This is a genomic window from Bifidobacterium tibiigranuli, assembly GCF_009371885.1.
GTDB lineage: Bacteria > Actinomycetota > Actinomycetes > Actinomycetales > Bifidobacteriaceae > Bifidobacterium > Bifidobacterium tibiigranuli.
Map to the genome: position 1 here is coordinate 57,672 of NZ_QLZA01000009.1, position 53,009 is coordinate 110,680.

At 60.3% G+C, this 53,009-nt stretch carries 66 protein-coding genes, 1 tRNA gene and 1 pseudogene (2 of these 68 cut by a window edge); 16 read left to right on the top strand and 52 right to left on the bottom strand.

Annotation, left to right across the window (positions count from 1 at the left end):
- Window positions 1–5: the final stretch of an acyltransferase gene (locus DDF78_RS08630; protein WP_152580157.1), read on the top strand. 1,048 nt of this gene lie to the left of the window's left edge; 5 of the gene's 1,053 nt are visible here — the last part of the coding sequence; its start codon lies off the left edge, out of view; the stop codon is at window positions 3–5.
- Between the two features lie 14 nt (window positions 6–19).
- Here the strand turns inward: DDF78_RS08630 and DDF78_RS08635 are convergent, their stop codons facing one another.
- The gene (locus DDF78_RS08635) at window positions 20–1,615 is read right to left on the bottom strand and encodes a hypothetical protein (protein WP_152580158.1); all 1,596 of its coding nucleotides are present in this window, start codon (window positions 1,613–1,615) and stop codon (window positions 20–22) included.
- Between the two features lie 38 nt (window positions 1,616–1,653).
- On the opposite strand from DDF78_RS08635, the gene DDF78_RS08640 reads away from it, so the two are divergent.
- On the top strand, window positions 1,654–2,253 hold the full coding sequence (locus DDF78_RS08640) for a hypothetical protein (protein ID WP_152580159.1): 600 nt from the start codon (window positions 1,654–1,656) through the stop codon (window positions 2,251–2,253).
- On the opposite strand, the gene DDF78_RS08645 is transcribed toward DDF78_RS08640, so the two are convergent.
- From DDF78_RS08645 to DDF78_RS08740, 20 genes are all read right to left on the bottom strand, one after another.
- Entirely contained in the window at window positions 2,239–2,442 is a 204-nt protein-coding gene (locus tag DDF78_RS08645; protein ID WP_152580160.1) for a hypothetical protein, read from the bottom strand. The two genes, DDF78_RS08640 and DDF78_RS08645, sit on opposite strands and share 15 nt — an antisense overlap.
- Before the next feature lie 9 nt (window positions 2,443–2,451).
- On the bottom strand, window positions 2,452–2,808 hold the full coding sequence (locus DDF78_RS08650) for a hypothetical protein (RefSeq protein WP_152580161.1): 357 nt from the start codon (window positions 2,806–2,808) through the stop codon (window positions 2,452–2,454).
- A gap of 9 nt (window positions 2,809–2,817) precedes the next feature.
- Window positions 2,818–3,561: a hypothetical protein gene (locus tag DDF78_RS08655; RefSeq protein WP_152580162.1), complete on the bottom strand. Its 744-nt coding sequence runs from the start codon at window positions 3,559–3,561 to the stop codon at window positions 2,818–2,820.
- Window positions 3,562–3,599: 38 nt separating this feature from the next.
- On the bottom strand, window positions 3,600–4,718 hold the full coding sequence (locus tag DDF78_RS08660) for a hypothetical protein (protein ID WP_152580163.1): 1,119 nt from the start codon (window positions 4,716–4,718) through the stop codon (window positions 3,600–3,602).
- A gap of 7 nt (window positions 4,719–4,725) precedes the next feature.
- Window positions 4,726–5,454 carry a hypothetical protein gene (locus DDF78_RS08665; RefSeq protein WP_152580164.1) on the bottom strand — a complete coding sequence of 243 codons (729 nt, stop codon included), beginning with the start codon at window positions 5,452–5,454 and terminating at the stop codon, window positions 4,726–4,728.
- Between the two features lie 3 nt (window positions 5,455–5,457).
- Entirely contained in the window at window positions 5,458–8,796 is a 3,339-nt protein-coding gene (locus DDF78_RS08670; RefSeq protein ID WP_152580165.1) for a phage tail protein, read from the bottom strand.
- 12 nt (window positions 8,797–8,808) lie between these two features.
- The gene (locus DDF78_RS12130; RefSeq protein ID WP_237564617.1) at window positions 8,809–8,997 is read right to left on the bottom strand and encodes a hypothetical protein; all 189 of its coding nucleotides are present in this window, start codon (window positions 8,995–8,997) and stop codon (window positions 8,809–8,811) included.
- A 131-nt stretch (window positions 8,998–9,128) separates the two neighbouring features.
- Window positions 9,129–9,548: a hypothetical protein gene (locus DDF78_RS08680; RefSeq protein WP_152580167.1), complete on the bottom strand. Its 420-nt coding sequence runs from the start codon at window positions 9,546–9,548 to the stop codon at window positions 9,129–9,131.
- Window positions 9,549–9,570: 22 nt separating this feature from the next.
- Window positions 9,571–10,173, bottom strand: coding sequence for a hypothetical protein (locus DDF78_RS08685; protein ID WP_152580168.1), 603 nt, complete (start codon window positions 10,171–10,173; stop codon window positions 9,571–9,573).
- A gap of 18 nt (window positions 10,174–10,191) precedes the next feature.
- Entirely contained in the window at window positions 10,192–10,620 is a 429-nt protein-coding gene (locus tag DDF78_RS08690) for a hypothetical protein (protein WP_152580169.1), read from the bottom strand.
- The gene (locus tag DDF78_RS08695; RefSeq protein ID WP_152580170.1) at window positions 10,617–10,907 is read right to left on the bottom strand and encodes an HK97 gp10 family phage protein; all 291 of its coding nucleotides are present in this window, start codon (window positions 10,905–10,907) and stop codon (window positions 10,617–10,619) included. The genes DDF78_RS08690 and DDF78_RS08695 overlap by 4 nt, the downstream gene beginning before the upstream one ends.
- A gap of 4 nt (window positions 10,908–10,911) precedes the next feature.
- On the bottom strand, window positions 10,912–11,268 hold the full coding sequence (locus tag DDF78_RS08700) for a hypothetical protein (RefSeq protein ID WP_152580171.1): 357 nt from the start codon (window positions 11,266–11,268) through the stop codon (window positions 10,912–10,914).
- Entirely contained in the window at window positions 11,258–11,674 is a 417-nt protein-coding gene (locus DDF78_RS08705) for a hypothetical protein (RefSeq protein WP_152580172.1), read from the bottom strand. The genes DDF78_RS08700 and DDF78_RS08705 overlap by 11 nt, the downstream gene beginning before the upstream one ends.
- A complete protein-coding gene (locus tag DDF78_RS08710; RefSeq protein WP_152580173.1) occupies window positions 11,619–11,909 on the bottom strand; it encodes a hypothetical protein in 291 nt (96 codons plus the stop codon). Before DDF78_RS08710 ends, DDF78_RS08705 begins: the two co-directional genes overlap by 56 nt.
- Window positions 11,910–11,924: 15 nt before the next feature.
- Complete coding sequence (locus DDF78_RS08715) at window positions 11,925–12,848, bottom strand: phage major capsid protein (RefSeq protein ID WP_152580174.1); 924 nt, start codon at window positions 12,846–12,848, stop codon at window positions 11,925–11,927.
- 67 nt (window positions 12,849–12,915) lie between these two features.
- Complete coding sequence (locus tag DDF78_RS08720) at window positions 12,916–13,506, bottom strand: hypothetical protein (protein ID WP_152580175.1); 591 nt, start codon at window positions 13,504–13,506, stop codon at window positions 12,916–12,918.
- Entirely contained in the window at window positions 13,503–14,906 is a 1,404-nt protein-coding gene (locus DDF78_RS08725; protein WP_162000658.1) for a phage portal protein, read from the bottom strand. The genes DDF78_RS08720 and DDF78_RS08725 overlap by 4 nt, the downstream gene beginning before the upstream one ends.
- Entirely contained in the window at window positions 14,903–16,297 is a 1,395-nt protein-coding gene (locus DDF78_RS08730; RefSeq protein WP_152580177.1) for a terminase large subunit domain-containing protein, read from the bottom strand. Before DDF78_RS08730 ends, DDF78_RS08725 begins: the two co-directional genes overlap by 4 nt.
- Window positions 16,298–16,349: 52 nt before the next feature.
- Window positions 16,350–16,796: a hypothetical protein gene (locus tag DDF78_RS08735; protein ID WP_152580178.1), complete on the bottom strand. Its 447-nt coding sequence runs from the start codon at window positions 16,794–16,796 to the stop codon at window positions 16,350–16,352.
- A gap of 171 nt (window positions 16,797–16,967) precedes the next feature.
- On the bottom strand, window positions 16,968–17,249 hold the full coding sequence (locus DDF78_RS08740) for an HNH endonuclease (protein ID WP_162000659.1): 282 nt from the start codon (window positions 17,247–17,249) through the stop codon (window positions 16,968–16,970).
- 230 nt (window positions 17,250–17,479) lie between these two features.
- Between DDF78_RS08740 and DDF78_RS08745 the strand changes: the two genes are divergently transcribed.
- On the top strand, window positions 17,480–18,430 hold the full coding sequence (locus tag DDF78_RS08745) for a hypothetical protein (protein WP_152580180.1): 951 nt from the start codon (window positions 17,480–17,482) through the stop codon (window positions 18,428–18,430).
- Between the two features lie 101 nt (window positions 18,431–18,531).
- Here DDF78_RS08745 and DDF78_RS08750 read toward each other — a convergent pair whose 3' ends face one another.
- The 17 genes from DDF78_RS08750 to DDF78_RS08825 all read right to left on the bottom strand — a co-directional run bounded on the left by DDF78_RS08750 (window position 18,532) and on the right by DDF78_RS08825 (window position 24,931).
- Window positions 18,532–19,182 carry a hypothetical protein gene (locus tag DDF78_RS08750; RefSeq protein WP_152580181.1) on the bottom strand — a complete coding sequence of 217 codons (651 nt, stop codon included), beginning with the start codon at window positions 19,180–19,182 and terminating at the stop codon, window positions 18,532–18,534.
- A gap of 98 nt (window positions 19,183–19,280) precedes the next feature.
- Window positions 19,281–19,442, bottom strand: coding sequence for a hypothetical protein (locus DDF78_RS11750; RefSeq protein ID WP_154677501.1), 162 nt, complete (start codon window positions 19,440–19,442; stop codon window positions 19,281–19,283).
- Complete coding sequence (locus tag DDF78_RS08755; protein WP_152580182.1) at window positions 19,435–19,671, bottom strand: hypothetical protein; 237 nt, start codon at window positions 19,669–19,671, stop codon at window positions 19,435–19,437. The genes DDF78_RS11750 and DDF78_RS08755 overlap by 8 nt, the downstream gene beginning before the upstream one ends.
- 72 nt (window positions 19,672–19,743) lie before the next feature.
- Window positions 19,744–20,274 (bottom strand): hypothetical protein, encoded by a 531-nt coding sequence (locus tag DDF78_RS08760; protein WP_152580183.1) that lies wholly within the window; start codon window positions 20,272–20,274, stop codon window positions 19,744–19,746.
- Window positions 20,271–20,693 carry a hypothetical protein gene (locus tag DDF78_RS08765; protein ID WP_152580184.1) on the bottom strand — a complete coding sequence of 141 codons (423 nt, stop codon included), beginning with the start codon at window positions 20,691–20,693 and terminating at the stop codon, window positions 20,271–20,273. The genes DDF78_RS08760 and DDF78_RS08765 overlap by 4 nt, the downstream gene beginning before the upstream one ends.
- Window positions 20,690–21,034: a hypothetical protein gene (locus DDF78_RS08770; RefSeq protein ID WP_152580185.1), complete on the bottom strand. Its 345-nt coding sequence runs from the start codon at window positions 21,032–21,034 to the stop codon at window positions 20,690–20,692. Before DDF78_RS08770 ends, DDF78_RS08765 begins: the two co-directional genes overlap by 4 nt.
- A complete protein-coding gene (locus DDF78_RS08775; protein ID WP_152580186.1) occupies window positions 21,031–21,399 on the bottom strand; it encodes a hypothetical protein in 369 nt (122 codons plus the stop codon). The genes DDF78_RS08770 and DDF78_RS08775 overlap by 4 nt, the downstream gene beginning before the upstream one ends.
- The gene (locus DDF78_RS08780) at window positions 21,396–21,626 is read right to left on the bottom strand and encodes a hypothetical protein (protein WP_152580187.1); all 231 of its coding nucleotides are present in this window, start codon (window positions 21,624–21,626) and stop codon (window positions 21,396–21,398) included. The genes DDF78_RS08775 and DDF78_RS08780 overlap by 4 nt, the downstream gene beginning before the upstream one ends.
- Window positions 21,623–22,588: a helix-turn-helix domain-containing protein gene (locus tag DDF78_RS08785; protein WP_152580188.1), complete on the bottom strand. Its 966-nt coding sequence runs from the start codon at window positions 22,586–22,588 to the stop codon at window positions 21,623–21,625. Before DDF78_RS08785 ends, DDF78_RS08780 begins: the two co-directional genes overlap by 4 nt.
- A gap of 51 nt (window positions 22,589–22,639) precedes the next feature.
- Complete coding sequence (locus DDF78_RS08790) at window positions 22,640–23,104, bottom strand: single-stranded DNA-binding protein (protein WP_152580189.1); 465 nt, start codon at window positions 23,102–23,104, stop codon at window positions 22,640–22,642.
- Window positions 23,104–23,457, bottom strand: coding sequence for a hypothetical protein (locus tag DDF78_RS08795; protein WP_152580190.1), 354 nt, complete (start codon window positions 23,455–23,457; stop codon window positions 23,104–23,106). The genes DDF78_RS08790 and DDF78_RS08795 overlap by 1 nt, the downstream gene beginning before the upstream one ends.
- Window positions 23,454–23,639: a hypothetical protein gene (locus tag DDF78_RS08800; RefSeq protein ID WP_152580191.1), complete on the bottom strand. Its 186-nt coding sequence runs from the start codon at window positions 23,637–23,639 to the stop codon at window positions 23,454–23,456. The genes DDF78_RS08795 and DDF78_RS08800 overlap by 4 nt, the downstream gene beginning before the upstream one ends.
- Window positions 23,626–23,868 (bottom strand): hypothetical protein, encoded by a 243-nt coding sequence (locus DDF78_RS08805; RefSeq protein ID WP_152580192.1) that lies wholly within the window; start codon window positions 23,866–23,868, stop codon window positions 23,626–23,628. Before DDF78_RS08805 ends, DDF78_RS08800 begins: the two co-directional genes overlap by 14 nt.
- On the bottom strand, window positions 23,855–24,250 hold the full coding sequence (locus DDF78_RS08810; RefSeq protein ID WP_152580193.1) for a hypothetical protein: 396 nt from the start codon (window positions 24,248–24,250) through the stop codon (window positions 23,855–23,857). Before DDF78_RS08810 ends, DDF78_RS08805 begins: the two co-directional genes overlap by 14 nt.
- Entirely contained in the window at window positions 24,247–24,429 is a 183-nt protein-coding gene (locus DDF78_RS08815; RefSeq protein ID WP_152580194.1) for a hypothetical protein, read from the bottom strand. The genes DDF78_RS08810 and DDF78_RS08815 overlap by 4 nt, the downstream gene beginning before the upstream one ends.
- Window positions 24,426–24,656: a hypothetical protein gene (locus tag DDF78_RS08820; RefSeq protein ID WP_152580195.1), complete on the bottom strand. Its 231-nt coding sequence runs from the start codon at window positions 24,654–24,656 to the stop codon at window positions 24,426–24,428. Before DDF78_RS08820 ends, DDF78_RS08815 begins: the two co-directional genes overlap by 4 nt.
- On the bottom strand, window positions 24,653–24,931 hold the full coding sequence (locus tag DDF78_RS08825) for a hypothetical protein (protein WP_152580196.1): 279 nt from the start codon (window positions 24,929–24,931) through the stop codon (window positions 24,653–24,655). Before DDF78_RS08825 ends, DDF78_RS08820 begins: the two co-directional genes overlap by 4 nt.
- An 83-nt stretch (window positions 24,932–25,014) precedes the next feature.
- Here DDF78_RS08825 and DDF78_RS08830 point away from each other — a divergent pair, with 83 nt between their 5' ends.
- Window positions 25,015–25,380: a hypothetical protein gene (locus DDF78_RS08830; RefSeq protein ID WP_152580197.1), complete on the top strand. Its 366-nt coding sequence runs from the start codon at window positions 25,015–25,017 to the stop codon at window positions 25,378–25,380.
- Between the two features lie 11 nt (window positions 25,381–25,391).
- On the top strand, window positions 25,392–25,799 hold the full coding sequence (locus DDF78_RS08835; RefSeq protein ID WP_237564618.1) for an ImmA/IrrE family metallo-endopeptidase: 408 nt from the start codon (window positions 25,392–25,394) through the stop codon (window positions 25,797–25,799).
- Here DDF78_RS08835 and DDF78_RS08840 read toward each other — a convergent pair.
- Both DDF78_RS08840 and DDF78_RS08845 read right to left on the bottom strand, forming a co-directional pair.
- A complete protein-coding gene (locus DDF78_RS08840) occupies window positions 25,780–26,052 on the bottom strand; it encodes a hypothetical protein (RefSeq protein ID WP_152580198.1) in 273 nt (90 codons plus the stop codon). The genes DDF78_RS08835 and DDF78_RS08840 overlap by 20 nt on opposite strands.
- 29 nt (window positions 26,053–26,081) lie before the next feature.
- Window positions 26,082–27,191, bottom strand: coding sequence for a type I restriction endonuclease (locus DDF78_RS08845; protein ID WP_152580199.1), 1,110 nt, complete (start codon window positions 27,189–27,191; stop codon window positions 26,082–26,084).
- Between the two features lie 162 nt (window positions 27,192–27,353).
- Here DDF78_RS08845 and DDF78_RS08850 point away from each other — a divergent pair, with 162 nt between their 5' ends.
- Window positions 27,354–27,554 carry a hypothetical protein gene (locus tag DDF78_RS08850; RefSeq protein ID WP_152580200.1) on the top strand — a complete coding sequence of 67 codons (201 nt, stop codon included), beginning with the start codon at window positions 27,354–27,356 and terminating at the stop codon, window positions 27,552–27,554.
- 19 nt (window positions 27,555–27,573) lie between these two features.
- Window positions 27,574–28,242 (top strand): hypothetical protein, encoded by a 669-nt coding sequence (locus DDF78_RS08855; protein WP_152580201.1) that lies wholly within the window; start codon window positions 27,574–27,576, stop codon window positions 28,240–28,242.
- 343 nt (window positions 28,243–28,585) lie between these two features.
- On the opposite strand, the gene DDF78_RS08860 is transcribed toward DDF78_RS08855, so the two are convergent.
- From DDF78_RS08860 to DDF78_RS08875, 4 genes are all read right to left on the bottom strand, one after another.
- Window positions 28,586–30,181, bottom strand: a complete 1,596-nt coding sequence (locus tag DDF78_RS08860; RefSeq protein WP_152580202.1) for an exonuclease domain-containing protein — start codon at window positions 30,179–30,181, stop codon at window positions 28,586–28,588.
- A 257-nt stretch (window positions 30,182–30,438) separates the two neighbouring features.
- Entirely contained in the window at window positions 30,439–31,395 is a 957-nt protein-coding gene (locus DDF78_RS08865; protein WP_152580203.1) for an LAPAL motif-containing putative phage structural protein, read from the bottom strand.
- Window positions 31,396–31,472: 77 nt separating this feature from the next.
- Complete coding sequence (locus tag DDF78_RS08870) at window positions 31,473–32,765, bottom strand: tyrosine-type recombinase/integrase (protein ID WP_152580204.1); 1,293 nt, start codon at window positions 32,763–32,765, stop codon at window positions 31,473–31,475.
- Window positions 32,766–32,956: 191 nt separating this feature from the next.
- Window positions 32,957–33,029 (bottom strand) — tRNA-Ala (locus DDF78_RS08875).
- Between the two features lie 498 nt (window positions 33,030–33,527).
- Between DDF78_RS08875 and DDF78_RS08880 the strand changes: the two genes are divergently transcribed.
- Entirely contained in the window at window positions 33,528–34,496 is a 969-nt protein-coding gene (locus DDF78_RS08880; protein ID WP_152580205.1) for a putative endonuclease domain-containing protein, read from the top strand.
- Between the two features lie 274 nt (window positions 34,497–34,770).
- Here DDF78_RS08880 and DDF78_RS08885 read toward each other — a convergent pair whose 3' ends face one another.
- A complete protein-coding gene (locus tag DDF78_RS08885; RefSeq protein WP_152580206.1) occupies window positions 34,771–35,457 on the bottom strand; it encodes a DedA family protein in 687 nt (228 codons plus the stop codon).
- Between the two features lie 129 nt (window positions 35,458–35,586).
- Window positions 35,587–37,389, bottom strand: a complete 1,803-nt coding sequence (locus tag DDF78_RS08890) for a dolichyl-phosphate-mannose--protein mannosyltransferase (RefSeq protein WP_152580207.1) — start codon at window positions 37,387–37,389, stop codon at window positions 35,587–35,589.
- 196 nt (window positions 37,390–37,585) lie between these two features.
- Between DDF78_RS08890 and rsmI the strand changes: the two genes are divergently transcribed.
- Complete coding sequence (gene rsmI, locus DDF78_RS08895; protein ID WP_237564626.1) at window positions 37,586–38,536, top strand: 16S rRNA (cytidine(1402)-2'-O)-methyltransferase; 951 nt, start codon at window positions 37,586–37,588, stop codon at window positions 38,534–38,536.
- Window positions 38,537–38,565: 29 nt separating this feature from the next.
- On the opposite strand, the gene DDF78_RS12135 is transcribed toward rsmI, so the two are convergent.
- On the bottom strand, window positions 38,566–38,925 hold the full coding sequence (locus DDF78_RS12135; protein ID WP_237564619.1) for a variant leucine-rich repeat-containing protein: 360 nt from the start codon (window positions 38,923–38,925) through the stop codon (window positions 38,566–38,568).
- A 74-nt stretch (window positions 38,926–38,999) separates the two neighbouring features.
- On the bottom strand, window positions 39,000–39,509 hold the full coding sequence (locus tag DDF78_RS08905; protein ID WP_152580210.1) for a hypothetical protein: 510 nt from the start codon (window positions 39,507–39,509) through the stop codon (window positions 39,000–39,002).
- A 383-nt stretch (window positions 39,510–39,892) separates the two neighbouring features.
- On the opposite strand from DDF78_RS08905, the gene metG reads away from it, so the two are divergent.
- Window positions 39,893–41,782 (top strand): methionine--tRNA ligase, encoded by a 1,890-nt coding sequence (gene metG / locus DDF78_RS08910; RefSeq protein WP_152580211.1) that lies wholly within the window; start codon window positions 39,893–39,895, stop codon window positions 41,780–41,782.
- Between the two features lie 445 nt (window positions 41,783–42,227).
- Here the strand turns inward: metG and DDF78_RS08915 are convergent, their stop codons facing one another.
- Window positions 42,228–43,271, bottom strand: coding sequence for a substrate-binding domain-containing protein (locus tag DDF78_RS08915; protein ID WP_237564620.1), 1,044 nt, complete (start codon window positions 43,269–43,271; stop codon window positions 42,228–42,230).
- A gap of 163 nt (window positions 43,272–43,434) precedes the next feature.
- Window positions 43,435–43,578 (bottom strand): annotated as a pseudogene (locus DDF78_RS12315) (LacI family DNA-binding transcriptional regulator); the annotation flags it as partial.
- Between the two features lie 192 nt (window positions 43,579–43,770).
- Here DDF78_RS12315 and DDF78_RS08925 point away from each other — a divergent pair.
- Complete coding sequence (locus DDF78_RS08925) at window positions 43,771–46,011, top strand: DUF5979 domain-containing protein (RefSeq protein ID WP_152580213.1); 2,241 nt, start codon at window positions 43,771–43,773, stop codon at window positions 46,009–46,011.
- A gap of 137 nt (window positions 46,012–46,148) precedes the next feature.
- Window positions 46,149–47,759, top strand: a complete 1,611-nt coding sequence (locus DDF78_RS08930; protein ID WP_152580214.1) for a SpaH/EbpB family LPXTG-anchored major pilin — start codon at window positions 46,149–46,151, stop codon at window positions 47,757–47,759.
- 206 nt (window positions 47,760–47,965) lie between these two features.
- Here the strand turns inward: DDF78_RS08930 and DDF78_RS08935 are convergent, their stop codons facing one another.
- Both DDF78_RS08935 and DDF78_RS08940 read right to left on the bottom strand, forming a co-directional pair.
- Window positions 47,966–48,172 (bottom strand): hypothetical protein, encoded by a 207-nt coding sequence (locus DDF78_RS08935; RefSeq protein WP_152580215.1) that lies wholly within the window; start codon window positions 48,170–48,172, stop codon window positions 47,966–47,968.
- Window positions 48,173–48,845: 673 nt separating this feature from the next.
- Window positions 48,846–50,003 carry a LacI family DNA-binding transcriptional regulator gene (locus tag DDF78_RS08940; protein WP_152580216.1) on the bottom strand — a complete coding sequence of 386 codons (1,158 nt, stop codon included), beginning with the start codon at window positions 50,001–50,003 and terminating at the stop codon, window positions 48,846–48,848.
- Window positions 50,004–50,406: 403 nt separating this feature from the next.
- Between DDF78_RS08940 and DDF78_RS08945 the strand changes: the two genes are divergently transcribed.
- From DDF78_RS08945 to DDF78_RS08960, 4 genes are all read left to right on the top strand, one after another.
- Window positions 50,407–50,631, top strand: a complete 225-nt coding sequence (locus tag DDF78_RS08945) for a helix-turn-helix transcriptional regulator (protein WP_237564621.1) — start codon at window positions 50,407–50,409, stop codon at window positions 50,629–50,631.
- Window positions 50,632–50,861: 230 nt separating this feature from the next.
- Window positions 50,862–51,932, top strand: coding sequence for a class C sortase (locus DDF78_RS08950; protein ID WP_152580218.1), 1,071 nt, complete (start codon window positions 50,862–50,864; stop codon window positions 51,930–51,932).
- Between the two features lie 101 nt (window positions 51,933–52,033).
- On the top strand, window positions 52,034–52,588 hold the full coding sequence (locus tag DDF78_RS08955) for a Panacea domain-containing protein (RefSeq protein ID WP_152580219.1): 555 nt from the start codon (window positions 52,034–52,036) through the stop codon (window positions 52,586–52,588).
- Between the two features lie 19 nt (window positions 52,589–52,607).
- Window positions 52,608–53,009 carry the 5' portion of a GNAT family N-acetyltransferase gene (locus DDF78_RS08960; protein WP_152580220.1) on the top strand. Its footprint extends 123 nt past the window's final position, so the window shows 402 of its 525 coding nt (coding positions 1–402); the start codon lies at window positions 52,608–52,610; its stop codon lies off the right edge, out of view.

A 53,009-nucleotide genomic window follows, 5' to 3' on the forward strand; every position in this document is an offset into this window, starting at 1 on the left:
TCTAGGACGTTTCCTCAGGTCAGATGGCCGGCGTCGAGTGCGGGTTCCTTGGCGCATAGGGATAGGTCAGGTCCCGTCCCGCTGCGATGTCGGCGGCGTCGGCCTTGAATATCGGCTGCCCGTCGCCCGCGGAGCACAGCACCTCATAGGTTCTCACAGCGCCTGACGCGGTCATGCCCGACAGCTTCCCCGCCACCGCCAGCTTGAAGAAGTTGCCCGTAGCGTTCGAGATCAGTTCCTGGCTGTTGTTGAGCATGACGTTGACCTGCTGGCCGAGCGGCGGGAGCGGCAGCCGCTGTCTGCTCTGTCCGGGGAATATCGTCCAGGACGCGTCCAGCAGGTTGTCATACGTCGCGTACAACAGCGTGCGGGGGTAGGTGCTCAGCCTGGACCTGATATTGCGGTACGCGCTGGCGTTGTCGAACAGGTCGTAGGAGAGCGTCACCTGGTTGGAGTCCACCGACGCCCACGAGTACGTCGCGTCGACCGACACCGGCCAGGTCATGCCCGAATCGTCGACATGTCCCACGCTCTGGAACGCCCAGTTGCCCTTCGACGTGATCTCCCCGGTCATGTCGATGATCGTGACCGGAGGAGTGGGCGAGGTCGAGGCGGACTTGATGAGCATGTTGTTCAGGCACAGCTCCTGCGCGCACTGCACCAGCTCGCAGCCGTGCCATCCACGCGAACCGTTCGCGGTGATGCCGATGCCGTACGAGTAGTTGCAGTGCCGGGCGGTGCACTGATAGCAGATCATGTGCTCGCCCTCGATGTCGAAGGCGACCCTGTGCAGGAACACCACGCACCGGTCTACCAGGTTGTCCGACCCGTAGCTTGAGACCTGGATGCTGCGGATGCCCGTGAACCCGATGACCGATTCCGGGGTGGACAGCGTGTTTGGTTTGCGCACGCTCACAGAGCACAGCGACGCCGCGAACGAGCTCGCGCCCATGCCGTTGATGCCGACCGCGGGCTTGGTGTTGTCCGGGTAGTCGATGCCGATGCCGGAGATGTGGAAGTTGCATCCCGGATATACGCCACGCTGACGGAGTCCCACCACGGTGGCGTTGTCCGGCATCGCGTCGTACGCGTGGTCACTGACGTGCAGCACGCTGCCCGTCAGTTCGTATGTTCCCCCCGAAATCTTGCGGTATGGGTAGCCGAATCCACGGATGTCAACACTGGCCTGCCTGTCTGCGGGAAGCTGCAGCATGTAGCCGTAATCATCCCACGAATCCAGCCAGTACCCACCGTTGCATACTAGGAGCGGCGCGTTGCTTTCGATTGCAGCTGACAGAGCCTGCCTCAGTTCGGCCTCGTCGTTCAAACCGTCGCACACGTAGTCAGCGATCGCCTTGTCGTGCGGCGTGGAATCCACGGCCGCGATGAGCACGTGGGTTCGCGACCGGCGCAGCAGCGTCGGCTCGCCCAGCAGCGCCGCATTCGTGTTGCTTGAACCGCCGGACACGTACCCGGCCACGGCCTGGTCCGCCGGCACCGCGTTCACGCCCGGCAGCCCCTGTATGCCCTGCGCTCCTGGGTTACCCTGGGTACCCGGTATCGCCATGATCCGTCGTCTGTCGATGATCTGATCGACCGTGATTGTTTCAGCCATATGATTGCTCCTTGCAGAAAATGAGTACAGTTTTGTTTATGTCCAAGGGGAAAAGAAGACGGTCGTCCAAGAGGGACAAGTCATCCGGAGAGATACTGAAGTCCGCTCAATCAAGCCTTGACCGAGCAAAAAGAGCTTGGGAAAGATACCGGGAACGGGGAGCGGACGCGGATTTGTTCCTTAATGAAGCCCTGATCAACACGGTCGGCGTGATGTACAAGCTTCGCAACAACAAACGAAGGCATGGTCCCGAGTGGGAAAGTCGTTTCACCGCGTTGGAGGCAACCCCCCGGATGCAATGGCTGAAGCATTACCGCGACGGCGACCAACACGGCCTCGAAGAGGGGACTATGTCCAGCTCAGCCTATATCAAGCATCTGGGCTCTGCGGAACTCTGGGGGATGGCTCCTCCCGGGGCCGTTAATGCCTCACTGGGCGATCAGTTCGGGCGTTGCTTCTGGACTGTTCGAAGACCTGACGGACGAGAGGAGAGGAGATACTTCGTCCCGCCCCAATCCATGTTCAGCACTGGTCTTGTCGGCTCAGACGAAAACGGCGAATACGAGATCGAAACACTACTCCCGAATCTCATCGACGAATTGCAATCACTGATCGACTCGGCTTCACGTTCCCTGTAGCCAGTTGATGATGCCGGCCAGCTCCCGCAGATTGACGTCCATCTCGAGTTGCGCGTCAAAATAAGGTCTTCCGTCGTAACCGGTGCCGCATTGAGACGAATAGTAGCCGCCATGCCTTGCCTGATACTCAAGGAAAGCTTCGTCAAGCATGCTCGCCGTCAATTTTTTCAATGGTTTCCGTTTTGCCATATTCTCCTCCTAGCTCAGATGCCAGTAGCCTTCGCCAATCCGTTCCACATGTCGGTCTGTGCCCATGACCTGCATGCGCCATATGCCAGAGCGGCGTCCGTACCATACGTCAGATTTGAACGCGTCCGGTGGGATGTCCACGATCGCGTAGCCGTCCGCAGTCAGCGTCAGGCCCGTGGACCACCACCAGGTCCCGTCCGGCCCGGCCAGCACGAACCTACCTGTCCAGCCGCTCATGTCCAACGGCGCGAACGGGCCGGTCTGCGTGGTCTGCACCTCGGTGACGACCGCCCGTCGGATGCTCGAGCCGCGCCGCAGCAGCAGATCGGCCCGCACCGTGCGATCATCGTCGTAAACTCCGCTCATGATTGCCTCCTATACGCCTTGATGGTCGAGGGCGTCGAGCCGTCGGAACACCGTGTCGAAATTGAGTTTGACGGTCACGAGGACCTTGTTCTGCAGGTCGTCGATGTACGTCTGCTGCGACTGCAATTGCCGGGTGATGCCCTGCAGCGTCTGGACGGTGTCGCCCTGGTTGCCGACGATGCCGGACAGCTGGGAGACGATGGACGACAGTTGGCCTTGCTGCGTGCCGAGCTGGTCCTGGGCCGTCTTGAGCTGCCGCTGCTGCTCGGACAACGTGTCCTGCTGCGACTTCAGCTGTTCCTGTTGGGCTGCGAGGAGCTCCTGCGCGGCTTTGAGTTGTTTCTGCTGCTCGGCCAGCTGTTTGGTGAGCTCGTCGAGTTTGCGGGTGATCTGTCCGATCTCCGTGCCCGTGGGGCGGTTCGCCTCGGCCTTCTCCCGGTCCTGCGCCTCCCGGGTTCGCTGGGACGTGAGGATCTGGTCGGCGGTGCCGGGCTGGTAGCGGCGTTCCGGCGTCCAGTCGTCATCGGCGGGGGCGGCCGGGTCCACCCCGGCTGGAATTGTGCCCGTGTCATCCACTGGTGCCTCGACCACTGTGCCACTGCTCGCCGTGTTCTCCTCCGTGGGTAGTATGGCGGACAGCAGCATCGGCGCGATCGCCACACCGGCATAGGAGGGCTCCGTGACGGCCACGTCGGCGACCTCGATGGCCAGGGCGGCGATCTGCCTGGCCTGCGAGCGCACGTGTCTGCTCATCGCGTCCAGTGAGATGCGGAGTGGTTTCAGGTTCTTGTTCATGCGCGTTCCCTTGCCTGTACGGTGCGCCAGTCGGAGCTGCTGGATCCGCTCACGTCGGTGATCTTGAGATACAGGAGCCGGCGTCCGAGATAGTCGTCCTCCACTCGCAGGTCGAGGTGGTCGCCCACGTGCGGGTCGTATTCCTCGCCGAGGAGGATTTCATATGTTTCGCTGGGCCATGCGCCGAGTGCGGCCTGGGTGCGCGCGTAGGTGCGCAGCGTGTCGAGCTCGCTCACGGTGGTGTGCTCCGTGTTCGTGGATTGCATGAACGGCATCGACGCGTCCCGGTATTGCGTGGGCAGGGTGGCGCGGGTCATGACGGTCTTGTCGTCGTTCTTGCCGCCCGCGGCCCACACCTGCGTCGTCAGCGGCGAACCGTCCTCATCCGAGGCGGAGAGCATGGCGCGCACGCCGGGAAGCGTCGCGTTGATCATGAGCTCATGGTCGACGAGCTCCGACGCGGACTCCAGCAAAAACGAAAGACGGCCGTTGTAATCGAGGGACGGGGTGAAGCGGTATTCCTGCGCCTGGTCGAGGTTGGCGAGGTCGCGTATCCGGTCCGCGCAGGTGGCCAGGTCCCAGCCGCCGTACGTTCGGGTGAACGAGCCGCCCTCCAACGTCGGCAGCGTGAACGGTATGGCACCCCATTTGAGGGTCTCCGCGATGATGCCGCGCGCGATGTCGCGGTACGAGCCGGTCAGCGTCAGCGCCCAGTCGCCGGCGGGGTGATTGTCGTCCACCAGCACGTCACCCTCGCGGAAGCTCGAGTCCAGCCCATGGTTGAGCACGAGTCTCTTGCCCAGCAGCGTCCACCCGCCCCCGCACGTGAACGAGAGTTTGCGGCCCTTCGCGTCCCACTTGCGCGACGTCACCGGGCCCGCGTGGATCACCCGCTGGCCGCGCTGGACCGCGAGGATCACCTTCCACGGGCGCAGCGCGTCATGCAATGACATGCCGTTGACCGTGAGCCGTTTCGCCATCGAGCTGAATACGACATCCACGGACAGCTGTCCGGGCTCGTTGATGGAGTCCGACCACGAGCAGCCCGTGTACGGCAGGCGCGTGAGATGCTCGCCGGTCATGGCGCTGTACGCGTGCACCGTGAGATTCCTCATGGCATCCTCACTTCCAGCAGGGCCGCACCAGCATCGAGAGCTGGCCGGCGTCGATGGACACGGGTATTGAACTTCTGCCCGGAGGTATCGCGAACGCGTCATCCACCGAGACGAGGCCCTGGCTTGGCTGCATGCTCTCGAAATCCAACGTCAGAGCCTCGGCCGAGCCGCTCCACACGACCGTCTGACCGCCCAATGAAAGCGTCAGCCGGGAGACGCCGGACGCGCGCACGACCGGCCAGGATTCCATGTTCCCGGCGTTCTCCACCTGCATCAGACCGTTTGACGCCGGATAGGATATCCAGTCGCCATACTTGTGCGGGTCGGGGCAGTGGACGATCAGCGTGAACTCGAACCCCTGCTCCGTCCAACGCATCGTCGGCTCCGGATCGTCGGCGAGCGCTCCGGTGAGGGTGCGTTTGCCGTGGGCGTCGTGGACGGTGATGGTGAGCGGTCGGCCCCAGAGGTCGCAGATGCGGTCGGTGGCATTTGCGGATTCGATGCTGGTGAGCCATTTGGCGATGCAGTCGATGGTGATGTCGCGGCTTTTCTGGGTGAGGCGGCTGGGCCAGTATTCGCCGTCCTGTTGGGGTTTGGCTTCGAAGGACTCTTTGTAGCTTGGGGTGCCGAGGAGTCCTTTGATGCCGTTTTTTCTGATGCCCCAGATGTGTCGTGGGTTGTGCCAGTGGTCGGATAGGGCGATGGTGTCGGTGTCGCTTTGGATGGTGATGCGCATGGTCTACCACCTGTCCGCCGCGGCTTTGCTCCGCGCGCTCCACATGCTCAGGACGGTGTCGGGGTCGGTGCCGCGTGCGTCGATTTTGGTGTCGACGATCACGGTCTTGCCTTGGCTTTGTCCGGTTTGGGTCGGGTAGCCGGCGGCCGGGTTGGCGGCGACGCCGACGTTCATGGTGTCCGGTACGACGTCGGTCAGCGCCTGCACCGCATGATTGACGACGGGCATGGTGTCGGTGATGCCGACGGCCATTCCCTTGGCGAGCATGACGCCGATCTGGTCGCGGAACACGCGTGAGGGGGAGTGGATGCCGAACAGGCCCTTGACCTTGTCGACGATGCCGCCGGCCCATCCGCCGATTTTGTCCCACAGCCAGCCGCCCATGCTGATGATGCCGTTCCACAGGCCGGACACGAGGTTCCTGCCCACATCTACCATGCCGCTCAGCAGTCGTCCGATGCCGTTTATCGCGTTGGATACGACGTCGGTGATGCCGTTCCACACGCGTGGCCAGTCGCCGCTGAAGATGCCGCTGATTATGTTGACGACGCCGCGTACAACCCCGACTATGTTCTGCATGACAGCCGATATGGTCCCAATGACACTTTGTACAACTGGCATGAGTGACTGGATATTGGGCAGGAGGATATCTGTTATCGCACTCGTAATGAGTGCGATAACAGATTCGAAGATGCTGCCTAATAGTGTCCACCCGGATGAGACGTATGCAACGACAATACCGACTATTTCAACTATCGAATTAATAATCGGCAACAGCGTTTGGATCACTTGAGCTACAGCCTGTACAACCACGCTGATTATTGGGACTAGTGCCTGGACGATTGGTACGAGGATTCCTATCAAAGTGCTTGCGACCTGCACGATGACGCCTAGTATCTGCGTCACGGATGGCAGCAGTGCGATGATGAGGCTCGTCAGTGGGGGCAGCAGCGCCGTGATGATGTTCGTCAACGGCGGCACCAGCAGCTGGATCGCGGTCATCAGCGGGTCCAGGATCTGCGGGATCAACGGCGCGAGCGCGCTGATGACCGCCGCGACCACGGGGATGAGCTGCTCGATGGTGTTGGTGACGACCGGCATGAGCCTGGTCAGCGCCCCCGAGATGGTGTTGGCAAGGAGTTCGAACGTCGGCTGCAGTTGGGTGAACGCCTGCTTAAGCGAGGCGAACACGTTCGACAGTTGCGCGCCGAACATGTCCTGCAACTCCGGGGACGTGGCGATCAATGCCGCGATGGCGGCGGTGAGCACTCCGATCGGTCCGCCGAGCATCTGCAAGGGGCCGGTCAGTTTGCCGAGGACGCCGCCGACGAGTGGTATCTTCGCCAGCAGCGGGGACAGTCCGCCGACGCCCAGCGCAGCGAATCCGGCGGTGAGTGGTGCCAGGATGTTGCCGAACTGGCCGACGACCCCGGTGATGGCGTTTATGGCCTGCTGGAATGGTGCGGGCAGCAGCGCGGTCAGCGAGGAGAACATGGCGGGTATCGCCGCCACGACGCTTTTGGCGATCACCCCCACCCTGGGCAGAATGTTCTGCAGGGCGATGCAGATGCTCGAGGCGAGCTCGTTGGTCAGCCCTGGGATGTCCGCGTCTGATTTGCCGAGTTCCGCCAGCCAGTTGGACCAGGCGGCCTTCATGCTGCCGATGGACCCCTCGATGGTGGTCGCGGCCTCACGCGACGTGGTGCCGGTGATGCCGAGCTGCGTCTGCATGACGTGGATCGCCTGCACAACGTCAGAGAACTTGCTGATGCTCAGGTCGCCCATCTCGCCATGGGCCTTTTTGACCTTGTTCGCGTCGGAGACGAGCCGTTGCATCTCCTCCTTGGTGCCGCCGTACCCGAGCTTGAGGTTGTCGAGCATCGTGTAGTTCTGCTTGGCGAACCCCTGGTAGGCGTGCTGGATGTCGCCGATGCCCGTGCCGAGCTTGTTGGCGTTGTCCGACATGTCGACCATGGCCATGTTGCCGGCCTCGGCGGCCTTGGCGGTGTCGCCCCCAAGAGAGCTGATGAGGCTCGCGCTGAAGCTGGTGATCTGCTCCATGTAGTCGTTCGCGGACACGCCGGCGGTGCGGTATGCCTGCTTCGCGTACCCCTGCACCGTCTGCGATGCTCCCTTGAACAGGGTGTCGATGCCACCAACCGCCTGCTCGTACGTGCTGTATGCGGAGAACGCCGATTTGCCCATCGAGGTGAGTGCCGGGATGAGTGCGGTCACGCCCGCAGCCACGCCGGCCATGCTGACCGTCGCGATGCTTCTGAGCGCGTTCGCAGCCTTCGCGGCCCCGTCGTGGAAGGCGGACGCGATGCCCGAGGCCACGGTGCGCGCCGCGGCGGGGATGCTGCCGAGCACGCCCGCGGCCGCGCCGCCCACATTGGACAGGTAGCCGCCCACCATGCTCGCCACGGGTTGGAAGGGCTTCACGATGAACGATGCCGCGGATGCCGCGGCCGTGCCGATCGCGGATGCTGCGGTTCTGAACGGCTGGGGGATGTGGGACGCGATGCCGCTGACCGCGCCCCCGATCGCGCCGCCCCACCCGGACAGCGTCGACTGCGTGGCCCTGACCGCGCCCTGCAGACCGGTCGTCATCTTGGATCCGAGTTGAGTGGCGAACCCGCCGATCTGACCCAGTCCGCTCTTCACGAACGCGCCGATGCTGCTGAGCACGGGCTGCAACGTGTCCAGGCCGAGCAGGGAGCGGGCCAGAGAGCCGACCGCTCCCGACAGTCCGGTGAACGAGCTGCGCCCGGCGTCCAGCGAACGGAATCCCGCGGCGAACATGGAGACCTGGCCCCGGAAGCCGCGGGCGGACGTGTTCGCCGCATGGGCCGCGACGTCCTCCGCCGCGGAAAGCCGGCTTTTCGCTTCGGAGAGCCGTTCCGTCGCCGCACGCACGTTGTCGGCGGCGGTGCCCTCGCGCAGCTGCGCGGTCTCGAGCCGTATGGCAGCCTTCTCCGCCTGGATGGACCCCTCGCCGTGCTTGGCGATGGCGGTGGAGAGCTTGTCCTGTGCATCCCTCACGCTCAGGGCCGCGTCCTTCTGCTTGAGTAGGGACGCCGAGTAGGATTGCGTCGCCTTCGCGACATCCTGTTTGAAGGGGTTGAGCACGCCGTCGGCGAGCCCCTCGGCGCTGGATGCGAACCCGGTGCGGAGCCCGCCTCCCAGCCGCGATCCCATGCCCTTGCCGTCGAACGCCCGGGACATGCGCGAGGAGCCCTCGCGTCCGGCGGCGTCCATCTCCTTGTTCACGGCGGAGCGGAACCCCTTCATGGAGGGGAAGATGGACACGTGGCCCTGACCGACCTCGGAACCGAACGACATGATGGGCCTCGCCTACTCGTAGAGATGTTGGAACACCGGCGACATCGAGCCGGCCGCTTGGCGCAGCTCGTCGTCGTCGGCCTTGCGCGCCTCGGTCCGGCGTCTGCGCGCCAGGCCGTCGAGGGGTTTGGGGAACAGGTCGCTGGCGAGCGCGTAGATGACGGTGAGGTCGGCCCAGCCGGCCGGATAGTCCAGTCCCATGACCTCGGCACCCGTGTACGTGGAGGGGTCGTCGGCGAGGCATTCGTACAGGCCGATCGCGTCCCCGTAGCGCAGACGGTTGCCGAGGTCCTTCTGCAGGCTCCACCCGTGGAGCGCGAAGTCGGCCCGGACTACCCTGCCGTGTTCGTGGAGCCGATCGACGAACCAGCGGATTTTCCCAGGTCGGCCCCCTGCGAGCGGGTGATGGTGCGCCCGTAGTCGTCGAGGATGTTCTGCACCACCTGGATGGGTTCCCGCTCCAGCTGCTGCGACTGCTTGTCGCCGGCGAAGGCCGAGAGGATGCGTTTGATCTGCTCGATGCTCTCCGTGTCGGTCTGCGCGTTGCTCAGCGCCTCGAAGTCGTTGATCGACAGGGCCAACGGCAGCTTGTAGATCGCGCCGCCGGGCGCGAGCGCCCAGAAGAGGTCTCCCTTGATGATGTGCCGGGTGTGGAAGCGTTGCGAGATGTCGTGCAGCGCCTCCGTTTCGGCGGTGTCGGTCCAGGCGTCGAATTCCTCGATGGTGGGGCTGGTGGTGGTTGTTCTGCTCATGGGTGCTCCTGTCGGTTATGGGTCACGGCTCCGGCGTGGGTGCCGGGCTGGTGGGGTCGTAGATGCTTTCGAAGTACCGGTGGCCGTCGTAGTTGGGGTCCGGCTGCCAGGTGACGGTCAGCGCGCGGCCTTTGACGCTGCCGCGTTCGGATTGTCCGGGCTCGTTGCCGGTGACCTGCACGACGCCGGCGCGGCGGCGTACACGGCCTCCACGCAGCGCCTCCTCCTGGTAGGCCATCCACTTGTCGTCGCGGAGGATGTCGTCGACGGCATATACGCCGTCCGCGTCGGGTTCGCCCACGGTGATGAGGCGGGTGAGGTCGTTGTCCTCGGCGGCGGTGAACGCGGTGGTGAGTTTCGGTTCGGGCTGCAGGAGGTAGCCCGACTGGTAGAACTCGGTGGGGTCGTCGGCGTCGCGCCCGTCCTGCGGGCCGCCGTCGGACGTGATGAGTCCGACGCAGGCCTTGGCCGGCGCGTACGCGTCGGGAAGCTCCGGCTTCGCCTTGGATCTGGCGATCATCGTTCTGGTGATCTTGTTCGCGTCCGAATAGGGCACGAGGCTGATGGCACCGGTGATCGGCACCTCGACCTTGCTTAGGTCGTTGCCTTGGGAATCTGCTGTCATGATTGGCTCCTTTGATGGTTATTGGTGGATTTCGCCGTCGACCGCGTACGTGAACGTCATGTAGTAGCAGGCCACGTCGAGGTCCTCGGTGATCGGATACGGTCCCTTGCAGTTGTCGCCGTCCAACGCGAGGATCCTGCTGTCCGGCGCATGCCCCTCGAGGATGTCGGGGTCGGCGGTGAGCAGGCCGTACACCCGTCTGGCCAGGTCCTTGCAGGGCTTCGGCCGGGAGCGGCTCCAGCCCCTGACCGTGACGGCCAGCGTCGTGTCGAACACCACGCGTTCGGATTGGCCGTTCACCGTCTCGGACACGACTATCAGCGGATAGCCGCCCCGGTAGTCCGACGGCTCGCGGTTGCCGACCTGCAGGTCCCTGACATCCGTGAGCGCCGGGTTGAGGTAGGTGCAGGCCCATGCCTCGAGGTCGGTGGGGAGGACGGTGCTCATGTTCTGGCCTTGCGGAAGGCGCGGGCGAGGTTCTGCGTCCGGGATTCGATGAGCATGGTCTTGGCATCGTGCCCGACGACCATGTAGGTGGTGCGGTGCGCGTGTTCGACTTCTTCGATGCCGAGGCGGTCGCGGTATTCGCCGGTGTCCACGGGAGCGTTGGCCACGGCCTGCGCGAGGGTGCGTTCGGCGGATTGGCGGGTGAGCTGTTTGACGCCTTCGGATTTCATGATCGCGTCAAAGAACCGGTCGTCGAAGTCGATGTATGTCTGTCCGGCCCTGGGCATGGGATCATCCCTTCCATTCGGTGAGTTGGATCTCTAGCGTCGGCTGCCAGCCGGTGAACGGGTTCGTGTCGCGGCTGGGCATGCCCGTCACCGTCCAGAGCCGTCCGTCGTCGGGCTGGGGGCGGATGCGGTCGCCGAGCCGCACGTCGCAGTCCGGGTCGGTGACGGTCAGGTAGGCGTTGCTGGCGGTTTCCTCGCGTAGCCCGTTGGGGCTGCGCCGGCTCGACGAGCTCGACAGCGATCCGTGGATCTCGAGCTCGTCGGCGGCGGCCCAGTCGCGTGACCGTTGTTTCGGGTTGTACGCGTCCGTGGTCTCCCCGGCGCGGATCCTGACGAACCGGGTGTCGTGGTCAAAATCCATTGGATCCCTCCGGCATGCATGTGAACCGGTTCCCGTACCGGACGTCGTCCGGCACGGGGGTTCGGATGGTTCGGATGCCGCCCGTTCCGGAGAACGAGTCGAGTTGGGCGAGTTCCGTGGGGCTGAACCAGGCGAGCAGGATCGTCGTGTAGGTGACGGACGCGCCGTTGACGCTTTGGGCGGCGACCGTGCTGTTGGGCCGGTCGATCCTGCGTTGGATCGCGTCGGCCGCGGCCGACGCGAACACGGGCTCGTTGCCCTCGTCGCCGGCGGTGATCGCATGGCCGTACCGTTTGGTGAGCAGCAGTGCGACCACCGGTGCCCAGGCGCTGACGAGCCGTTGCTTGGCGTCAGGCAGCGGGTTGGGCAGCAGGAACGGCTGGAGCTTCTCCGCTGTCAGCTGCATCCGTGTCCTCCTTAGGTGCGAGCGCGGCGGCGATGGCGTCGAGCTTGTCCTGCTTGATCTTCGCGTCCGACAGATCGATGCCGTTCTCCTCGGCCCAGGAGTCGATGCGGGCGATCGACCATTGCGTGGACGGCAGCTCCACCGGCTCCGTGTAAGGCCGCCAGCCGTGCGCGAAGTAGAAGGTGGCGTCGGCCACGTCGATGACGCGGCCGGAATCATGGGTGAGTTTCGTCATATCGGTCTCCTTCGGTCAGGCCTTGGGCGTCACCGCGGCGACGGGCTTGGAAATCTTCCCGTTGGCGGCCATGGTGTTGCCGAGCACATACGCGTACCGGGCCTTGAAACGGAACGCCACCCGGTCCGTCTCCGCCAGGCTCACGCCGTTGACGGTCGCCTGGTCGAGGAACTTCACGGTGATGTCCTGGCGTATCCCGATCTTCACGCGGCCGGCGTCCGCGATGAGGGCGAGCGCCTTGGCGTTGTCCCAGCTGCCGTTCCGGGCGAATGCGGCGTCGAGCCCGGCGATGTTGTCGGAGACGGTGCCGTTGTTGGGCAGCGCCTGGTAGATGGAGGTGCCGTCGGCGGCGCGGAGGTTGGCGAGCTTGTAGCGTAGGCTTCCCGCGGAGATGATGGCGGTGGGGTCGGCTCCGGAGTCGTCGACCGCGGAGGCCGCCTGGTAGATGCTGCCGGCGAGATCGTCGGCTCCTGCGGTCGCGGCCGCCTGGAAGAGGCTTCCGGCGGATGTGGCCGCGGTGAACAGGTCCTCGGATACCCAGGTGGCGGGCTTGTCGACGCCGAAGAACACCGCCTGGTCGAGTTTCTTGCCGATGGCGGTGCCGCCGAGCTTGGTGATGTCGGTGAGCAGGTCCTCGGTGGCGTCCTCGAGCACGTCCTCGTGGATGGGCACGATGACGGCGATTTCCTCGACCGCGAACTGCTTGTTGGCCCAGGTGGCCTTGCCGGTGGGTTTGACGCCGGTCGCGTCGGCGGCCTCCGACACCCACTTCGCCTCCGGCAGGGATGCGAGGACGGGAGCGTTGGTGACCTTGGTGCCGAGCGGTGTGGTGCCGAACGCCTTGATGGCTGCCGACTGTTCGTCGACCGCTCCGAGCAGGACGTTGCTGTATTCCTCCTGGATAAGGGCGGCCACGTCCTCACGGGTGATTTCTGCCATGATGATGGCTCCTAACTGTGTGCTGTGCCGTCATAGGACGGCGGATTGTGCTTGTTGGTTTCCGGCTTCATCGCGGGTGGATGGACGCGCCGAGCTGTCGGAGCGCCGCCGCCGCTTTCCCCTTGCCGTCATGGGTGTCTGAGATTCGTATCCCCGCGGGCAGTCTCGGACCGCCTTTGGGAATGGTCTGCTGGTTCTTGAGCAGGTATGGTTTCGCCTTGGCGAGCGCGTCGAGTTTCTTGCCGATGGCGTCCGTGTCAGGTTCGCCGTCCTTGATGGGCGGTTTGTCGACGAAGGCGGCGAGCGCGTCGGCCGGGTCGTGGAAGCCTTTCGACTGCGCCTGGAGGCGGATTTCGGCGTCGGCGATCTTGCGGTCGTATCTGCCGGCGGTCTCCTTGGCGGATTCCTCGCGGGCCGCCTGCACGGCCTGTTCCTGTTCGGTGAGCTGCGACTGCTTCCATTTGTCCATTTCAGATTTCTGGGCCTTCAGCTCGTCGTAGTCGGCGAATTTCCGGCGTTCCCGTGACAGGCGGTTCTCGATGATCTGGTCGAGTTCCTCCTGGGTGGCAGGGGGAGTGTAGCTCCCCGCTTTTCCTTCTTCCGACTGGTTTGGGGACTGGCCGTCCTGTCCGGTCGTCTGTGCTGTCGCTTCGCTCATTGTTCCTCCGTGGATCCGTCGATGTTCCCAGCCGGTGCGGCGGCTGTCTCCGTGGCCTGGACGGCCAAAACCTGTTGGCTCATGTCGTCGTCTCGTTTGGCGGCGCGTGTGGCGTCGAGTACGTCCTGCTTCGTCCATCCGGGGATGAAGGCGAAGAGCAGTTGGTCCGGCGCTCCGACGGTCTTGAGTTTGACGATGGCGTCGACGACCTGGGCGAGCGAGCGGGTGCGTTGGTCGAGCCAGTGGACCTCCACGTTCGTGTCCTGGGCGAGTTCCGTTTTACCCAAGATCGCGGCGGCGGTGCGCATCCAGAGTTCGTACCCTTCGGACAGGCTCGCCTTGCGTTCCTCGAGGTTCCGGAAGTAAGGGCTTTCCTCGGCTTCGATGCCGTCCGCGCTCATGTTGATGACCTTGCTCATGAAGTAGTGCGGCGGGATCTGCAGTATCGCGCTCAGGTCGGCCTTCGCGGATTCGAGGCCCGACACGACGTCGGCTATGTTGGCCGCTTGGAAGCTGCCGAACCTCGCCGTCTCGCCGGCGTCCCCGGATGCGTGGAGGAGGGAGTCGACGGATGGGCGGATGAGGGCGTTGCCGTCTTCGTCCTTGGCGATCTCGCCGCCCGCCATCCATTTCTGCGGGAATGCGCCGTACCGCATTACCATGGAGAGGGTGAACGTGTAATCGACGATGCGCTTCCACGCCTTGATGCCGGGCACGATGGAGGATTCGGGGGAGTCGTCGGAGTCGAGCGTGTTCGACAGCTGGACCACCGGGCAGAATCCCAGCCCGTGCCGCGACACCTCGACGTTCTGCGGCGTCGACGGGGTGCCGGTGAATCTGTACCAGCATTCGCTGTCGAAGAAGAACCAGACGGAGTCCCAATATGCCTTGCCGCGTTTCGCGCTGCGGTACAGCGCCCATTCCGGGTAGTCGTCCCAAGGGTCCGCGAAGTGCGCGAACGTCCTCAGCGCGCTCATGGGACGCATGACCACCGTGCCGTCCGCGCCGGGGAGCGCGAACCCGTAGGATTTGCCGAGCCCCACGACCTCGCGGTTCACCTTGATCTGGCGGCCGTCCATGGCGTTCGCCTGCCAGGCGTCGCGCCACAGCCCGTCGTCCGAGAACCCGTCCACGCACAGGCCTTGGGCGAGCGCGTTACGTGCGTACTGCAGCCATGGTGTGGATGCCTTGCGCAGCAGGTCCTTGTATTCGCCATCGGCACCGTCCGGCATCCAGGTGTGGGTGATGCGGGCGTCGATGTTGCGTTGGATCCATTCGAGCCGTGACCATTCGGCGCGGATGTCGTTCTGTCTGGATGACAGCAGCTGACCGAGCTGGTCCGGCGTCATCGCCGATTCGGGGACGTCGTCCTGCTGCTGCAGGGGCATCGTGTCTGTCATGCGTAGCCTCTCACTATCGGTTTGCTTTTCGGCGGGAGCGCCTCGAACTTGCGCAGTCCCCATGCGGCCCAGGTGACGGCCTGCGCCTGGCTGATCGGTTTGCTGGCGTCCGATGGCTCCCAGGTGAACCCAGCGCGTCCTATCGGCCGGGTGGTGGCGTATTCAAGGGACCGGGACACCTCCTCCTGGCCGCGGTGAACGATCATTCCGTTGTTCGACCCCTCGATGAACCCGGAGTGTGCGGCGGCGATCTCGTCCATGTTCATGGGCAGGTATTTGATGCCCAGGAGCTGGAGGTCCACGAGCACGGGGGAGGCGTTCTTCGGGTCGAGGACGATCAGCGCGTCGTTGAGGCGTTCCTTGAGTTCCTTGAGGTATTGCGCGACCCATACCGTGCCGCGTTCCGTCTTCTCGTGCTCCACGAAGATGGACTGGTCGTCGAACCGGGATGCGGCTGCGATGGTGGCGAATCCGCCGCCGCGCCCCAGTGCGAGCGCGATGACGCAGACGTCTCCGAGTCTTGCGTCGGGTATGGCGTTGTCCCTCCATCGTTTGGTGTCGAGATCGGAGAGGTGCTTGATCTGGTCGGGTCTTCTGTCGGGCCAGACGGAGAGCCGTTCGCGCAGGAACCCGTCCGGGTCGGTGCCGGAGCGTTCGTATTGGTCCTCGATATTGCTCAATGGCATGCGGACGCCAAGCGAGGGATTGGACTTCATCCAGGCTTCACGGTCGCCGGGTTCTATCGTGTCGGCGATGTCGGGGTCCCGGGATCCTTCCGGAGTCCATTCCATCCAGCCGGTGTGCTCGCCCTTGCCGTTCCGACCGCGATCGCGCAGCCCTTCCCAGACCTCCGATTCGTTGACGCCCTCCTCGGGGACGGTGCCGGTGAAGAACACCTGCGGATTGTCTATCTGGGATTGCGTGTAGGAGAGCGCGTTGTTCGCCTGCAGGCTGAGTTCCTGCGCCTCGTCGTTCACCAGGATGTCGGCGGCGAAGCCTCGGCCGGATTTCTTCGTCCGTGCGATGAATCTGATACGGTCGCCCTGCAACTGGCCGGGTCTGCGCCTGAGCAGTATCCCCTCCTTGCCGTTGGCGGTGTAGATGCGCTCCACGCGCGACATGAGACGGGGCACGTTCTCGATGACGCCCTGGAGACGTTCGAACGCGTCGATGGCGGTCTTGACCTCGTGCGCGGAATGCAGGATGGTCTTCCGGTGGTTGTCGTGCCGCGGGAAGAGGAACAGGTGGGTGAGGTCGTAGCCGGTGAGGATCTCCCCCTTCCCGTTCTGCCGTGATACGAGCAGGCCGAACTCGCTCGCCGCCCAGTCGCCGCCGGCATCCGTCTCCATGAGGGCAGAAAGCACGTACTCCTGCCACGGGTCGAGCGTCATGCCGCACAGTCTGCAGAATTTCAGCGCGATGGAGGCTCTGGACCCGGTGTGATCAGGACGTTTCTCGATGCTTGGGCGTTCCGCTCCGTACAACGTCTCTGGATTCGTCGAAGAGCGCATCGAACGGGTCATCCTCCCCGGTTGTATGGTCGGACAGGCTCGCCAGACGGTCCACGACCTCCGCCCTGGTCTTCAGCAGCGTGCCGAGCTTCGACGGATCGTCCTTGAGCCCCTCATGCACCGCCTGGTCGATGAGCGTCAGCGTCTTCTCGAGCTCCAAATGGGCATCGAAGAAGCCTGACGCGCTCATTTCCGGGTGTTCCGGCGCTCTGGCGGGCCTTGGGTCGCGGCTGGCGGGCTTGTCGCCGTGTCTGGAGGGCGAATGCTCCTTGTTGTAGGCCTTGCGTGCGGCCTTGCAGGCCTCGCATGGCTCGGAATGCTCGCGCAGGTGACGCCGGTAGGCGGAATAGGTGCCGTGGGGCGCTTTCTGACGTGCCAAAATGCCTCCGATCTGCGGAATCTGCAATTTGCAGATTGCATGCAAATTGCCGGGAGAGAGAAGCGCCACCTGCCAGGCGGGAAGTGGGCGGGATGCCGGGGTGGGGGTACCCATCCCAGGGTCTGCGAATTCAAAAACGCATGCAAAATGCGGATCATGCGAATTGCAATATCAGGAAGCCACCCATATTTCGGTCTCCTGACTATCGGACTTCAGACTGTTGCACCGCCGGTGCATCGGCTCGAGCTGCTGGCCGTACAACCTACCGCCGTTTGCAAGTGAGTCGGGGTGATCGGCGGTGAAGCTCATCGGATCAGTGGCGGGCAGATTCGTATCGATATGGCCGCCGCACCAGGCGCACGGCAGGTCTTCTCGTTTGGTCCTGCGTCTGAGTACCGCGGCCTGCCGGCGGAATGCGCGAGTACCGTAACCGTCACGATTGCGCTTCGCCATGACGCATGACCTCCGGTGAAGGTGAGGTGGATGAAGTGATGCAATGAGCTGGAAGATTTGCCGGCTTAAAAGCCATCTTGGAAACTTGCACAATATGTTCGCTGCATTGTCTGTAAACATCGTAGGGGATGGACTCTCAGGTAATTACTCTATCCTTGCATCAACCGTTGGCGGGAGTGTTCTTTTTCAACTACGTTTCTTTACCTACCGCGTTGTCTTACTATTAGCTTATGCATGATTGGAAACCCTTGTTGACCAAAGTTGATGATGATCTCGTAGATGGTATTCCTGACTACTTATTGGATAGCCTGATTGATTGGGCAGCTAAGTCTGAGAGAATACTCGGTGTTGATCTAAGTGGATATAGCAATCCGCAAGCTAGACAAAGCTTTGTCCAACGGTTTGATCGTAAGCGTCGTATACGTTCGGGTCTGAGCGACGAATCAACTGAATCCTTTTTTGAAAATAATCTCACTCGACCCGACTCAATTTTGGATTATCTCGATTACTTAGCATTCAACCTTACTCAACTCACTGCGTCCCAACATCATAATATATTCGACGATTCAAACCAGCGGATAGTACCGGCAGCGATTGGAAGACAAACTATTAATGAGAGTTCCGCCGGACTATTACAAGAACTTGATAAGTATCTTGAAGAGGGAGGTTCAAAGTGGCGCGTAGATGTTAATGGTGGCTCGAACTGCTTGGTGCAACGTGTTACTGCTGCAATGGAGGTTGCAGCCGAAAAAGTTATGTCGGAAGGAGATGAAGCGGGGAATCTACTTGCCTTGGCCTGGCATCAGCTCTTCGGTCGTAATCCGAATTCTGCAGTAGCATATTCCACGACTGTGAAAGCGCTCGAGGCGGCCACCAAGAATTCAATCGCTCCGAAAGATGAAAAATATACTCTTGGCAAAGGTCTCAGCAACATGCGAAATCAGCAGTGGCATTATGCAATAGAGGCCGACCTTGGTGAAACCGCCGAATCTCCACGAAATGTAGATGGCGGCGTCATACAGTTAATGATGCGTAGCATTTGGGAAGCGCAGCACGATCGTCATGGTGCTGTGGAAGGAACCAATAGCATTTCGCCAGAAGAGGCCCGTGCGGCAATTTTTCTGGCAGTTCCCGTTATTCAGGCATTTCACGATAAATTAGTGGTCAGACCAACTAGCTGAATTATAAGATAGATGGCAAATATTGTTGGTTTCCATCTATAGAAAGTACCAACACTACTAACCTGCACGTCCACAGTCAGTTTGTCAAATATCGTCCACAGTCACCTGGTGAACACCTGCCACACGTCCCACAGCAGATACACGGGAAGGCCGTCCTGGTCCACGGTCACGGGTGTGATGATGCCGCGGCGCTTCCATTCGCTGACGGTCTTGCGTCGTATGGTCACACCGCAGGGCTTGAGGAAGCGGCACAGCTCCGCCGCGGTGCCCCGCGCCCCGCATGACGCCAGACGTAATACCCTGAGCTGCTGCACGTCGCGCACTTTCAGTGTTGCGCCGCATTTGCATACGGTCCAGCCGCTCTCGACGTCAGCGTCGTCGCACCACACGTCGGCACCGCACTCGGGGCAGGAGCCGATCATGGTCTTCTCGGGCGGGGGAGTGAACTGCCTGACCATCTTGTGTACGGCCTGATGCGCCAGATCCATGATCTGCTCGATGTCCGGTCTGGAGGCGAGTCTCGGCACCTGTCGCATGGCCCCCTTGAGCATCGTCTCCTCGTCGAAGCGCCGATAGGGCAGGCGCAGCGCGACCATGAGCGATGTCGCGTACTTCGTGATGTCCTGCAGCAGCTGCCAGGCACCCACATTCAACGGTATCGGCGCGACGGTCCTCATACCGCCGCCCGACTGCTTGCCAATGACGCGGTACTTCTTGGTGGCGAGGGAACGCAGGATGGGGAGTCCTGTCACAAGGGAATTCAGGTCCGTTGTGAATCGCTCCAGGCAGGTGTCGCAGACGGGTTGGGCGGAAGGTTCATGACAGTGCTGGCAGACGTTCATCTTGGTCCTTAGAAGAAAGCGATAAGAGTGAGTTTGACGATTCCGATGATGATGAGAGCGGTGACGGCGACGCAGATCGTGGTGATGAGCACGTCCGTGGCGATCCTCACCGGTTTCGACTGCTTCTGCTCCGACTTGCCACCGTTCCAGTTGATGGATGGATCATTCATGGTTCCCCTTCCGTGCGCTGCGGCGAGCGCTGTTTTGGTTGGTGTTGGTTGTGGTGGTGAGTGCTTTGGTGTATGCGGTGGTCATGTTGTTGATGGTTTTTTGGATGTTGCCGGCGAAGGTGCCGAGTGCGTCGAGGCAGTGGACGTTGAATGTTGGCGTGTCGGCTATGTGCTTGTAGTGGTGGTCTTGCCATTGGTGTGCGGGTGGTTTGCTGATGTGATTGTTCATTTCAGTGTCTTTCTATGCTGATGAGCAGGATGATCAATCCGATCATGATGACGGTGAACCACGGGACCCAGTTCATCGGCCGGTCTCCTGGCCTTCGTGGTGGAGGTTGGATTGGACCATTTGCCATAGCATCTCGGATGCGTTGCGACGGCGATAGGATTGCGAGCCATACCGGTGACGTCCGCGTGGTTCGTCGCCTCGTGTGAGCAGCGCCGTCCCGGAACGGTTGGGAACGAGCATGGCGTCGATGTTATTAGGCGTGAGCATCTTGAGCCGCAGCTCCTCCGCGAACTCCACGGTCGTGACCAGGAAATTACGGTCACCGTAGAACGTGAGACCGTGACCGCTCTGGAAGTCCGCGGGCACCTCGACCACTGTGCCATGCAACGGCAGCTCAATGAAATACTGCTGGATGGCGGCCGCCCGCACCTCCGCTTCCGTGGGTTCGGCGGAACGACCGGCGATATACCCCTCGCGACGGCAGACGCTCCGCATAGGGTGGTCCTGAATGATTTCGGCTCGGCCGTCATGACGCTCAATGTGCGCTCTTCCGAAATATCGTGCGCTGGCATACCGTTCCGCTTCTTCAATCGCGATGCTCATTTCGTTTCTTTCTCTGAATCTTTTCTCTGAATCTCTGAATTCACGGATTCGCGCTCCCGACTCTCGGCGACGGCATCAAGCCCAATGGACAGGTCGCAATCCATGAATGATCCCCACTGTCCGGTGTGCTCATAGACGGCTGCCGAGAACGCATCCACATCCCCATCGCTGAGCGTCAGCGCCTCGCGTCGGATACGAGCGTCGCGGGTGACCATGCTTTCGATGGTGTCTCCACACTCATCCCTGACAAGTGCGTGCCACGAACAATCATCCATCTCGATGTCGGACCATGACACGTCAGCAGACTCCGATTCACGGTGGTGAGAGATGAACAATGGTTTGCCAGTGCTTGTGGCAATGAGAAAGGAACCATATTCCTTTGGTTCCGGCATTCCTGGTGTGATCGTCTGTGCGGTCATGATTCCTCCGTTTTCGTGAACGCGGCACGAAGGTCGGACAGCATCACGATCTCGCGTGACTTCAGCGGCTTCGACAGCATCGTTTCCATGGCCAGTCCGGCGTCCAGCGTCTTCTGCGCCAGGGAGGCCGTGTCATACAGCACCTCGGTGATCGGATCGATGTTGCCATACCTGTCCACGTATGTTTTCTTCGAAGCGGTCAGCATCATCTTCCTGACGGCGGCAAGATACTTCGCACTCGCCTTCAACACCGCCTGCGCGCTCGGCAGCAGCGTCACCAGCATGTCCGGCGTCACCTCATCGGGTATCAGCGCATCCTGTATTGGTTTGTGTTCACTCATTTCCTGTTCTCCCCCATTTCGTATGGTGTCCAATTGCCTGCATCATCGATCAGCACCCAGCCATGCAGGGCCGTCAGCATGGGTACCTCGGTCGGCAGCACATCGGAAGTGCCCCGCACCAGCCAGCCCATTTTGTACGATTCGGCGGGATGCTCGTGAATGTACCCATGACACCCCGTGGAACCGGACCCGCACACGTCGATCACGTTGCCCGGCAAATGCAGACCAGAAAACGGATGCGAGCGCATCCTGCGATGATGACGGCTGAACGTGAGCACGCTGTACAGGCTTCTGCCGCAGCGTACGCAGCAGCACTCGTCACGTGCGTCCACCAGGTCGCAGGTCTTCCTTGTCGGCTGGCTCATCGTTTGCCTCCGATGGTGATGCCGGCGAACAGCTGTTCGTTCAGGTGCATCGCATGGTCGGGCGTCATGTACAGGATGACGGCCAGGCCGTCCAGATCCTTGAGCACCGTGCGCGCGGTCATGCCGAGCGTGCCCCGCAACGTCGCGCCATGCCTGGTCGTCGCGGCGAACGCTCGCCCATCGAGATGCTCCGGGCTCATGTGACGCCAGTCGGTCATGGTCATCATGCCGCCTCCCACTCGTCCGAAGCGCGCAGACCGAGATCGGCGAGCGCCTGCGTCTCGGTTTGGCCGTCGTTGAGTCTGCGTGCGAGGTGGCAGGCGAGTTCGTCGGGTTGGGCTTCGTCGGCGTCTCGGCGCAGGAGCTTGTTGACATGGTCGCACTGCCAGGTATGGGTGTGCATGGCATGGGGCTGTTCGATGGCGAGGCCTGTGGGTTGCATGGGTTTCTCGTTGTGCAGCCAGAGCAGGAACCTGGAATCCCAGTTGCGGCAGCGGCGGTCGTCCGTCGCGGCCCAGAGGCGGAACTTCTCCACGGCGGCCTTGAGATCGATGCCGTGTTCGGCGGCGAATATCCTGGCGGGCACGTTCGGCTTCCAGTCCTCGGGAAGTTCGCGTCGTGGCAGCTTCGAATCCTGGGTGGTGGGCCCCTTGGGGGCTACAGGGGTATTAGTATTTTCTTTTTTAGTATTGGGTGTCACCGGTGTCACCCCGTGAAGCACCATTCTGTCACCCCGTGGATTAGACGGGGTGACATCCATGTCACGTCGTTCATCGTCACGGGGTGACACGCATGACACCCCGTTCACAGGGTCACGGGGTGACATGGCTGACACCCCGTTCGGGGAATCAAAGTCACGGGGTGACACGGGTGTCACGTCGTCGCTTTCCACCCGGTCGAGGATGCGACGCTCCGACGCCGAATCCAACCCGGATTCGCCCGTCCGACGCATGCACAGGTCCCACACGGTGGGACGCCGGTCCGCACGCAGATGGCCCACGATGCGCTGGTCACCCCTGCGGATCACCCCCGAACGCTCCAACACTCCCAGCTTGCGCAGCACTGTCCTACGGCTCTTCCTCACCAGCACGCTCAGCGTGTCCACCGACGGCCACGCCCCGCAGCCCCGCGGATCCGCATACTCCGCGAGCGCCATGAGGATGGTGCGGCTGGTGCTGTCTCCTCCCACTGGTGCCTCCCTGAGGGCCCAGCTTGATGCCTGATAGCTCATGATGGTCTCCTAGAATTCCGGTTCGAAAGCCTGTTCGGCTTCGTCCTGGCTGAATGGGTCCGTTGGCACGCCGGGAATAGGCTCCTGGCGTGGCTTGAAGCCCCGGGATTGGGTTTGCCGGGTCACGGTCGTGGTGGCGTGACGTAGCGAGGGGCCGATGTCGTCGACGGTGAGTTCCGTCACGCTTCTCGTCTGCCCGTCCGATGTCTGGTACGAGCGTTGGGAGAGTCGTCCGCGGGCGATGACGCGCATGCCCTTCGCCAGGCTCGCGCCGACATGGTCGGCGAGGTCGCGCCACGCGGAGCAGCGCATGAACAGCGTCTGCCCGTCAATCCACTTCCCCGATTGCTTGTCATAGGTGCGGGGAGTGGATGCGATCGTGAAGTTCGCGACGGTCGTGCCGTTGCCGATCGTGCGCGTCTCCGGATCCGCGGTCAGGTTCCCCTCGATGGTGATCAATGTCTCGTCGCTCATCACATGCGTCCCTTCTCGGAAAGTTTCGATACCAGGCGGATGATCTCCCCGCCGTCGTTCGTGTGCACGGCATGGGTGATCAGGCCGATGGGGTAGTCGCTCAACGGCTCGCCCTCCAACGCGTCCAGCACTGGCTGAGCGCACTGTGCGCAGTAGTTGCCCATCCGTTTCGTGAACCGCACGCCGGAGGTGTGGAGCTCGTTCAGACGAGTCCACGCATGCGAGTCCATCACCGACAATGCCGCGGCCTTCACCGCCCTGCGGCCATGGAGTTTGAACTCCTGACGGTCCGACTCGCTGAACCCGCCGAGCGGACTGTGGTCCGTGACCTTCGGGTCGATCCTCATGATCATGATTCCTCCCTTGTCTTCGCATGCGTCTCATTGGGTGATTCCGCCTTCGGATGGAGCCTGGACCAGGCATGGTCCATCAGCGTGTGGCAGGCGTCAAGCAGTCTCGGCGACTGGGCCACGTGTTCATCGCCGAGCAGACGCATCACCCAGCGGACGATCATCCTGTAGTCACCCGCGTCCATCACGCGCCTCGCTCTTGCGCACCCACTGGCAGCGGGCCGTCAGCACACCGCCATCCCGGTCCACGGTCACATCACCGGGCATGGGGATCAGCACGACGAGAGGCCACTCACGACGCGAGTTGATCTCGCTGATCGTCGCCAGCAGCTCCTCGAACAACTCCGGGAACGCCATACGCCTGCCCTCCGGGGTCAACGGCCAACGGAAATCGAATGATTCAAGCTTCCTCATGGTCCAGCTCCTTCGCCTCGCTCACACCCATCGCGGTGAGCCCGTAACGCGCGCAGCGACCATTCGCCTCCGTCAAGCCGTCCCGATCCACGACCATCACGAAACCCGACCTGCACAACTCGTTCAGGCGCGTACGGATCGTGCTCTCGCCCAACGGGCGGGCCGAAGGATGCTCGCGATGCTGGATGCGCTGCGCCGCCCGGTGCACGCGCCACGCCTCGACCGGTGCCGCGTTGTGCCGGCGCAGCTCGCGCAACGCCAGCAACGTCAGCCGCTGCTTGCCCCGCACATCCACCGACACGGCTGCCAGGACGCTCGTCACGGGATCCGCGGACCGCACCGGGGCGAGCAGATCATCGATCGTCGGCTGCATCACGCTCATGACTCCTCCTCGATACGCGACACCACCATGAGCGGCAACAGCACCACCACCAGGAACGCGACCACATGCACCAGGGGATTAGTGCAGGCGTCCGGCACCGAAATACGTACGAACGCCACCAGCCATACGACGGCCAGGAGAACCAGAACGATTCGACGCAGCAGATAACGCCCACTCATCGGATGTACCCCGCACTCCTGCGACGCGGCTTCGACCTGACCTCAGCCAGACGTTCATCAAGATGGTTGATGTCGTCCACGGAAACCTTGTACGAGCGAGCCGGTTGACAGATCCTCAGCACCTGGTCCCGGCCCAACTTCAGAATCGTGCGACGATCCATATCAAGAAGCTTCTCCGCTTCCGCAAGACCCACCCACTTCGGCAGGTACTCAACAGTGTCACTCATGATCTCTGCTCCTCTGCGAATGCCGGGTTGTTGTCGGCGGATTCGGAACGTTTTTCTGCATCCTGGAGTATTTCGTGCGGTATCGCTCCGACGGTTTGGGCGATTCGAATGAACTCGGTGAGTTTCATATCCCCGCGTTTGAATTTGGAGTTGATGGTCTGGCGGGCGGTGTGAAGTTTGTCTGCGATGACGCCTTGCGATATCTCCGAAGCTCTGGATTGTCTTCGAAGATTGTCAACCGCGAGCGCAGCGATTGTGGTTGAATTTGCGGTCATACTGTTAGTGTATGAATTCGCGGACAGAGTGTCAAACGGCTTTGCCCGGCGTGTCGTTAAATTCGGACAATTAGCATTGGGGCATGGCTAGAACACCCCGTATTTGGAGCGATATAGATATTGCGATGGTGAATTACTTCACCGAGTTGCGAGCGCAGGATGGTGATTCATCGTTGCGGTCGTTGGCTGCGAGGAGCGGCCTGAAGCATACCCGGCTGGGGGACCTGTTCAATATGCAGAATGGGACGCCGACACTTCAGGAGTTCATTGACTTGTGTATTCTCTTCGGCGTTGATCCATCTGGCTCCCTGAAGATCATTCTTGATCGGGTCGAGTCTGAACGGCAACGGCTTATCAGTGATGTTGCCGATCATCCCGAGAATTATGATATTGCCGCATTGCATGACTCAAGTAAACGACTGGAACGTGAGGGAGGTGATGGGCGATAGGTACGTCCTATGTGGATTTCCTCACGGAGGCGATGGCGTTGGGGGTGCGGGTCGAAGAACGCCCACTTGGCGATGACCTTTGCGGGTTTTATTACGACGCTGCGAGAATCGTCATCGTTGACGAGAACATGCTTGATTTCCAGAAACGTTGCACACTCTGTCATGAACTGGCCCATGCGCGATTTCACGACGTAGGGTGTGGGGGAGTGGCGGGAAGCAAGGCCGAACGCAGAGCACGGAGGCAAGCGGCACTAAGGCTCATTGACCAGACCGAATACGCGAGCGCTGAGAATCTCTATGACGGTGACAGCTATCTCATGGCGTGTGAGCTCGATGTCACGGTCCAGGTGATTGAGGATTACCGTGGTTGGCTGCGGGATCGTCCGCAGCCAACAGGTCCTATGCCTTGTGTGAGTTGATGATTCCCAGAGCTTGCTGGGCCTGGTCCTTCTTCTTGAATTGCAGGATGATGTTGGTCTTGACACCGGTCCTGGTGAAGAAGAGCTGTTTTCTCCGGACCTCGGCACTGGTGATATCACTGTAATAGACGATATCCACACGTTTCACCCCACCGAAGAAACCATGTTTGTCGATTTCGATTCGATTGTCATAGAGACGGAATTCACCGCCGTCGAACAAGACTCCTGCGGTGCTTGTCAAGCGTTCTGCCATCGGGTGCTCCTCTGTGTAAATAGTATTTACTATTCTTGTTCTGCTTCGGTGAGACGTTTGACCTGTTCGCGGATCTGCTCCGAGTACTGGTAGATGCCGTTGAGCTCGTCGATGGGAAGCCGCGTGCACTGTCGGTTCTCGTCGAACACGCCTATATACTTCTGTTTCGTGTTGAAGAACATCCGGACTATCGGTTTCCGATTGTTGTCGTCCAACAGCACTGCGCAATAGGACTTCGCATCCCTGATGGCGATCCGCCCCGGCTCGACCTCGCTGCAGGCGATGGCCTTGACGATGCGGTAGCCGGCGATCTCCTCGTCGGTCGTCCGAATGTCCGCATCATCGGGTGTCGAGTCATCCCCGTCGATCGTGTCGGCCTCGGGATCATCCGCGCCGGCCGGAATGGAACCGACCTTCACGTCGTCCGCGCTCAACGCCGTCTTCAACCGGTCGTTGACCTGATCCGCCAGATAACGCTTCACCGCCTTCTCCACCAGCGGCCTGAACTTGTCCATCACGGTATGGCGGAACTGGCCATCGTACACATGACCAGCCATCAGCCTCACGAAGTCGTCGCTGGGCTCCCTGAACTCCTCGCCCAGGGCGCGCCTCAAAGCGCCCACGTATTTGAGTTCCTCAGCGCTGTTGGCAATGGAATCGACATCGAACGCGGGCTTTGTGAGCTTCTTCAGCTCGGGCAGCACGGTGTCATCGATATCCAGGAGATCGAGAACAAGGAAGGGTTTCGAGTCCATCCGGTTGGGCTCGTCGATGTCCATGTAGAAGTTCCACACCTGGCCGTTCGTCAGCACGCCGATGCGGGCGTCGGTGACGGCGAAGTAGCGGTAGAGCTGACTGGCGTTCTCCAACGACAGGGGAGTACCGACCTTCTTGCACTCGATGAGGATCTGCACCTGGCCGTCGCGCACGAGTGCGTAGTCGATCTTCTCGCCCTTCTTGAGCCCGACATCAGCCGTGAACTCCGGGATAACCTCGTTCGGATTGAACACGTCATACCCCAGCACCCTGCCGATGAACGGCATGATGAACGCGTTCTTCGTGGCCTCCTCGGTCTCTATCGATGGCTTGAGCTCCTTCACCTTCGCCGCAATCTGTCCGACGCTCTCCTCAAACTCCATACGAGTCCCCTTATTTGTAAGGAATACATGACAATGTGAATGTTACCAGCAGTTTTATTTCTTCATCGCGTTAACTCGCCGACACGTGGTATTCGCTGTTTTCAGACAGTATTATGCTGTTTCTCTGGGTAGTCACGGATGACGCCCGGGAAAAGGGGAATCATGAAATTCGGCATGCGCACGCCAAGCCTGAAACGCTCCATCAGCGCCCGAACCACGGGCAGAGCCAAGAGGGCGATCAAGAAGGCCATCATCCCAGGCTATGGGAGGAAAGGCGTCGGCTGGGTCACGAACCCGAAGAAAGCCATATACAACAAGGTATACAGGAAGACCACGTTCAGTTTCTGGGACCTGTTCAAGTAACCACGACCGGGGATAGACAATGAAGAAGACCGCCGCCATACTCGTAGCCGCCCTACTGACCATCAGCGTCTCGGCATGCTCACCATCATCTGTGCAGAACGAAGCCTCCGCCTCGGCATCCGCTTCGGTCGCGGCCTCCAAGGCCGCCGAGGCGAGGAAGACCCGCGAGGCCGAGGAGAAGGCTCGGAAGGAAGCCGCCGAAAAACTCGACACGGCGAAATCCACGCTGAACGACAAAGTATCCCAGGCCCGCGCCTTGCTGGATTCCTCGAACGACAACGTGGCCGACCCGCAGACCCGCGTCGCATTGAGCGATGCCATCAATGCGGACACCTCTCTGGAATCAATGGATCCGGAAGCGTACACCCAGGCCATCCAACCGTTGCAATCCGCCATGGACGGGGTCAACGCCAGCGTCGACAGGAAGAAGCAGAATGACACGGCCGCCGCCCAGGCTGCTGCGGACGCGGCGGCCAAGGCCAAAGCGGATGCGGATGCGGCGGCCTGGCAGGCACAACAACAAGCTCAGACGCAGAGCCAACAGGCGCAACCCCAAACGCAGAGCCAGGGGACCGCCCATGGCGGCGCGTTCTGCTCATCCGAAGGAGCCCAGGCGCAATCCGACCGCAGCAGCAACATCCTCACATGCAGAGTCGCGGCTGACGGCCGTCTGCGTTGGAAACTGTGATGTTCAGCGCGTGAATATCGAAGCGCCGAAGAAAAGCCCCGCCAAAGTTGGGGGATAGGCGGGGCAGGAGACGAGAATCCTCAGACTCAATCGTCTCCCGGTAAACACTACACGCTGATCGGCCGAATCGACATGTTGGTGGAGCTGAATCAGCGTTATGCATCAGGGAAACTGACGTTTGGTGAGTACACGCGTCAGAAAAGAACACTACTGGACGGCTGAGGCGTTCAATGATTATAGGCAGTCGACCTATGCACAACTGCCCACCACCTGATCTTCAGCCGCTACTCTTTCCCCTGTTTTAGTGAGGTGTTTGGCCTGCTCCAAATATAGATAGGTACCATTAGGAATTCATCTCTCTCATATCAGATCTCATGATTCCATCCCTCAGGATTTCGTAGCATTGAGCCGTTTGCGCGGCATCAGACTCGGCCCTATGTTCCTCTTTTTGCGCAATACCGAATCGCTGTATAAGATCCACCAGACGATGATTCGTCTCCTCTGGCGAGAGAACCTTGCTGAGTGACAAAGTGTCTATCATCTTGTTGTCCGGTGGAATGATTCTGAGACGAATCGAATTTGCCTTGATGAACTCATAGTCGAAGGCGATGATATTATGCCCCACAAGAATATCGTCTCCGATGAATTCCAGAAACTCGGGCAATACCGTTTCAATATCTCGTGCGCTCTGGAGATCCTCGTCGGCGATCCCCGTTAATCGAATTATTTCGTGATCCAGTACGCGGTGTGGGTTTACGAGTTGGCTGAAGCTTCCCGCCTCCTCACCGCCGCGCATTTTGACCGCACCGAGTTCGATGATGCAATCATTGTCCTCCGAAAAGCCGGTGGTCTCAATGTCGATCGAGGTGTAGTCACGGGTAACCAGAGATTCCGGAGCGCGCAGGAGGGCCTCTTTCGTCTGCAGCTCTGCACATTGCATTCTCAGCTGGTTTATCTGCTCGTGTCTCCTGAAAAGTCTCTTCTGAAGCCTGGCCGGTGTCTCACTGCGGGTACCGTATGGATCGTTCGACTGGAGGGCTCTTACCTTCTGTCGGGCCTTCCTCAGATACCCCTTCGACAGGGTTTCAAGCGCGCTTAGTGTTGAATCCACTAGATGATTTCTTGGATCGCGCGCATTCTTGTCCCCGAAGTATTCGTCTCGTCTGAGATTAAGACGATCTATGAAATGCTGTACTTCGTCGCATGCGTGACTCAGGATATGGGCACCATCCACGATATTGAGATGGCACACAAGAACCGCAGCGTAATTATTCACGACCAGTTTGTTCAAGGACTGTTGGAACGCGTTGGCACGTTGCCCGCGAGCGCGTGGGCGTTTGTCGCACATACGCATTGCGGCGTTAGTGACCTCGGCGTCCGCCCTGTGTTCCTCGTGCTTTGTGGGCGCTAAACGGTTCATGTCGGTGAGGAGGCAATTGCCGTGTGATACGGCATTTCGCATTTTCCGTACGATGAACAGCAGGCTCTTCATCGGAGGTTTTTGGTTTTTCAGGTCGAAGTAGGTGTTGTAGAGCTTGATCTGGTCGTAGAAGCCGAGAAGCTCCCATAGTTGCCAAGGTGCGTAATTGCCATGGCAACTATCTCTGAGTTCGTTCGTATATGGGTTGTCGTGCAGTTCTGGCTGTTCGCCCGCCCAACATCTGCGTACGCATTTCTCTCCGATGTCGGGGTCGTGGTCATCCATCAGTAGGTTGTTGAATCGTAGCTTTATGGAGTGTTCGATGTTTGAGCACAGGGACCAGACCAGCCTGCTGAGCGCGAAGTCGATGAGGGAGAGCTCGACGAGATCCCCGAAATCCAGGTCTTTGTATTTGTATCCGGTTTCGGAATCGATTTTCTCGTAGTTGTGATCATAGGATTTGATCTTAAAAAAATATGAGTTCTTGGAGAGAAAGACCCTTGCCTTTCCCTCCGTCATGTAATTGAAAGTCACGCCTCGTCTGTGGAGCGCGGCGATTTGCCCATCCAATGTGGCACGTTGCTTCACTTTTGCACCCCCGCGCAATACATAAAAATAAGGTGAGTACGAATAAATCCGTACTCACCCCGAAACGCTCCAGCGCACCAGAGCGTGTCTACGTTGTAATGACAACACTACCGATATGTGGGTTAATGGTCAAGTGTGCGTGTCTCGACGTTACGTCTCCTGGGGAACGGCAGGTGCAGGAGGGGATTTCATTCGTGGAATTCGAACTCTCCCTGCTCGGTCTCCTCGACTGGTATGTGCTTCCTTACCTTGGTTATTGTATGCCGTGACTTTAGCTTGCCGTCCTTGCCGATCGATGAAACGGTATGGAGCATGACGACGAAGATGTCCTTCTTGCCGATTCGCTTCCCATTCTCAATCGACTGCAGGAACTCCTCATCTTCGATGTCCACGGTGTATTTGGTCTCGCCGCCGACCGTCACATGCCATTTCTTGCCGGGTTCGAAGTGCGCGTCCAGGGGTTGGACGGTGAGTTCCGTGTCGGTCTGCCTGACGATGTTCTCCTCCGGAGTCCAGTCGGCCATCGTCCGGGCGGTCCTCTGATCGACATTGATGAGTTCGCCGGCACCGGCGAGCTCGGCACCATCGACGCCGTCTTGGCCCGATGGACCCGCGAGCGCCTTGCCGGTGCTATTGACGAATCTCCTATTGTTGGCGATTCTTATCGATGTCCTGAAGTAGGTGACGGTTTGGCCGTCTGGGTATTTCACGGTCACTTTCTCGTCGGTGAAGGTGGTTCCGTCGTCTTCGGCGGGTTCCTTCTTCTCGATGGTGCCTTCGCCTTGTTTGAATCTGTTCGAGACGAATTTGAAGGCTCCGATCAGGATGGTGAGGAATCCCACGCCGCCAATGGCTGTCAGATATGCAAGACCTTGGCCTGGGGCCGTGGTGGAGAATTGGCCGACCGCCTGCAGGAACATCATCAGATCAAAGGATCCGACCTCGGTGGCCTCAACGCGAAGTTCGATTTCCGAATCGGGTGATACCTCTGATTTCGCCGCTTCTATGGCGTCTGCCAAGTCGAGCAGTGCCGGTGCGAGAACTCTGGCATTCAGCGAATGGTTGATTTCGAGTGCCGGACCGTAATAACGCACGGACAGGTCGCCGAGGCGGTGCTCTTTAGTTTCCGTAACGGTTTCGTCCATGTTCAATCTCCTGTTGCTCAAGTTGAATCTTACTCTTGGAACCCATAGATAGCGTGGAGGGCTCGTCGGAGTACCGATTAATGTTTGGATTCCAGAAGTGCCGAGATCTTCAGGCCGAGCGCCTCGTTCGTTTCGTGTAGCCGTTCGATTTCCAGATGGTTCTCCCATATCCGCGAGCGCAGTGTTTCCACGGTGTCGGTGGTTGGTATGAGGTTGCCGATGCGTCGTGCGAGGTCTTGTGATCGTGATTGGACGGTGTGTTGGTATCGCATGGCCATGGTGGGGTCGGCGTGGCCGGCGGCGTCCATGAGCTCGCGGACGGTGGCTCCTTGCTGTGCGAGGAGTGTGAGTGCGGTGTGGCGGAGGTCGTGGAACCTGAGGTCCGGCCGGTTGGCTTGTCGCGCGGCTTTGTTGTACCAGCCTCGGAGCACGTTGGGGTGGATTGGTTTCGTGCGGTCTCGTGGCCCTGGGAACAGCCAGGCGTCCGGGTTGGGGCTGGTTCGTTTGAGGAGCCGTTCGAACATGGGTTTGAGTTGTGGCGGTATCGTCTCGTCGCGCATGCCGTTGGTGGTTTTGGTTTTGCCGACGAGCTTGGTGCCGATAGTTTTTCTGCTAGCGCGTATGTGCAGGGTCAGGTGGTCGAGGTCGACGTTCTTGCGTTGGAACGCGCAGACCTCGCCGATTCTCGGGCCGTTGCAGAATACGGCGATGTAGATCGCCTCCTGGTACCCGTCCGGCATGGCGTTGTGGATGGTTTCCACTTCCTTGACGGTGGCGGGGACCGTCTGGCTTTCCCGCTCCGGCTTCGGCGTTTTGATGTGGCACGGGTTGGCTGTAATGAGCGGGCTTTCGCCGTTGCTGCCGGGACTGCTGGCCGTCCTGAGGACCGCCTTGAGGACCTTGAGGCTGTTGATGCACATGCCCGCCTGCGAGTGGTCAAGCGAATCCCACCACCGTTCCACGTCGTGGCTGGTGATCTCGGACAGCCGCATGCCGCTGAAATGCGGGAGCACGTGGTTCTCGCAGTCCTTGCGCAGCCGATATGCGGTGCCTGGTTCCAAAGGTGCGCCGTCCTTGGTGCGTCTGGATGCCATCCACTGCTCGAAGTATTCGCCGAACGTCAACGTCCCGCGTATCTCGTCGCGTCTGACCTCGACCTCGGGCTCCCAGACCCCCGCCTCGATCCGGAGTTTCGCGTCATGCAGCCAGGACCTCGCCGCGTATTCCTCGTCGCTCTCGAAATTGGCGTACTGTCGGTCCTTGAGACCGGGCCATTTCGCGAACGCCCATACCGGTGTGAGATAGCTTGCCTCGAGCCACGTGCGGTTGCGTGATCGTTTGGTCCTGACCGCGCCGAATCTCCGTGCCACCGTGCCTCCAGACGAGAGATGCGGGGGTGGTTTTTACCACACCTGTTACCACATCAACTGTGCACAATCATGGCATGTCGTGCCGTAAAATGCCAGTACGACCAGAGGGGAAAACCGCGGCGGAATGGCCCAACAAGGGCGGAATACCAACGAAAAAGCCGCCCGGAGCGAATCCGGACGGCTTGTGTTCGTGGAGCTGATGGTAATCGAAACCACGACCTCTTCGATGCGAACGAAGCGCTCTACCAACTGAGCTACAGCCCCATTGCCCTCGCGGGCAACTCTCGATACTGTAGTACAACCTCTGCCCAAGCGCAATTCATGGTGTCACCATGTTGCTGAGCCCTGGAGCAGCATTACGTATTGGCGTAACTCGGACCAGCAAAACCGGTAACGGCGTGTTCGCGGCCTGCTTTTGCGTGTCAGCGTACGTTTTCTAGCACGTTCGGCAGGTCCGTATTGGAAAACGTACGATAACTCCGACTCAGTGTACGTTTTCCAATACGAGGTTGGGGAAGGTGACGGAAAACGTACGGTGAGGAAGCCTGCATCTGCCGCAGCCCCAACACCAAGCTCTCAGGCCTCAGAACGCAGACTGCAGACCTCAGGATTCGTTGTTCGGGCAGATTCTCAGCGCCGCCACATAGTATGCACCGGCAGCAAACCCATGTCCCACAACGCGACACGCCGAACCATCAGGCCTTCGACCACATAGGTCGTTTCCGCTTGCCTGGCATGTGCTCGCGCCTTTAGCGTGAAAACATGAAGATTCACAAGGAAGTCAATGCCTTGATATCGCAGGCCGAAGCCGAGAGGCGTTGCTGCTATGGCAGCAGTGATGCTCAGCGCAGGGCGCTGCACAGACGTGTGCTTTCGAACGAGCTAGCCAGCCCATATCCCAACATGTATGCGCGAAGCGGATATTGGGAAGGACTGAATCCGGAAGAGCGCACCTGTCATCTCGTCGTGGGCCTATCGCAATTGCATCCGCGATGGGTGTTCGCTGGACTGAGCGCCGCTGCTGCCTTGGGATTCGATCATCCGTGGGCCTTGCACGATGACAGGTATGGACTTGTGCACATAGCGACGTCCGGGCCGACGCGGCGTGAGTCACGATTGCAGTATTTTCATGTGCATGATCTGAAAGTCCGCGCGTACGCAGGATTGAGTGTGACGACTCCGGCGCAGACCCTTGTCACTTGCGCGATAGCATATCCATTTATCTATGTGCTGCCCATATTCGACTCTGCGTTGCGAAAAAGAATGACGACGAAGCTGGAGATATTGGAGATATGCGATGCCATGCATATCGATGTCGGCAGCGTGCTGCGACTTTTGCATTATGCCAACGCGCTGAGCGAGAATGGCGGCGAATCGCTGTGCCGTGCCATCATCATCGAATATGGTTTTGCGATGCCGCTATTGCAGGAGACGCTCGTTGACCCATATGGCGGAGGCTGTTATAGGGTCGATTTTCTATGGCGACTGGCTGATGGCCGTGTAATCGTTCTTGAGTTCGACGGGGCCGCGAAGTACGCCGACCCGCAAATGACCCGTGGGCGAGGTGTTGAAAGGGTTGTATTCGAAGAGCGTCGTCGCGAAGACGCGCTGAGACGCGCGGGGGTGACCACGATCATCCGAGTGAACTATTCAGAGGTTGTGCAAGGTTTAGATCTCGTGCGCAAGCTGCAGGATGCGGGGATTCCGCGCATCACTCAAAGGGCGTGGTGAGAAGGAGTTTGACGCGGGGGCCAGGTGCGGGGCCGGTGCCGACGCTGGCACTGGTGCTGACCCTAGTCAGACCCGCACTGCCACTCGCACCGTAGCGTACGTTTTCCGTAACGTTCATCGGGTCCGTATTGGAAAACGTACGATAACTCCTACTCAGTGTACGTTTTCCAATACGAGGTTGGGGAAGGTGACGGAAAACGTACGCTGAGAGGCGGTCATACAGGTGGCGGCTTCGAATGGTGCTGACCCTATTGGCCGAGTCGGCTATTTGCCACTATTTGCCATGCCGCGCGGACTGCTTCTTTGTGCCGAACTTGGCTTTGAGCAGGCCGATGACGGTGGGGAGGATGGAGATGAGCAGGATGGCGACGATGACCAGCTCGAAGTGGTCCTGCACGGCTTTGATGCCGCCGAAGAAGTAGCCGAGCAGGGTGAACAGTGTGGCCCAGGTCAGTCCGCCGAGCATCGAGAACGGCGTGAATCGCGCCCAGCGCATGCCCGAGATGCCCGAGATGAAAGGCATGAACGTTCTGATGAAGGGGAAGAAACGACCGATGAAGACTGCGAGCGGCCCCCATTTTTCGATCATGGCTTCGGTTTTGTCCATCCGCTCGGGTGTGAGCGCCTTGACTTTGCCTGATGCGATAATGCGCCTGCCGAAGAAGTGGCCGATGAAGTAGTTGCACTGGTCACCGACGATTGGCGCGATCCATACAACTGGCAACAGCGCCACGATCGGCAGCGCACCGGGTTTGCCGGTGGCCGCGTCGGGTGCCGCGAAGAATCCGGCTGCGAAGAGTAGCGAATCGCCCGGCAGGAATGGGAAGAAGACCACGCCGGTCTCGATGAACACGATGAGGAAGATGAAGCCCAGCGTCGGTGCCACACCCATCGTGATCCAGCCCGCGATGATGGTGCGGGGGTCCTTCAGCAGCTCGATGAGGAAATGAACGAAGCCCATGAAAATCCTGTCGTATGCGGTCTCAATGCGTGTCCACCTTACACCACAGCGCCGAGCCGTTGCGCGAAAACCCTGTGAACTGTCCGTAGGCGAGGCTGAGGCCCCGCTAAGGGGCCGAAGTAATTAAAGCTAGATCCACGACCGAAGCCACATATGACTCAGCCAGAACTCGTAGGGCACGGGCATCGCGGTCCAGATTGGGTAGAAGAACAGCGATACCAGCGCGATTAGCCCCAGCACGATGCCTACGGTGAGCCGCCAGACGCGCACCGAGACGCGCTGCCGGTACCAGTCGGCCACGTAGCAGATCGCGAGCACGATCCAGGGCAGGATGACGATGGAATAGAAGGTGAAGGTGGTGCGGTGCAGGTACTGCGCCCAAGGCAGCCAGCCGCCGAGGAAGCCGACGAGAACGGCCCATATCTTCCAGTCGCCGCGCCGCCTCACGGCAACGACGATGCCGACGATGACGCAGAGCGATCCCAGCCACCAGATCAGCGAATTGCCTAGCGAGGTCACGGCTGAAACGCATTGCGAATCCGGCGACAGCGAGCATAGGCCCGGGTGGCCGTGCAGCTTGGTCCAGTAGAAGCTCGTCGGGCGAATCTGCAGGGGCCAGGTCAGCGGGTTGGCCTTATACGGGTGCGGCGCGTCCAGCGTGGTGTGGAACTGCCACATCTGCGCATGGTATTGCACGAAGGATTGCAGCACGCTCGGCAGCCAGGTGACGCCTTCACCGGGATTGGCGGCGGCCCAGTCGCGCATGTACGAATCGCGGTGGATGAACCAGCCGAGCCAGCCGGCCAGGTACGTCCCCGCCCACAGCGGCACCATGTATGCGGCGCTTGGCAGGGCGTCTTTGACCAGTCCGGTGCCCAGCCAGCCGCGGTATCCGACCTGATGACGCTCCCACGCATCCCAGGCCACGCTGATGACGGCGAATGCGGCGAACAGGTAGATGCCGGACCATTTCACGCCGGTTGCCAAGCCGAGCAAAATCGCGGCACCCACCCTCCACCACGACAGCGCGATGAACGGTCCGCGCGCGTTGAGTACGAAGGGCTTGCCGTGCCGCGAAGTGTTGGGAATCCATGTGGTGGAACGGGAGCGCGAGTCGAGCACATATTGCTTGTGCAGTTTCTCGCGCGCCCAGTCGCGATGGATGAGCAGCAGACTGAAAGCACCGAGCGCGAACACCATGATGAAGTTGTCGAGCAGCCCGGTGCGGCTCATGACGATGCCGACACCGTCAAGCGACAGCAGCAGCCCGGCAATCAGGGCGATCGGCACGTTGCGGAAAAGCCGCAGCGCTACGCGAATCATCAGAATAATTGCCACGGTGCCGGCCACGGCGACGCTGACGCGCCAGGCAAAGATGTTCGTCGCCCCGCCGAAGAGCTTGAGACCCAATGCAATCAACCATTTGCCTACTGGCGGGTGGACGACGTATTCGGCCGTATCCAGCCAGCCGCCCACATGCCCGGCGGCGAACGCCGTGTCGATGGGCTGCTTGATGCCGTCGATAACCGTGGTTTTCGGCCAGTCGCGTGGCTCGCCGGTCAATAGTGCTGTCCACGCGTCCTTGACGTAGTAGGTCTCGTCGAACACGATTTCGCGCGGGTCTCCGAGTCGCACAAAGCGCAGCAGACCGCCGAATGCCGCCACGAGCAGCGTGAGCAGCCAGGTGATAAGCCGGTTAGGCGTGGGCGTGGGTGTGGGCGGTGTGGACGTGGGTACGGATGTGGACGGTACGGAGCGGGACTTGTCAGTGACGGCTATATGGAAACGCGACGAAGCGGAATCGGAACGCCCTTTAAAATTCGCAAGACTTTGATTCGGCTGCGTCTGGGCCTTGCTCTGGTAGTCCGCAGACGGGTCGGCGGCCGATGATGCCCGGCTGGCTATGCCATTGGCGCGGGTGAATAATGACATGGTTCCCCTTTCTCGGCTCACGCAGCTCAACTCGTTCTGTCTACCACATTATCCCGGTTGTAGCGTGATGCATAGGCGATGGGCGCATGTTGTGAATGCGCGTTGTGGATGCACTTTGTGGGCGTGGTGCGCGATACTGGAAAGCATGGAAACGGAAGATATGCAATCTGCTCAGGCGGCGGCACCGGTGGCGGGTATGCCAGTGCAGGCGAACAGCCCACAGCCACAAGTCGGGCAGCGCCCAGAAAAAGCCGTGTCGATTCCCTCCGGCACCGTCATCCTTGCCGCGACGCCGATTGGCAATACGGCCGATGCTTCCGCACGGCTGGTCGCGCTGCTGGAACACGCTGACATCGTCGCGGCGGAGGACACGAGGCGGTTGTACAATCTGGCCAACCGCCTGGGCGTGCATGTGGGCGGCAAAGTCATCGCCTATCACGACCACAACGAGCGCAACAAGGCAGACGGGCTGCTCGATCAGGTGGCCGAAGGCGCGAGCGTGCTGGTGGTGTCCGACGCCGGCATGCCGACCATCAATGACCCTGGGCTAGCTATCGTCCGACGCGCCATCGAGCGCGGCATTCCGGTGACCTGCGCGCCCGGTCCGAGCGCGGTGCTCGATGCGCTCGCCTTGTCCGGCCTGCCCACGGACCGCTTCTGCTATGAGGGCTTCGTGCCGCGCAAGCACGCCGAACGCATGCAGCGCCTGCATATGCTGCGTGCCGAGCGGCGCACCATCGTGTTCTACGAAACCCTGCATCGCATCGTTGAAACGATGGACGATCTGCTGGTTGCCTTCGGCCCTGATCGGCCGATGGCGCTGTGCCGTGAGCTCACCAAGGACTACGAGGAAATTCGTCGTGGCAGCATCGCAGAGATTCATCAGGGTGTCATCGGCAACCTGCCACGCGGGGAAATCGTGCTCGTCATTGGCGGAGCAGACGATGAGACGGCCGCGCAGGAGTCTCCCGACGTGCTCAGCATCGATACTTTGGCTGCTCTGGCCGCTGAACGCTCGCAATCCCAAGGCATTCGCGTCAAGGACGCCATCGCCAAGGTCGTCGCCGAGCACCCGCTGCCGGACGGCTCGCTGGCGAGCCGCAAAGAGGTCTACGCGGCCGTGCTGGCGCTGCGGGATAGTGAGTAAATAGACGGGGCCGTTCAATCGGTTGAGCGCTACTCCTTGTGTTCCGTCGATTCGAAGAACACCTCGAAGGCTTCGTTGACTCCTGGGCCACCGGATTGCGCCACGTATTCGAGCAGCAGCGCGTCGGCGTGGGGGTTGGCTACGAGCCAGCGGCGCAATTCGGGGGCTTCGCGCGCGATATGCCATAGAATCTCCGCGTCTGCCGTTTCGCATGCGAGTAACGGCGTCAAGGCAAGCGGCGGAGGCGGAGGAACGTGGCGGCATGCGGCAGTAGGGCTGACTGCGCCGCCGCCCCCAGCTCCAGTGCTGTGAGCCGCATCGCTTCCGAGCCGTCCAAGCCGCCCGAGCCGATGGGTTGCGGTTATGGCTGCTGCGCCAGCGCTACCCAATAGCGAATGCAAGCGTCGTCGGCTTCGCGTTCTTCCATGAATCATTGATGCGCTTTCGTTGCCCAAGGCCACGTTCAGAAGCAATGCTCGATGATGCGGAAGAACTGCTTCGCGCGGGGCGAGTTCTGCCAGAAGCGGTTGGCCGCCAGAATATCCAGGCAGTCCGTGGGGCGGAATCCATACGTTTCCATAAGCGCGCAGACTGTCTCGTTGGCGTAGATCTCGCCCGCCTCCTCCTCGCTGAGCAGTGCGATATCGCATGCGGTGCGCTGCGGCGTGGTGATGTGCAGATCGCCTATCGAGGTGAGATGCCCCTGCGGTGCATTGCGGTTGAACACGCGGATTTTGCGACCATAGGTCAGCGTACGGAAATGCGACGTCGAAACGATGTCGATGGTTTTGGGGAACTCGCCGCCCAGCCACACCCATGCGGCGGTCACAGCGCAGCAGACCGTGCCGTAGGGCGCGACCGAGTGGATGATGGCGCCGCGACCGTAGAGCGTGTTGGCGTCTTCGGTCCGGTAGGCGCTGGCGTTGTCGAGCTTGCGCACGGCCCCGACGAACGCGAGACGATGCAGAATCATCGGTCCGGGGAGATCCCGAGCTTTCAAAACCGTAGGCGGCGCATGGGATGGCATATGGGAAGGCATGTTTGGCGGCGCGTAAGTCGGCGCGCGCGACACGGATGCCGCTGCCGTTGACAGGGCTGCGACAGAGGGCAGTGCGGCAGGGGACAAGGCAGAAGAGGACAGGGCTGTGCGTACTGTCTTCGCGGGTGAAATCGTTGCGTATATCATGAGGCGACGGTAACAGCGCCACATGCGGCCCATGCGCCCGAGCCGCAATAATGTGAATATGTGGATAACTCCCCAAAGGCACCCTTCCGATGTGCATAAGTCCGTATATAAGTCTGGGACAACCAAGGGAAAGGCACGGCTGTCCCCGCTGGGCCAGATAATCGTGCATTATGAGTCATATTATGGTGAATGTCGCCTGGCCGTATGCCAACGGCCCCCGTCATATCGGCCACGTCGCTGGCTTCGGCGTGCCTTCGGACGTTTACGCGCGCTATGAGCGCATGAAGGGCAACGACGTGCTGATGGTGTCGGGCACCGACGAGCACGGCACCCCGATTCTGGTCGAGGCCGAGAACGAAGGCGTCAGCGCGCAGCAGCTTGCCGACCGCTACAACCGCGTCATCGCCAAGGATCTGTGCGACTTGGGGCTGAGCTACGACCTATTCACCCGCACCACGACCGGCAACCACGAGCACGTCGTGCAGGAGATGTTCAAGCAGTGCCTGAGCAACGGCTACATCTACAAGGGCACGCAGAAGGTCGCGATCTCCCCGTCGACCGGCCGTACGCTGCCCGACCGCTACATCGAAGGCACTTGCCCGATCTGCGGTGCGGACGGCGCGCGCGGCGACCAGTGCGACAATTGTGGCAACGAACTTGACCCCGACGAGCTGATCAACCCGGTTTCGAAGATCAACGGCGAAACGCCGCGCTTCGAGGAGACCGAGCACTTCTTCCTCGACCTGCCCGCGCTCGCCGAGGCGAATCTCGCCTGGCTCAAGACGCGCGAAGGTTGGCGCACGAACGTCATCAACTTCTCGCTCGGCCTGTTCAAAGAGGTGCGCCCGCGCGCCATCACGCGCGACATCGACTGGGGCATCCCCATTCCGGTCGAGGGTTGGATCGATAACCCGAACAAGAAGCTCTACGTCTGGTTCGACGCGGTGATCGGCTACTTGTCGGCCTCCATCGAATGGGCGCGGCGGCAGGGCGACCCGCAGGCATGGCGCGCCTGGTGGAACGATTCCTCGACGCCGGCCTACTACTTCATGGGCAAGGACAACATCACCTTCCACTCGCAGATCTGGCCCTCCGAGATGCTCGCCTACAACGGGCAGGGTTCGAAGGATGGCGAGGTCGGCGAACTTGGCCCGCTCAATCTGCCCGAGCAGGTTGTGGCCTCCGAGTTCATGACGATGGAGGGCAAGAAGTTCAGCTCCTCGCGCGGTATCGTCATCTACGTCAAGGACATTCTCGCCCGCTACCCGGTTGACGCCGTGCGCTACTACATTTCGGTGGCCGGCCCGGAAAGCTCCGACTCCGACTTCACTTGGTCCGAATTCGTCCGGCACAACAACGAGGAGCTGGCCGCCAGCTGGGGCAACCTCGTCAACCGCGTCACCAACCTCATCAACAAGAACTTCGCCGCGATACCCGAGCTGGACGAGGACTCGATGACCGAGGAGGATCGGGCGCTCCTGCAGGAGACCGCCGACGCCTTCGACATCGTCGGCGGTATGATCGAGCGCCATCGCCAGAAGAACGCGCTGTCCGAGGCGATGCGCGTGGTCGGCGACACCAACAAGTACATCTCATCCACCGAGCCGTGGAAGATCAAGAACGACGAGAAGCGCCTGGCGACCGTGCTGCATGTGGCCGCGCAGGCCGTATCCGACGCGAACCATCTGCTCGCGCCCTTCCTGCCGCATTCCGCGCAAAAGGTCTGGGAGGCGCTGGGCGGCGAGGGCACGTTCTCGCCGCTGCCGCGCATCGAGGAGGTCGAGGATCTCGACAAGCCGGGCTTCAACTACCCGATCATCACCGGCGACTACGTGATGGGCGAAACCGTACATCCATGGGTCAGCGAGCCGCTGGTGGCGGGCACGCCGGTGCCCAAGCCGGCCCCCATCTTCGCCAAGATCCCCAAGGAGGCCGTCGACGAGGAGCTGGCGCGCTTCGACGCCGAGCTGGCCGAGCGCGAGGCCGCCAAGAAGGCCCGCTTCGAGGCTGCCAAGGCGCGGCTTGAGGATGGCGGCGCGGGTGCTGCCGCTGGTGAGTAGCGGCCGCTGGCTCGCACCATGTGGTGTTATGCCCCTTTCGTGACGCTGAGCTGAGCTAACAGTCACGAAAGGGGCATTTGACAGCGGACACTGCCCCTTTTGTGACTGTGCGGAGCGGGTTTGCGTCACGAAAGGGGCATTATGCCTCGGGGGCGCGGCCTTTGTGTTCCAGTAGGCTCGGGCTAAGCGCACGATACATGTTCGTTACACGTTTCACAGGATTCTTTGAGACTCGCCCATCATTCCTCTAAGAAACGTCGGGTTATATAAGAGTTGTCGGCGGGATGGTCGCCGGTGAGGTTCCGAACAAACCCCATAATTGAACCCTTCTTCTCTCTTCTCTGAACCCGGCGGCTTCCCTCCGCCGGGTTTCTCTTTGCTCGGTGTCTTATGCCCTACTGGAACGAATCCGCCGCTGCCCGTGAGCGGCGTCAGTGTCTGTGTATCACCGCGTCAAGGGCGATGCGGGATAAGGGAGCAATGTGGCTGTCAAAGGTGCGGATGATGCCAAGGATGTCGAGGGCGCCGCGGCCATTGGCTGATTAGTGCGGCGCAGGTCTATGCGGGTTGGGCCGTTGAAGCGTCGGACGGACTGCCCGAGCCTGAGATAGCCGGGAACCATGAAGCAGGTGGACGAGATGGCTCGTGCCTCAGCCGGACGCGAAACCTGCCCGGTTTCACTGGTTTCCCCAGTTCGGCCGGTTCCTTCGGTTTCGTCAGCCGAATCCGCTGCATCTCCCGCACCCCTCGCTCCTACACCTCCCGCCTCATCTACAACCGCGTACCGCCACGAATCGGTCAAAGGAATCGTGCCGGCGAAGGCCCTGCCGCCAAGCAGATACGAGGTCGCCTGGGCGGCGGTCTGGATAATGTCGGGCGCGGGCTGCACCCAGGATTGAATCGAGACGGGCATGAGCGCGGTGATGCTCCACCCGCCGAAGCTGGCCAGAGAGACGTCGCTAGGCACTCGGATGCCCTCGTCTGCAAGCACTTTGGCCAAGGCGAACGCGAGGTAGTCGCTCAATGCGAGTATGGCCGAAGGCCGGTGGCGCGAGCTGGTGAGCGCGGGGATGGCGTGCGCTCTGATAGTTGTCATGGCCGAGTCGATGTAGTCGCCGTAGTCGATAGGCAGCGCCATCAGTGCAGACGTATCGAAGCCTAGGCCATGCGCCGCCAACGCGTCCTTGAACCCCTCGATGCGGTCGTGGTAGTAGGCGCTTCCGTCCGGTTTGCGCTCCGTGAGCACCATAATCGATTCGTGCCCGGCGCCGATCAGCGATTCCGTGATGGCTCTGGCCCCGTGGCGGTCGTCGCTCACAATCTGCGGATACCCGGCCGGGGCGTCGTCGGAGAGAATGAAGAGTATGGGTGCCTTCAAGGCTTCGAGTTGCGAGCTGTCGGCGATCTCGCAAGGGCCGTAGAAGATGAAGATTGCCGGAATTATAGGCGATTTCGGCGCGGTGAAGCCCCTCGGCGAAGTCCTCTCCATAGGGAATCCTGACCACATGCGGTTCGAGGCCTAGGCGGTTGGTCATCTCGAAGGCGTCTGCAGACAGGATGCTTGTCCCCGCTATCCCCTGCGTTCGGATGATGAACAGGGCGATTGAGGAATTGCCGACACGTATCGACACGGCATTGCGGTTCGGCACATAGCCGCGGTCTTTCGCATAGCGCACGACCTTTGATTTGAGCCCTTTGCCCACGCCCGGCTTGTCGTTGAGCGCTCTCGAAACCGTTGCGGTGCTCACCTTGAGCGCCTGCGCTATTTCCTGAATGGTGATGTTGCTGCGGCTCATGCGCCAAGCGCGCGGGCGGCAGGTACATCATTGACTTGCGGGACGGGCGTTGTGTATGGTGTCAGTCAGATAACATCGGGAAACGAAACGTCAGGCCAGCTGGTTCAATACACTCCGTCGGTTAACAGCGCGAACCCGTCACTGATTGGCACGGGCTGGACCGGGCTTCCCAGCGGAGCAGGGCCGAATGGCTTGGGAATCGCTGCTGGTGGTACCGCCGTTTACGCGTACTACAGCAGTAGTTACTCCTCCACCAGTTATGACGCGCAGATTATCAGTTACGTCCCGAGCACTGGTACTTGGACGACGAGCGGCCTGCCATTTATCAATACCGGGGTCACGTCTGCTCCTGGCGGTCAAAAGAGAGTCCATTTCGTTACTGGTGCCGTAGACCTGTCGACCGGCGACTACATGCTCAGTGGCTTTGACAGCAGCGGCAAAGCGTATATTTATAAATGGACCCCTGGGACTCCTTCAATTGTTTATGTCGGTTCATTCGCTACAGGTATTAATGATTCACTGAACGGTGATATTGCCTTTGATAAGGCTGGCAACTTGTATGTGCTGGGCAGTGAGGCATTAAATGCATATGGATACCCGACGAATGGGTCATCAGGATGGGGCGGCAACGGCCCTATTACTCAAGCAAGCATGAACATCTTCGTGGTGACCGCCGCTCAATTGAACCAGGCTCTGAATAACCCTGGTGGGACAATTGTTGCTTCGAAAGCCACCAGCAAAACTATTTCCTCGACTTCAGGCTTTAATGGCATCTCCTTCGATGGTGACGGTTCGGTGTGGGTGAGTAGCTCGGCGCAGATCCTGAACTTCAATGCCTCGAATTGGGTTCAGAACGGTATCGCGAAAGACATTACGAGTTCGAATTCTGATCTCGCAAGCTGCTCATCTCCAGCAACCCTGACCATCCAGAAGAATGTCGCGGGTCGAGCCGATGTCAGCGACCAATTCACACTTTCGGTTACGAACGCGAATACGGCTATCCAACCAACCACGACGACGGGCAGTGGCACCGGGATCCAGGCCAATCAGATTGGGCCGACACCGGTGGTGTCCAACTCGACGTATACCTTCGCTGAATCAATGGCATCCGGCTCTGTCTCGGCTCTAAGCGCCTACAATACGACATGGCAATGCACGGCGCCGTCGCCCTATGCGGTGAATGTGAGCGGTACGGGCACGAGCGGCAGCGTGAAGATACCTACTACTGTCGACCCGACGGGTGCAGCTGTCACCTGTACCTTCACCAATACCCCGATACCTAAGACTGGTGCGTTGTCGATTACGAAGGCGTTTGATGCTTCGGTGCCGACTGGTGCTGGGGCGCAAACTGCGAACACGATGTTCAGTGGCACCTATTCATGTGCTTTTAACGGCATACAGAACGCTACTGGCACATGGTCGAGAACCGGCACTGGTGCTGCGACGCTCACGCAGGCTTCGGGCGCACTGCCTACGGCCATACCTAATGGGTCGAGTTGTTCTGCGGTCGAGACGCAACCCTCGGCAGGCTCGGCTTCAGGGTTGCCTGCAAGCTGGGTTTGGGGTACGCCTCAAATTTCAGGGTCTGCAACGATCACTGCTCCGAATACTTCGAACATTACGGTCACAAACAAGGCCACTCAGCAGAAGGGTGCGCTGGCTATTACCAAGGTGTTTGACTCTTCGGTGCCTTCGGGCGCGACTGGTCCGTTCAGCGGCAAGTACACATGCTCCGGCACTAGCTTGGCGACTGCGACGGGTTCGTGGACGGTGAACGGCCAGGGTGCAGCGACGTTGACGGCCGACCAGGGTTCGGCCAGTCCGACGGCGCTTCCTGCCGGCTTGAGCTGCGCGGTGACGGAGACCTCTCCGGCGTCCGGCTCGACGATGGGTCTTCCCAACAGTTATGTGTGGGGTACGCCGACGATCTCATCGGCGGTGACGATCTCCGTGGACACGACGAAAACCGTCACGGTCACGAACAAGGCCACGCATGTGATGGGCAGCGTCTCGTGGAACAAGACGGATGAGTCGGGTCATGCGCTGGCGGGTTCGGAGTGGACCATTACGCCGACCAATCCGTCCGGCGCGCCAATCACGGTGGTCGACAACGGTGTGCATGACGCTGATTCGGTTGCGGGCGCGCTGAAGGTCACGGGCCTGGATGTGGGCACGTATTCGCTGCAGGAGTCGAAGGCCCCGGCAGGGTATGTGCGTTCGGACAGGACCTATACGTTCACCATTTCCGTGAGTAGTACGACGGCGACTGTCAATGGCGGAAATGCCATCGAGAACGAGCAACAGACGCCTCCGACACTGCCGTTGACTGGCGGCCTGAGCACGGATGCGTTCATCATCGGTGGTGGTGGTTTGATTGTCCTTTCTGTGGCTATAGCGTTGATTATGCGACGCAGAAAGGCGGTTCATGTGTGATAGACGTCACTTTTCATGGGTGCCGGTAACCCGGCATCAACATGAGTCTCACAGAGAATTAAATAGTAGATTTTGGCAATTCTGTCAGAAAGATGTAGTACCTGCCAGCAGAGGGGTGCTAGAAGGAAGGAACACAAATGAGTAACGTAGGGAAAAGCTCGCTGGTGCGCCGTGTTGCGGCTGCCGCCGGTGCGTTGGCTCTGGGTCTTGCCGGCCTGGCAGGCGCCGCGCTGACGGCGAACGCCGATACGACCGTGCCGGTCACGGGCGTGGGCAATATCGTTGCAGGCACGTCGACGTCGCTGACGATCAACAAGTATTCGGGCCTTGAGGCTTCGACTCCTGATGACGGTGCGTTGAACAACAGTATCGATCAGACGACGCATAAGCCGCTTAACGGCGTGCAGTTCACGATCACCCCGGTGAGCGCGAAGACCGTCAATGGCACGGCGCAGCCGATCAATCTGGATACTCCCGAGGGCTGGGATCTGATCAGCGGCGTGCAGGCGTCGGACGTGACGAAGACGGGCAGCGCGTATACGCAGGACACTGCGAATGCCACGACGGTCACGACCGCGAATGGCGGCGTGGCGAAGGCGACTTTGCCTCATGGCCTGTACTTGGTCCAGGAGGGCGATGACACCGGCAACAACGGCATCGTCTCCAAGACTGCTGATTTCCTGGTCACGCTGCCTTTGCCTCATGTCGCGCAGGACGGCACGACGGACGGTCACTGGATCTACGACGTGAACGTGTATCCGAAGAACCAGCTGCTGGCTGGCCCGGGCAAGACCATCAACTCGGATGCGGATCAGTCCGCGCTGGGTGTGAAGGTCGGCGACGTGGTCGAGTACACGATCAAGCAGACGGTTCCCGCGCTGAACACGGGCGAGACGTACACTCAGGCGCGTATTTTCGATAATCTCAGGACTGATGAGCTGGCGTTCGATTCGCAGGTCTCGGTGCAGCTCAACGGCACGGATCTCGTCGCCGGGGACGATTATGCGCTCACTACTGATGCCACTGGCAACGTGAGCTGGGATCTGACTCCTGCGGGTCTTGCTAAGATTCATAAGGATGACGTGATCACGGTCGTGTTCAAGGCCAAGGTTCTCAAGGTCACTGTGACCGGCGGCATCGCCAACGGCCCGGGCACCGGCAATCCTGGCGAGCCGGGCTACGGCTCCGAGTTCAACCACAAGAGCGTTCCTCCCACTCAGACCCCGTACACCTACTGGGGCCAGCTTCAGGTGACCAAGGTCGTCAAGGGCAACACGGACCAGAAGCTCGCCAACGCCGAATTCGCGGTTGCTGAGCTACCCGCTACCGCCAACGAATGCCCGACTACGGCCCCGGCTGCCGCTGATGCGGTCGCGACCGGTACGTCGGATGCCAACGGCGTCGTGCAGTGGAACTCGACTCCGACCAGCCCGCTGGGCCTGTTCGTGGCCAACAGCGACACGGATCCGAACCCTGCCGACTTCCACAAGGATTACTGCCTGTACGAGACCAAGGCCCCGGCTGGCTACATCCTGAAGGATGCTCCTCAGAAGGTGACGATTACTCCGGGCACGACGCTGACCGCGGGCGCGAATGACATCACGGTCGAGGATGAGCAGCAGAACCATCCGAACCTGCCGTTGACTGGTGCTGCGGGCACCGTCGTGATGACGCTGGGCGGCATCGCGCTGGTGGCTGCCGGTGGCGCTGCCTACGCGATCTCGCGCAAGAAGCAGTCCGCTCGCTGAATGCGGAGTTGCTGACTAGCAGATACGGTCCTCTCTCCTGTTCAGACGGCTAATCGCCTGAATAGGACCTGGGCTAAAGAGGGGGAAGGCTAACGCCTTCCCCCTCTTCTCGTAGGTTATGTGGTGCTGCCCCGGCCTTTGACGACCGGGACGGCTGTGGAGTCGCTAGCTGCGCTCCTTGCTGTGGGCTCGCATCGTGTAGCCGGCTATCGCCAGTATCGCGATGTCGGCTTTGCTGAGCCGTTAAGCGGACAGCCTGGTGGGCTGTCCGTAGGCGAAGTGAGCAGCCGCCAAGGCTGCGAAGGACGGTGCGAAGCACCGTCGTCCACTTTGGTCGACAGGACGATCACGAGGACCGCCATGAGCCACAGCATTGCCGTGCCGCTGTGCGGCTCCTCTTCTAAGTTGCGCATGATCTGCGCCCTTCTGTTATGGCCGCGCCACGAGTGACGCGGCAGTAGCATCCGACGGTTGTCGGATGGTCGGGGCTTGTCCTTTCCGCGGGATTTCGCTCGACGTGTTCGAAGAGTATCGGTTATGATGGAGGTGCTGGACACGGCATTTCCACACGTTCCCTACACTCTCGGCAGGCGCTAGGACTTTCAGGGGACGTTGCCGAATCCGGTGGGATGGTTTCTAAGTCCATCCCCTGCTATTGCCGCGAGGCCCCCCGAACCGCTGAGGTTCGGGGGGCCTCACGTATGCTTGGCGGATGCCGTTCCATTTCCGTGATTCCGAGGCGGATGAGGAATCACATGCCGAATTTGATATGCTCAGTTTCGATACAAAGAGCCGAGATTCATGATTCCAACCTCATACAGCAGCGCGTTTATTAGGCGCTTTTTTCGTTTATTAGGCCCTTCGCTAAATAGGCCATAATATTGGCGTCCTGAAAACGTTGGAATAAAGCCATTCCGTAAATTCTGTTCAAATGGAGTCCCGCCCGATTCGGTTCCTGACTGCGGAAATCGACCTAATGAATTCTCGCCGATTCATGCACGCTCATGAAAACTCCCTTGCCGCTCCGAAATTGGGATTATCTGGACGCACCATTCATGTATCACGCCTTAGGCCAGTCCGCAGCTACTAGGCGTTCAGGTTTCGCACTGATTGGCCGATTCTGAGGTAGCCCGGTACCATGAAGCAGGTAGGCGAGATCGCCCTTGCGACGGCTGGCTTGGCGCTGGCGGAGACCTGCTTTGGGCTCGGGGCATCTGAGGCACCCGGGCCATCTGAGGCGTCCAAGGGCGGCAGGCTGATTTCGCCGGAAAAAGGTTTGCCTTGCAGCGTGGAGAGGCCTGCGGCGGTCGAGGTTTCGAGGATGTACGGAATCGGCGGCACCCAGGATTGAATTGGCGCAGGCAGGAAGCTCGTGACTTCCCAGCCGCCGAAGCTGGCCAGGGAAATGTCGTCAGGAATGCGGATGTCCGCCTCCGACAGCATCTTCGTCACGAAAACCGTAAGGTAATCGTCGAGGATGAATATGGCTGTAGGCCGATCAGGCTTGGCAAGCAGCGGGGGAATCTGCTCGCGGAACGCCGCCATGAAGGAATCCGCATGATTGTTGTAATCCACATGGAGCGCCTGCACTTGTGACGAGTCGAAGACCATATGGTGGGCGACCAGCGCATTCCTGAATCCCGTAATGCGGCGCTGATAGTACGGCTCGCCGTTGCTTTTCAGCTCGCTGAGCACCATGATCGAATGGTGCCCGGCGGCAATCAGCGATTCTGTGATCGCGTAGGCCCCATCTTCGTCGTCGCTGGCTACGTGAGGGTATTCGGTGGGCGCATCATCGGAAAGGATGAACATGATAGGCGCTTGGACTTTGCTCAGCCGCGACTTGTCCCCGATATCGCACAAGCCGAACAGCAGGAAAATGGCAGGATGGCAGTCTGCTTCCGCCTTGAGCAACCCATCGACGAAATCTTCGCCATACGGTATGTGCACCACGCGCAGTTCGAGTCCAAGGCGCGATACGAGTTCGAAAGCCTGGGACGGGATGACTGCTTGCCGGTCTGATGACTGGATCTGTATCACTAGCACGGCAAGGGATGACATCCCTGTGCGCATCGACCGGGCGGTGCTGTTCGGCACGTAGCCGATGCTTTTGACGTACTTGAGAACCCGTGATTTGATTTGCGGACTCACTCCCGGCCTGTCGTTCAGCGCGCGCGACACGGTCGCCGTGCTGACCTGACAGTGTCGGGCTATGTCTTGGACAGTGGTTTTATGCTGTGTCACCGAGCGCCCCCTTGGCAGCGGTTATGCAGTTGGGTAAGCCTGGCAGACAAGGCGACTCGGTCAGGTTGGGCGGACGGTGTCCCCTTATCCGGCATTGACAGAACGATCATGTGGATTCTACCGATCTGCTGCTTGTACTGCATCTGCTTTGCGAGCCCCCTCGTATCTTCTATTCTTAATTATTATGCATTTTCGTAGCATTTTAACGCATGGCAAGCATTGCGCCTGGAAATAGAGTCTAGTGCGCCAACGTCACCTGACTTCCCAGCTTACACGGGAGTCGATATCTGGAAGTTCGGCTGAATTTAGCTGAATCGCAAAAATGTAGAGAAAATGCTACACTATGTTTATGTCTGCAGTGCGTTTTAATGATCATTACAATCGTGCGCGTCAGAATCCTGAGATGGCTGCACTCATTGACGAGGAAGAGCATCGGCTGGATGCTGCCGTAGTGCTCAGTCAGGCCCGCGAATCGGCTGGCATGACCCAGGAGCAACTGTCCGAAAAGGCGAATGTCTCCCGTTCCACTATCAACCGCATCGAGAAGGGGAGGACCATCCCTTCGTTCCGTACGATGGATGCCCTTGCGAAGGCGATGGGACGCCACGCAACCATCACCATCTCTTGAGCGATACGGTTTGCGGCACTTCTCTGTTGCGTCATTGTCGCATCCGCGGCCCCATTGAATGAGACTGCCGTTCGGAACTCGGGCCGGTTGCACAATGGCCGTTGACGGGCGGGCTGATATCATGGAATACGATATTTCATGAATTGATGATTGCTGCAGGGATTGCGGCGCTGGGGCGTGATGGGCACGGCGTGACGAATTCGGCGGAATCGGGATGATGACGGGGCGCAATGTTTACACGGCATAACGACACAGAGGCCAATCCAAGGCATCGTTCTTCGGCGGCTGCGGTGACACCGGCTGAGGCGGCATCTACGGCGAATGCCGGCGGAAACAAGAGTGCAAGACCCAAGTGGAGACTACGCCTTTATGCGCTGATTCCGGCGCTGCTGGTGCTGGCGGGCCTAGGGGTGCTCATGTATCCCACGGCGGCGGACTGGTTCTCGCAGTACGACCAGTCGCGGCTGATTGACGACAGCACCCAGCAGATCAAATCAGGAAAGCTGGAGCCTTCCATCGTGCAGCAGCTCAAGGATGCGCACGAATACAACGATGCGCTTTCCTCGGGGGCTGTGCTGGAAGCGAACCACCGCATTCCGACCGGCTCGGGCACGAGCCAGGACCCGAACGAGTCGCTGGACTACAACAATATTCTGGTCACCCCCTCGGGCGTGATGGCCCGCTTGCGTGTGCCCTCGATCGACGTCGATCTGCCGATCTATCACGGGACGTCGGACGCCACACTGCTCAAAGGCGTCGGCCATTTGGAGGGCACATCGCTGCCTGTGGGCGGGAAGGGGACGCACGCGGTGCTCACCGGCCACCGCGGGCTGGCCACGGCCACGATGTTCACCAACCTCAACAAGGTCAAGAAGGGCGATACATTCACCATTGAGGTGCTGGATCAGGTGCTGAGCTACAAGGTCTTCGACATCCGGGTCGTCGACCCGTCCGACACGGCCGCGCTGAAGGCCGACCCAAAGAAGGACCTCGTGACGCTGGTGACCTGCACGCCGCTGGGCATCAACTCGCAGCGCATCCTGGTCACGGGCGAGCGCATCTACCCCACGCCGAAGGCGGATATCGCGGCGGCGCGCAAGCCATCGACGCTGCCCCGCTTCCCGTGGTGGATCGTCGTGCTCGCGGGCGGGTTCATCGGTGCAACCGCGTTCGTATGGCGCTCGGGCTACCCGCCGAAGGCGAAGAAACCGCGTGGCTCGGGTGGAGACAATGATGCGGAAGACTCGAAAGGCGTAGAAGGTTCGGACGGCCTAGAAGAGAACGCAGCACCTGAGGCATAGACGCTGGGGGCAGAATAATATTTCGAATTTGCAAAATACGGCAATTGATATACCGGTGCTCTTATGGATAGAATGAACACCGGAATAGGGAGGTGATTGATATGGCAAAGGCTGTTGACGTAGCGCGTTATATTTTAGAGCAACGAGAGGCGCGTAACCATATGACCACCGCTTTTGCGCTGCAGAAGTTACTGTATTACTGCCAGTCATGGATGTTGGTGGCAAGGGACCGGCCGCTCTTTGAAGATGAGATTCAGGCATGGGAACATGGTCCCGTCGTCAAATCCGTATACCCGTATTGCCGCGGCAGACGCTACGTATTCGCGCGTGAAGTGACTGGCGGCGATGCCGATGCTTTGACGCTGGAGGAGCGGGCTTTAGTGGACCGGGTTCTTGCTCTGTACGAGGGCAAGGACGATCACAAGCTTGGCGATGATTTGGAGAAAATGAGCCATGCGGAGAAGCCTTGGTCTGATGTCCGAGATACCTCGAATCAGATTATTACGCCCGAAAGCATGCTGAGCTATTATTCCGCGCTGCAGGCCAACCCTGGCATGGAGCACTCCGCGCCGATTCCCGATCTGGCTGATGTCTCGGATCGGATGTTTATCTCTCAAGAAGATGCAGATTGGCTCCAATCCGTACTCTCCAATTGAGAAGCGCTCGGAGGAACGTATGGCAGGCGAACTCTGGCAAAGGATAGTCAGACTCAACCCCGATATTGATATCGTCGACTTCTCTTGTGGGGAGCCGACGATTGATATGTGGTTCCAGAAGAATGCTGTGGAACAGCAGGAACAGCGCGGCTGCACTGTGTATGTCGCTCTCGATGCAAGTGACGTGATTATTGGCTTTTTCTCGTTGAACATGTATTACTTGCAGAAGAGAATACTGCCTGACCCGGTGAAGGACGGGATAGATCTTCAACAGGGCAACATCCCCTGTATTCTGCTCGGGCAATTCGGTGTGGATTCAAGATTTCGGGGTGAGAACCGGGAGAAAATAGGTTGCGCTCCCCAAGGTCCTCTCCTTATTCAAGAAGCAATCTCCATTGCTCAAAACCTGGCTGATAACGTC

What these genes read in the sequence shown, in the direction of transcription:
- DDF78_RS08635 (WP_152580158.1), bottom strand. Translation starts at nt 1,615, where the DNA reads ATGGCTGAAACAATCACGGTCGATCAGATCATCGACAGACGACGGATC.
- DDF78_RS08640 (WP_152580159.1), top strand. Translation starts at nt 1,654, where the DNA reads ATGTCCAAGGGGAAAAGAAGACGGTCGTCCAAGAGGGACAAGTCATCC.
- DDF78_RS08645 (WP_152580160.1), bottom strand. Translation starts at nt 2,442, where the DNA reads ATGGCAAAACGGAAACCATTGAAAAAATTGACGGCGAGCATGCTTGAC.
- DDF78_RS08650 (WP_152580161.1), bottom strand. Translation starts at nt 2,808, where the DNA reads ATGAGCGGAGTTTACGACGATGATCGCACGGTGCGGGCCGATCTGCTG.
- DDF78_RS08655 (WP_152580162.1), bottom strand. Translation starts at nt 3,561, where the DNA reads ATGAGCAGACACGTGCGCTCGCAGGCCAGGCAGATCGCCGCCCTGGCC.
- DDF78_RS08660 (WP_152580163.1), bottom strand. Translation starts at nt 4,718, where the DNA reads ATGAGGAATCTCACGGTGCACGCGTACAGCGCCATGACCGGCGAGCAT.
- DDF78_RS08665 (WP_152580164.1), bottom strand. Translation starts at nt 5,454, where the DNA reads ATGCGCATCACCATCCAAAGCGACACCGACACCATCGCCCTATCCGAC.
- DDF78_RS08670 (WP_152580165.1), bottom strand. Translation starts at nt 8,796, where the DNA reads ATGTCGTTCGGTTCCGAGGTCGGTCAGGGCCACGTGTCCATCTTCCCC.
- DDF78_RS12130 (WP_237564617.1), bottom strand. Translation starts at nt 8,997, where the DNA reads ATGGGACTGGACTATCCGGCCGGCTGGGCCGACCTCACCGTCATCTAC.
- DDF78_RS08680 (WP_152580167.1), bottom strand. Translation starts at nt 9,548, where the DNA reads ATGAGCAGAACAACCACCACCAGCCCCACCATCGAGGAATTCGACGCC.
- DDF78_RS08685 (WP_152580168.1), bottom strand. Translation starts at nt 10,173, where the DNA reads ATGACAGCAGATTCCCAAGGCAACGACCTAAGCAAGGTCGAGGTGCCG.
- DDF78_RS08690 (WP_152580169.1), bottom strand. Translation starts at nt 10,620, where the DNA reads ATGAGCACCGTCCTCCCCACCGACCTCGAGGCATGGGCCTGCACCTAC.
- DDF78_RS08695 (WP_152580170.1), bottom strand. Translation starts at nt 10,907, where the DNA reads ATGCCCAGGGCCGGACAGACATACATCGACTTCGACGACCGGTTCTTT.
- DDF78_RS08700 (WP_152580171.1), bottom strand. Translation starts at nt 11,268, where the DNA reads ATGGATTTTGACCACGACACCCGGTTCGTCAGGATCCGCGCCGGGGAG.
- DDF78_RS08705 (WP_152580172.1), bottom strand. Translation starts at nt 11,674, where the DNA reads ATGCAGCTGACAGCGGAGAAGCTCCAGCCGTTCCTGCTGCCCAACCCG.
- DDF78_RS08710 (WP_152580173.1), bottom strand. Translation starts at nt 11,909, where the DNA reads ATGACGAAACTCACCCATGATTCCGGCCGCGTCATCGACGTGGCCGAC.
- DDF78_RS08715 (WP_152580174.1), bottom strand. Translation starts at nt 12,848, where the DNA reads ATGGCAGAAATCACCCGTGAGGACGTGGCCGCCCTTATCCAGGAGGAA.
- DDF78_RS08720 (WP_152580175.1), bottom strand. Translation starts at nt 13,506, where the DNA reads ATGAGCGAAGCGACAGCACAGACGACCGGACAGGACGGCCAGTCCCCA.
- DDF78_RS08725 (WP_162000658.1), bottom strand. Translation starts at nt 14,906, where the DNA reads ATGACAGACACGATGCCCCTGCAGCAGCAGGACGACGTCCCCGAATCG.
- DDF78_RS08730 (WP_152580177.1), bottom strand. Translation starts at nt 16,297, where the DNA reads ATGACGCTCGACCCGTGGCAGGAGTACGTGCTTTCTGCCCTCATGGAG.
- DDF78_RS08740 (WP_162000659.1), bottom strand. Translation starts at nt 17,249, where the DNA reads ATGGCGAAGCGCAATCGTGACGGTTACGGTACTCGCGCATTCCGCCGG.
- DDF78_RS08745 (WP_152580180.1), top strand. Translation starts at nt 17,480, where the DNA reads ATGCATGATTGGAAACCCTTGTTGACCAAAGTTGATGATGATCTCGTA.
- DDF78_RS11750 (WP_154677501.1), bottom strand. Translation starts at nt 19,442, where the DNA reads ATGAATGATCCATCCATCAACTGGAACGGTGGCAAGTCGGAGCAGAAG.
- DDF78_RS08755 (WP_152580182.1), bottom strand. Translation starts at nt 19,671, where the DNA reads ATGAACAATCACATCAGCAAACCACCCGCACACCAATGGCAAGACCAC.
- DDF78_RS08760 (WP_152580183.1), bottom strand. Translation starts at nt 20,274, where the DNA reads ATGAGCATCGCGATTGAAGAAGCGGAACGGTATGCCAGCGCACGATAT.
- DDF78_RS08765 (WP_152580184.1), bottom strand. Translation starts at nt 20,693, where the DNA reads ATGACCGCACAGACGATCACACCAGGAATGCCGGAACCAAAGGAATAT.
- DDF78_RS08770 (WP_152580185.1), bottom strand. Translation starts at nt 21,034, where the DNA reads ATGAGTGAACACAAACCAATACAGGATGCGCTGATACCCGATGAGGTG.
- DDF78_RS08775 (WP_152580186.1), bottom strand. Translation starts at nt 21,399, where the DNA reads ATGAGCCAGCCGACAAGGAAGACCTGCGACCTGGTGGACGCACGTGAC.
- DDF78_RS08780 (WP_152580187.1), bottom strand. Translation starts at nt 21,626, where the DNA reads ATGATGACCATGACCGACTGGCGTCACATGAGCCCGGAGCATCTCGAT.
- DDF78_RS08790 (WP_152580189.1), bottom strand. Translation starts at nt 23,104, where the DNA reads ATGAGCGACGAGACATTGATCACCATCGAGGGGAACCTGACCGCGGAT.
- DDF78_RS08795 (WP_152580190.1), bottom strand. Translation starts at nt 23,457, where the DNA reads ATGATCATGAGGATCGACCCGAAGGTCACGGACCACAGTCCGCTCGGC.
- DDF78_RS08800 (WP_152580191.1), bottom strand. Translation starts at nt 23,639, where the DNA reads ATGGACGCGGGTGACTACAGGATGATCGTCCGCTGGGTGATGCGTCTG.
- DDF78_RS08805 (WP_152580192.1), bottom strand. Translation starts at nt 23,868, where the DNA reads ATGAGGAAGCTTGAATCATTCGATTTCCGTTGGCCGTTGACCCCGGAG.
- DDF78_RS08810 (WP_152580193.1), bottom strand. Translation starts at nt 24,250, where the DNA reads ATGAGCGTGATGCAGCCGACGATCGATGATCTGCTCGCCCCGGTGCGG.
- DDF78_RS08815 (WP_152580194.1), bottom strand. Translation starts at nt 24,429, where the DNA reads ATGAGTGGGCGTTATCTGCTGCGTCGAATCGTTCTGGTTCTCCTGGCC.
- DDF78_RS08820 (WP_152580195.1), bottom strand. Translation starts at nt 24,656, where the DNA reads ATGAGTGACACTGTTGAGTACCTGCCGAAGTGGGTGGGTCTTGCGGAA.
- DDF78_RS08825 (WP_152580196.1), bottom strand. Translation starts at nt 24,931, where the DNA reads ATGACCGCAAATTCAACCACAATCGCTGCGCTCGCGGTTGACAATCTT.
- DDF78_RS08830 (WP_152580197.1), top strand. Translation starts at nt 25,015, where the DNA reads ATGGCTAGAACACCCCGTATTTGGAGCGATATAGATATTGCGATGGTG.
- DDF78_RS08840 (WP_152580198.1), bottom strand. Translation starts at nt 26,052, where the DNA reads ATGGCAGAACGCTTGACAAGCACCGCAGGAGTCTTGTTCGACGGCGGT.
- DDF78_RS08845 (WP_152580199.1), bottom strand. Translation starts at nt 27,191, where the DNA reads ATGGAGTTTGAGGAGAGCGTCGGACAGATTGCGGCGAAGGTGAAGGAG.
- DDF78_RS08850 (WP_152580200.1), top strand. Translation starts at nt 27,354, where the DNA reads ATGAAATTCGGCATGCGCACGCCAAGCCTGAAACGCTCCATCAGCGCC.
- DDF78_RS08855 (WP_152580201.1), top strand. Translation starts at nt 27,574, where the DNA reads ATGAAGAAGACCGCCGCCATACTCGTAGCCGCCCTACTGACCATCAGC.
- DDF78_RS08860 (WP_152580202.1), bottom strand. Translation starts at nt 30,181, where the DNA reads ATGACGGAGGGAAAGGCAAGGGTCTTTCTCTCCAAGAACTCATATTTT.
- DDF78_RS08865 (WP_152580203.1), bottom strand. Translation starts at nt 31,395, where the DNA reads ATGGACGAAACCGTTACGGAAACTAAAGAGCACCGCCTCGGCGACCTG.
- DDF78_RS08880 (WP_152580205.1), top strand. Translation starts at nt 33,528, where the DNA reads ATGAAGATTCACAAGGAAGTCAATGCCTTGATATCGCAGGCCGAAGCC.
- DDF78_RS08885 (WP_152580206.1), bottom strand. Translation starts at nt 35,457, where the DNA reads ATGGGCTTCGTTCATTTCCTCATCGAGCTGCTGAAGGACCCCCGCACC.
- DDF78_RS08890 (WP_152580207.1), bottom strand. Translation starts at nt 37,389, where the DNA reads ATGTCATTATTCACCCGCGCCAATGGCATAGCCAGCCGGGCATCATCG.
- rsmI (WP_237564626.1), top strand. Translation starts at nt 37,586, where the DNA reads ATGCCAGTGCAGGCGAACAGCCCACAGCCACAAGTCGGGCAGCGCCCA.
- DDF78_RS08905 (WP_152580210.1), bottom strand. Translation starts at nt 39,509, where the DNA reads ATGATTCTGCATCGTCTCGCGTTCGTCGGGGCCGTGCGCAAGCTCGAC.
- metG (WP_152580211.1), top strand. Translation starts at nt 39,893, where the DNA reads ATGAGTCATATTATGGTGAATGTCGCCTGGCCGTATGCCAACGGCCCC.
- DDF78_RS08915 (WP_237564620.1), bottom strand. Translation starts at nt 43,271, where the DNA reads ATGGAGAGGACTTCGCCGAGGGGCTTCACCGCGCCGAAATCGCCTATA.
- DDF78_RS08930 (WP_152580214.1), top strand. Translation starts at nt 46,149, where the DNA reads ATGAGTAACGTAGGGAAAAGCTCGCTGGTGCGCCGTGTTGCGGCTGCC.
- DDF78_RS08935 (WP_152580215.1), bottom strand. Translation starts at nt 48,172, where the DNA reads ATGCGCAACTTAGAAGAGGAGCCGCACAGCGGCACGGCAATGCTGTGG.
- DDF78_RS08945 (WP_237564621.1), top strand. Translation starts at nt 50,407, where the DNA reads ATGGCTGCACTCATTGACGAGGAAGAGCATCGGCTGGATGCTGCCGTA.
- DDF78_RS08950 (WP_152580218.1), top strand. Translation starts at nt 50,862, where the DNA reads ATGTTTACACGGCATAACGACACAGAGGCCAATCCAAGGCATCGTTCT.
- DDF78_RS08955 (WP_152580219.1), top strand. Translation starts at nt 52,034, where the DNA reads ATGGCAAAGGCTGTTGACGTAGCGCGTTATATTTTAGAGCAACGAGAG.